This window comes from Nostoc sp. (assembly GCF_041747015.1).
Classification (GTDB): Bacteria; Cyanobacteriota; Cyanobacteriia; order Cyanobacteriales; family Nostocaceae; genus Nostoc.
On the sequence record NZ_JBGTFY010000109.1, the window covers coordinates 1 to 57207 of the forward strand.

At 41.9% G+C, this 57207-nt stretch carries 59 protein-coding genes and 1 pseudogene; 34 read left to right on the top strand and 26 right to left on the bottom strand.

Translation table 11 applies throughout. The features are described 5' to 3' along the window. From ACEW80_RS08300 to ACEW80_RS08310, 3 genes are all read left to right on the top strand, one after another. Window positions 1-1026 (top strand): HEAT repeat domain-containing protein (locus ACEW80_RS08300; RefSeq protein WP_373526134.1); only part of this gene is annotated, 1026 nt, incomplete at its 5' end. 331 nt (window positions 1027-1357) lie between these two features. Next, window positions 1358-1753 (top strand): phage holin family protein, encoded by a 396-nt coding sequence (locus ACEW80_RS08305; protein WP_373526135.1) that lies wholly within the window; start codon window positions 1358-1360, stop codon window positions 1751-1753. 150 nt (window positions 1754-1903) lie between these two features. Then, complete coding sequence (locus ACEW80_RS08310; protein ID WP_373526136.1) at window positions 1904-2095, top strand: YqaE/Pmp3 family membrane protein; 192 nt, start codon at window positions 1904-1906, stop codon at window positions 2093-2095. 308 nt (window positions 2096-2403) lie between these two features. Here ACEW80_RS08310 and ACEW80_RS08315 read toward each other — a convergent pair whose 3' ends face one another. Continuing rightward, window positions 2404-3204: a histidine kinase gene (locus ACEW80_RS08315; protein WP_373526137.1), complete on the bottom strand. Its 801-nt coding sequence runs from the start codon at window positions 3202-3204 to the stop codon at window positions 2404-2406. Window positions 3205-3587: 383 nt separating this feature from the next. On the opposite strand from ACEW80_RS08315, the gene ACEW80_RS08320 reads away from it, so the two are divergent. The 7 genes from ACEW80_RS08320 (at window position 3588) to ACEW80_RS08350 (ending at window position 6908) form a co-directional block, all read left to right on the top strand. Further along, window positions 3588-3812, top strand: coding sequence for a hypothetical protein (locus tag ACEW80_RS08320; protein ID WP_373526138.1), 225 nt, complete (start codon window positions 3588-3590; stop codon window positions 3810-3812). Between the two features lie 74 nt (window positions 3813-3886). Next, window positions 3887-4204: a cytochrome c6 PetJ gene (gene petJ, locus ACEW80_RS08325; RefSeq protein ID WP_373526198.1), complete on the top strand. Its 318-nt coding sequence runs from the start codon at window positions 3887-3889 to the stop codon at window positions 4202-4204. 185 nt (window positions 4205-4389) lie between these two features. Further along, window positions 4390-5409, top strand: a complete 1020-nt coding sequence (locus tag ACEW80_RS08330) for an aldo/keto reductase (RefSeq protein ID WP_373526139.1) — start codon at window positions 4390-4392, stop codon at window positions 5407-5409. A 58-nt stretch (window positions 5410-5467) separates the two neighbouring features. Further along, window positions 5468-5596 (top strand): hypothetical protein, encoded by a 129-nt coding sequence (locus tag ACEW80_RS08335; RefSeq protein WP_373526140.1) that lies wholly within the window; start codon window positions 5468-5470, stop codon window positions 5594-5596. Then, window positions 5577-6095, top strand: coding sequence for a hypothetical protein (locus ACEW80_RS08340; RefSeq protein WP_373526141.1), 519 nt, complete (start codon window positions 5577-5579; stop codon window positions 6093-6095). Before ACEW80_RS08335 ends, ACEW80_RS08340 begins: the two co-directional genes overlap by 20 nt. Before the next feature lie 124 nt (window positions 6096-6219). Then, entirely contained in the window at window positions 6220-6492 is a 273-nt protein-coding gene (locus tag ACEW80_RS08345) for a hypothetical protein (RefSeq protein WP_373526142.1), read from the top strand. Further along, window positions 6489-6908 (top strand): type II toxin-antitoxin system VapC family toxin, encoded by a 420-nt coding sequence (locus tag ACEW80_RS08350; protein WP_373526143.1) that lies wholly within the window; start codon window positions 6489-6491, stop codon window positions 6906-6908. The genes ACEW80_RS08345 and ACEW80_RS08350 overlap by 4 nt, the downstream gene beginning before the upstream one ends. A 289-nt stretch (window positions 6909-7197) precedes the next feature. Here ACEW80_RS08350 and ACEW80_RS08355 read toward each other — a convergent pair whose 3' ends face one another. Next, a complete protein-coding gene (locus tag ACEW80_RS08355) occupies window positions 7198-7671 on the bottom strand; it encodes a DUF4385 domain-containing protein (protein ID WP_373526144.1) in 474 nt (157 codons plus the stop codon). Between the two features lie 75 nt (window positions 7672-7746). Between ACEW80_RS08355 and ACEW80_RS08360 the strand changes: the two genes are divergently transcribed. Both ACEW80_RS08360 and ACEW80_RS08365 read left to right on the top strand, forming a co-directional pair. Then, window positions 7747-8214, top strand: coding sequence for a VOC family protein (locus ACEW80_RS08360; RefSeq protein WP_373526145.1), 468 nt, complete (start codon window positions 7747-7749; stop codon window positions 8212-8214). A gap of 21 nt (window positions 8215-8235) precedes the next feature. Further along, a complete protein-coding gene (locus tag ACEW80_RS08365; protein ID WP_373526146.1) occupies window positions 8236-8511 on the top strand; it encodes a hypothetical protein in 276 nt (91 codons plus the stop codon). 76 nt (window positions 8512-8587) lie between these two features. Here ACEW80_RS08365 and ACEW80_RS08370 read toward each other — a convergent pair whose 3' ends face one another. Together ACEW80_RS08370 and ACEW80_RS08375 are read right to left on the bottom strand one after the other, a co-directional pair. Then, window positions 8588-9292, bottom strand: a complete 705-nt coding sequence (locus ACEW80_RS08370; protein WP_373526147.1) for a Uma2 family endonuclease — start codon at window positions 9290-9292, stop codon at window positions 8588-8590. Between the two features lie 24 nt (window positions 9293-9316). Continuing rightward, entirely contained in the window at window positions 9317-10081 is a 765-nt protein-coding gene (locus ACEW80_RS08375) for a class I SAM-dependent methyltransferase (protein WP_373526148.1), read from the bottom strand. 431 nt (window positions 10082-10512) lie between these two features. Here ACEW80_RS08375 and ACEW80_RS08380 point away from each other — a divergent pair, with 431 nt between their 5' ends. Then, window positions 10513-12756 (top strand): cation:proton antiporter, encoded by a 2244-nt coding sequence (locus ACEW80_RS08380; RefSeq protein WP_373526149.1) that lies wholly within the window; start codon window positions 10513-10515, stop codon window positions 12754-12756. 61 nt (window positions 12757-12817) lie between these two features. Here ACEW80_RS08380 and ACEW80_RS08385 read toward each other — a convergent pair whose 3' ends face one another. Both ACEW80_RS08385 and ACEW80_RS08390 read right to left on the bottom strand, forming a co-directional pair. Next, complete coding sequence (locus ACEW80_RS08385; RefSeq protein WP_373526150.1) at window positions 12818-14389, bottom strand: metallophosphoesterase; 1572 nt, start codon at window positions 14387-14389, stop codon at window positions 12818-12820. 179 nt (window positions 14390-14568) lie between these two features. Then, window positions 14569-15243 carry a class I SAM-dependent methyltransferase gene (locus ACEW80_RS08390; RefSeq protein WP_373526151.1) on the bottom strand — a complete coding sequence of 225 codons (675 nt, stop codon included), beginning with the start codon at window positions 15241-15243 and terminating at the stop codon, window positions 14569-14571. Window positions 15244-15278: 35 nt separating this feature from the next. Between ACEW80_RS08390 and ACEW80_RS08395 the strand changes: the two genes are divergently transcribed. From ACEW80_RS08395 to ACEW80_RS08405, 3 genes are all read left to right on the top strand, one after another. Continuing rightward, entirely contained in the window at window positions 15279-15488 is a 210-nt protein-coding gene (locus ACEW80_RS08395) for a hypothetical protein (RefSeq protein WP_373526152.1), read from the top strand. A 146-nt stretch (window positions 15489-15634) separates the two neighbouring features. Next, window positions 15635-16054 (top strand): CoA-binding protein, encoded by a 420-nt coding sequence (locus ACEW80_RS08400; protein WP_373526153.1) that lies wholly within the window; start codon window positions 15635-15637, stop codon window positions 16052-16054. Between the two features lie 208 nt (window positions 16055-16262). Beyond that, window positions 16263-17201 (top strand): phosphoribulokinase, encoded by a 939-nt coding sequence (locus ACEW80_RS08405; protein WP_373526199.1) that lies wholly within the window; start codon window positions 16263-16265, stop codon window positions 17199-17201. A gap of 303 nt (window positions 17202-17504) precedes the next feature. Here ACEW80_RS08405 and ACEW80_RS08410 read toward each other — a convergent pair whose 3' ends face one another. Then, window positions 17505-17735, bottom strand: coding sequence for a hypothetical protein (locus ACEW80_RS08410; RefSeq protein ID WP_373526154.1), 231 nt, complete (start codon window positions 17733-17735; stop codon window positions 17505-17507). 211 nt (window positions 17736-17946) lie between these two features. Here ACEW80_RS08410 and ACEW80_RS08415 point away from each other — a divergent pair, with 211 nt between their 5' ends. Further along, window positions 17947-19311 (top strand): lipid-A-disaccharide synthase-related protein, encoded by a 1365-nt coding sequence (locus ACEW80_RS08415; protein WP_373526155.1) that lies wholly within the window; start codon window positions 17947-17949, stop codon window positions 19309-19311. A gap of 87 nt (window positions 19312-19398) precedes the next feature. On the opposite strand, the gene ACEW80_RS08420 is transcribed toward ACEW80_RS08415, so the two are convergent. Continuing rightward, window positions 19399-20121, bottom strand: a complete 723-nt coding sequence (locus ACEW80_RS08420) for a response regulator (RefSeq protein WP_373526200.1) — start codon at window positions 20119-20121, stop codon at window positions 19399-19401. Between the two features lie 1012 nt (window positions 20122-21133). Between ACEW80_RS08420 and ACEW80_RS08425 the strand changes: the two genes are divergently transcribed. The 3 genes from ACEW80_RS08425 (at window position 21134) to ACEW80_RS08435 (ending at window position 23898) form a co-directional block, all read left to right on the top strand. Further along, window positions 21134-22468, top strand: a complete 1335-nt coding sequence (locus tag ACEW80_RS08425; RefSeq protein ID WP_373526156.1) for a hybrid sensor histidine kinase/response regulator — start codon at window positions 21134-21136, stop codon at window positions 22466-22468. Window positions 22469-22504: 36 nt separating this feature from the next. Continuing rightward, complete coding sequence (locus tag ACEW80_RS08430; RefSeq protein ID WP_373526157.1) at window positions 22505-23629, top strand: response regulator; 1125 nt, start codon at window positions 22505-22507, stop codon at window positions 23627-23629. A 107-nt stretch (window positions 23630-23736) separates the two neighbouring features. Then, entirely contained in the window at window positions 23737-23898 is a 162-nt protein-coding gene (locus ACEW80_RS08435) for a hypothetical protein (protein ID WP_373526158.1), read from the top strand. On the opposite strand, the gene ACEW80_RS08440 is transcribed toward ACEW80_RS08435, so the two are convergent. From ACEW80_RS08440 to ACEW80_RS08450, 3 genes and pseudogenes are all read right to left on the bottom strand, one after another. Next, window positions 23875-24765 (bottom strand): hypothetical protein, encoded by an 891-nt coding sequence (locus ACEW80_RS08440; RefSeq protein ID WP_373526159.1) that lies wholly within the window; start codon window positions 24763-24765, stop codon window positions 23875-23877. The genes ACEW80_RS08435 and ACEW80_RS08440 overlap by 24 nt on opposite strands. 7 nt (window positions 24766-24772) lie before the next feature. Next, entirely contained in the window at window positions 24773-26110 is a 1338-nt protein-coding gene (locus tag ACEW80_RS08445; protein ID WP_373526160.1) for an AAA family ATPase, read from the bottom strand. A 164-nt stretch (window positions 26111-26274) separates the two neighbouring features. After that, window positions 26275-27018, bottom strand: a pseudogene (locus ACEW80_RS08450) (RtcB family protein); the annotation flags it as partial. Window positions 27019-27490: 472 nt separating this feature from the next. Here ACEW80_RS08450 and ACEW80_RS08455 point away from each other — a divergent pair. From ACEW80_RS08455 to ACEW80_RS08465, 3 genes are read left to right on the top strand one after another with little or no spacing between them, the layout of a single operon-like run. Next, entirely contained in the window at window positions 27491-27685 is a 195-nt protein-coding gene (locus tag ACEW80_RS08455; protein ID WP_373526161.1) for a heavy-metal-associated domain-containing protein, read from the top strand. A 38-nt stretch (window positions 27686-27723) separates the two neighbouring features. Then, window positions 27724-30060 carry a heavy metal translocating P-type ATPase gene (locus ACEW80_RS08460; protein WP_373526162.1) on the top strand — a complete coding sequence of 779 codons (2337 nt, stop codon included), beginning with the start codon at window positions 27724-27726 and terminating at the stop codon, window positions 30058-30060. Window positions 30061-30094: 34 nt separating this feature from the next. Beyond that, on the top strand, window positions 30095-30307 hold the full coding sequence (locus ACEW80_RS08465) for a hypothetical protein (protein WP_373526163.1): 213 nt from the start codon (window positions 30095-30097) through the stop codon (window positions 30305-30307). A gap of 18 nt (window positions 30308-30325) precedes the next feature. Here the strand turns inward: ACEW80_RS08465 and ACEW80_RS08470 are convergent, their stop codons facing one another. Beyond that, the gene (locus ACEW80_RS08470; RefSeq protein ID WP_373526164.1) at window positions 30326-30745 is read right to left on the bottom strand and encodes a heavy metal-responsive transcriptional regulator; all 420 of its coding nucleotides are present in this window, start codon (window positions 30743-30745) and stop codon (window positions 30326-30328) included. A 518-nt stretch (window positions 30746-31263) separates the two neighbouring features. Between ACEW80_RS08470 and ACEW80_RS08475 the strand changes: the two genes are divergently transcribed. Next, window positions 31264-32352, top strand: coding sequence for a Rieske 2Fe-2S domain-containing protein (locus tag ACEW80_RS08475; protein ID WP_373526165.1), 1089 nt, complete (start codon window positions 31264-31266; stop codon window positions 32350-32352). A gap of 514 nt (window positions 32353-32866) precedes the next feature. On the opposite strand, the gene ACEW80_RS08480 is transcribed toward ACEW80_RS08475, so the two are convergent. The 5 genes from ACEW80_RS08480 to ACEW80_RS08500 form a co-directional block, all read right to left on the bottom strand. Then, window positions 32867-34117 carry a competence/damage-inducible protein A gene (locus ACEW80_RS08480; RefSeq protein ID WP_373526201.1) on the bottom strand — a complete coding sequence of 417 codons (1251 nt, stop codon included), beginning with the start codon at window positions 34115-34117 and terminating at the stop codon, window positions 32867-32869. A 102-nt stretch (window positions 34118-34219) separates the two neighbouring features. Then, the gene (gene glyA / locus ACEW80_RS08485; RefSeq protein ID WP_373526166.1) at window positions 34220-35503 is read right to left on the bottom strand and encodes a serine hydroxymethyltransferase; all 1284 of its coding nucleotides are present in this window, start codon (window positions 35501-35503) and stop codon (window positions 34220-34222) included. A 524-nt stretch (window positions 35504-36027) separates the two neighbouring features. After that, entirely contained in the window at window positions 36028-36279 is a 252-nt protein-coding gene (locus ACEW80_RS08490) for a hypothetical protein (protein WP_373526167.1), read from the bottom strand. Window positions 36280-36298: 19 nt separating this feature from the next. Continuing rightward, on the bottom strand, window positions 36299-37204 hold the full coding sequence (locus ACEW80_RS08495; RefSeq protein WP_373526168.1) for a hypothetical protein: 906 nt from the start codon (window positions 37202-37204) through the stop codon (window positions 36299-36301). A 165-nt stretch (window positions 37205-37369) separates the two neighbouring features. Next, window positions 37370-38146 (bottom strand): RNA polymerase sigma factor SigF, encoded by a 777-nt coding sequence (locus ACEW80_RS08500; RefSeq protein WP_373526169.1) that lies wholly within the window; start codon window positions 38144-38146, stop codon window positions 37370-37372. Between the two features lie 772 nt (window positions 38147-38918). On the opposite strand from ACEW80_RS08500, the gene clpP reads away from it, so the two are divergent. Beyond that, window positions 38919-39530 (top strand): ATP-dependent Clp endopeptidase proteolytic subunit ClpP, encoded by a 612-nt coding sequence (gene clpP / locus ACEW80_RS08505; protein WP_373526170.1) that lies wholly within the window; start codon window positions 38919-38921, stop codon window positions 39528-39530. A gap of 215 nt (window positions 39531-39745) precedes the next feature. On the opposite strand, the gene ACEW80_RS08510 is transcribed toward clpP, so the two are convergent. Next, a complete protein-coding gene (locus ACEW80_RS08510) occupies window positions 39746-40648 on the bottom strand; it encodes a hypothetical protein (protein WP_373526171.1) in 903 nt (300 codons plus the stop codon). Window positions 40649-41602: 954 nt separating this feature from the next. On the opposite strand from ACEW80_RS08510, the gene ACEW80_RS08515 reads away from it, so the two are divergent. The 3 genes from ACEW80_RS08515 (at window position 41603) to ACEW80_RS08525 (ending at window position 45449) form a co-directional block, all read left to right on the top strand. Beyond that, complete coding sequence (locus ACEW80_RS08515) at window positions 41603-43957, top strand: ribonuclease R family protein (protein ID WP_373526172.1); 2355 nt, start codon at window positions 41603-41605, stop codon at window positions 43955-43957. 17 nt (window positions 43958-43974) lie between these two features. Further along, window positions 43975-44595, top strand: coding sequence for a flavin prenyltransferase UbiX (locus ACEW80_RS08520; RefSeq protein WP_373526173.1), 621 nt, complete (start codon window positions 43975-43977; stop codon window positions 44593-44595). A gap of 161 nt (window positions 44596-44756) precedes the next feature. Further along, complete coding sequence (locus ACEW80_RS08525; protein ID WP_373526174.1) at window positions 44757-45449, top strand: LapA family protein; 693 nt, start codon at window positions 44757-44759, stop codon at window positions 45447-45449. 37 nt (window positions 45450-45486) lie between these two features. Here ACEW80_RS08525 and ACEW80_RS08530 read toward each other — a convergent pair whose 3' ends face one another. The 3 genes from ACEW80_RS08530 to ACEW80_RS08540 form a co-directional block, all read right to left on the bottom strand. Further along, a complete protein-coding gene (locus ACEW80_RS08530) occupies window positions 45487-45663 on the bottom strand; it encodes a hypothetical protein (RefSeq protein WP_373526175.1) in 177 nt (58 codons plus the stop codon). Between the two features lie 592 nt (window positions 45664-46255). Further along, window positions 46256-46597: a DUF5615 family PIN-like protein gene (locus ACEW80_RS08535; RefSeq protein ID WP_373526176.1), complete on the bottom strand. Its 342-nt coding sequence runs from the start codon at window positions 46595-46597 to the stop codon at window positions 46256-46258. Further along, a complete protein-coding gene (locus ACEW80_RS08540) occupies window positions 46566-46907 on the bottom strand; it encodes a DUF433 domain-containing protein (protein WP_373526177.1) in 342 nt (113 codons plus the stop codon). The genes ACEW80_RS08535 and ACEW80_RS08540 overlap by 32 nt, the downstream gene beginning before the upstream one ends. A 165-nt stretch (window positions 46908-47072) precedes the next feature. On the opposite strand from ACEW80_RS08540, the gene ACEW80_RS08545 reads away from it, so the two are divergent. From ACEW80_RS08545 to ACEW80_RS08560, 4 genes are all read left to right on the top strand, one after another. Next, window positions 47073-47348 carry a type II toxin-antitoxin system HicA family toxin gene (locus tag ACEW80_RS08545; RefSeq protein ID WP_373526178.1) on the top strand — a complete coding sequence of 92 codons (276 nt, stop codon included), beginning with the start codon at window positions 47073-47075 and terminating at the stop codon, window positions 47346-47348. After that, window positions 47314-47694 (top strand): type II toxin-antitoxin system HicB family antitoxin, encoded by a 381-nt coding sequence (locus ACEW80_RS08550; RefSeq protein ID WP_373526179.1) that lies wholly within the window; start codon window positions 47314-47316, stop codon window positions 47692-47694. Before ACEW80_RS08545 ends, ACEW80_RS08550 begins: the two co-directional genes overlap by 35 nt. 114 nt (window positions 47695-47808) lie before the next feature. Further along, on the top strand, window positions 47809-48354 hold the full coding sequence (locus ACEW80_RS08555) for a shikimate kinase (protein ID WP_373526180.1): 546 nt from the start codon (window positions 47809-47811) through the stop codon (window positions 48352-48354). Between the two features lie 160 nt (window positions 48355-48514). After that, entirely contained in the window at window positions 48515-48673 is a 159-nt protein-coding gene (locus ACEW80_RS08560; RefSeq protein WP_373526181.1) for a UPF0175 family protein, read from the top strand. Window positions 48674-48709: 36 nt separating this feature from the next. Here the strand turns inward: ACEW80_RS08560 and ACEW80_RS08565 are convergent, their stop codons facing one another. Further along, window positions 48710-49087 carry a type II toxin-antitoxin system VapC family toxin gene (locus ACEW80_RS08565; protein WP_373526182.1) on the bottom strand — a complete coding sequence of 126 codons (378 nt, stop codon included), beginning with the start codon at window positions 49085-49087 and terminating at the stop codon, window positions 48710-48712. A gap of 166 nt (window positions 49088-49253) precedes the next feature. On the opposite strand from ACEW80_RS08565, the gene ACEW80_RS08570 reads away from it, so the two are divergent. Beyond that, window positions 49254-50258, top strand: coding sequence for a saccharopine dehydrogenase-like oxidoreductase (locus ACEW80_RS08570; protein WP_373526183.1), 1005 nt, complete (start codon window positions 49254-49256; stop codon window positions 50256-50258). Window positions 50259-50377: 119 nt separating this feature from the next. Here ACEW80_RS08570 and ACEW80_RS08575 read toward each other — a convergent pair whose 3' ends face one another. From ACEW80_RS08575 to ACEW80_RS08590, 4 genes are all read right to left on the bottom strand, one after another. Further along, window positions 50378-50938 (bottom strand): hypothetical protein, encoded by a 561-nt coding sequence (locus tag ACEW80_RS08575; RefSeq protein WP_373526184.1) that lies wholly within the window; start codon window positions 50936-50938, stop codon window positions 50378-50380. A gap of 121 nt (window positions 50939-51059) precedes the next feature. Beyond that, window positions 51060-52286, bottom strand: a complete 1227-nt coding sequence (locus ACEW80_RS08580; protein WP_373526185.1) for a type II secretion system F family protein — start codon at window positions 52284-52286, stop codon at window positions 51060-51062. A 135-nt stretch (window positions 52287-52421) separates the two neighbouring features. Beyond that, complete coding sequence (locus ACEW80_RS08585; protein ID WP_373526186.1) at window positions 52422-53546, bottom strand: type IV pilus twitching motility protein PilT; 1125 nt, start codon at window positions 53544-53546, stop codon at window positions 52422-52424. Window positions 53547-53703: 157 nt separating this feature from the next. After that, window positions 53704-55716: a GspE/PulE family protein gene (locus ACEW80_RS08590; protein ID WP_373526187.1), complete on the bottom strand. Its 2013-nt coding sequence runs from the start codon at window positions 55714-55716 to the stop codon at window positions 53704-53706. A 665-nt stretch (window positions 55717-56381) separates the two neighbouring features. On the opposite strand from ACEW80_RS08590, the gene grpE reads away from it, so the two are divergent. Beyond that, the gene (gene grpE / locus ACEW80_RS08595; protein ID WP_373526202.1) at window positions 56382-57119 is read left to right on the top strand and encodes a nucleotide exchange factor GrpE; all 738 of its coding nucleotides are present in this window, start codon (window positions 56382-56384) and stop codon (window positions 57117-57119) included. The last annotated feature ends 88 nt before the right edge of the window (window positions 57120-57207 follow it).

A 57207-nucleotide genomic window follows, 5' to 3' on the forward strand; every position in this document is an offset into this window, starting at 1 on the left:
CATTTAGAAGAGTACTATTCAGCACTGATTGCAGCACTTTATTACAAATCAACCCGCAGCACAGCAATGTTAGCCTTAATGCGACTCGAAAATGACGCTATAGAAATGCTGTTGCAGTTGGCTACTAATATTTATAAACCAGAAGTAGTGCGGATGTACGCTTGGCGTACTATTGCTCAAATTGGTACTCAGGAAGCATTGGAGACTTTATGGGAAAATTTGGAAACATCTTGGGGTACTACTAGAGATCATATTCTTCGCAGCTTACTAAAAATAAATAAACAACCAGGAATTACAGGTTTAGTTGATCGATTTTATGAAAGTCGGGTAGAAAATTTAATTGAGCAGGAATTAAAGTTTCTAGGTGAGATTTACGCCGCATCTATCGACTTCAAAACACTAGATCAAAAAGAAGATCATCAATCCAGTGAGAGGATTGTGATTGTCTCTGAGTTACTGCAACGCGCCCTTTTAGAATTAGAATTAGATGTCAAAGAGCGGCTGCTACTACTACTGAAACTACTTTACTCGCCAGAAAAGATGCAAGCAGCAGCATTCAATCTGCGATCGCTCTCGGTGGTAAACTTAGCACGGGGGTTAGAAATATTAGAGCATACCATAACTTTGTCTTCAAAGTCTTTATTGCTGAATATTTTAGATAATCGACCAGAGCCAGAAAAATTGCAACATCTTGTAGAGGCCAAGATCGTCGAATATGAGAATATGTTAGCTAGCGATCGTCTCCACAGATTGCTGGCATTGGGTAACTTGCTTTCTGACTGGTGTCTAGCTTGCTGTTTTCATTTTGCTCAAGTAACTCGCATCAAGCTCACAAGTTCTGAGATTTTGGTGAGTTTGCGTCATCCAACTGGCTTTGTTAGGGAAGCTGCGATCGCATACTTGCACATGGTGTCACATCGCGTACTCCTCCAAATCCTCCCCCAGTTACAAAACGATCCCCACCCTTTGATAGCTGCTCAAGTTAAAGAGTTGCTCGAAAAATACCAGGTCAAAAATTACAATTGAAAATACAGATAAATTACGTTATTTACAGTCATTTATGAATGAAAAAATAACTTATATTCATTGATTCAGACGACTAAGTTTTACTTGGTAAAACTGGTCACTTGGGGAGTAGTATATTTATAAGTATAAAGTTTTGTTACGAGATTCAACATTCCTAGCATCACGGCACTTGCGAGTTTTGTAATTGATTAAACAGTGCAATTAGTTTTTCAGCGATCAACCTAATGGTAGAAGTAAATTCTATCTTGCAAGAGAGGTGAAACTCTAACAGATAGTTAAAGATGAGATAAGAAGCTTCAAACAAAAAATCTTTAATTGTTAGGTAAAAACAATGTTGACTCCATTATTAACCGCACTAGCTACAGCTTTGAGCCTGTTGATTGTTGATTTAGTTGTTCCAGGCGTTAATATTGCTAATTTTCCCGCAGCTTTGATTGCCGGTTTAGTAATTGGTCTAATTAACGGTTCGTTTAAACCAGTTCTGTCCGCTCTTTCTCTACCACTTAACTTTCTCTCATTTGGAGCATTTTCGCTCATCGTCAACGGTTTTTGTTTCTGGTTAGCATCAGTGCTAGTTCCAGGCTTCGCAGTTAGCGGAATTATCGGTTTTCTTCTTGGGCCAGTAATTCTATCTTTTGCTAACACCTTCATTAACAACTACTTTGTTGAGAAGAACCTTTTGGCCAGCAGTGGTGATATCCGAACCCAAGATAAATTACCTTCCTGATTAACTATCAGCAGGAGTAGAAACGCTATTTGGATTATGTCTCTACTCCCCATAATAAAATATCCGAATTAAGATAATTCATTAGGTGGATTTTCTAATTCGGGATCTTCCAGATAATGTAATTAAACAAAATCACAAAGTCATAACATCATGAAATTAGTTCGTTTTCTTCTAGGTTTGTTAGTGCCTCCTTTAGGCGTTTTCTTGACAGTTGGAGTTGGCCCAACTTTGTTTATTAACATTTTGCTTACAGTTCTAGGTTGGATACCCGGTAGTATTCATGCAGTTTGGGTGATTGCCAAGCATGAAGAACAACTTAATGAACAGGGACGTATTTACTAATACGCAAGATTAATTTTAGAGGTTTTCAATTAAGTAGGGTGCGTTAGGTGTTCCATCTAACGCACCACTTTTTATGTATTGTATAGAATCTGCCGTTGTATTAAGCATATATTTAGATATGATTTGTAAAGAAAAATATTTCTGGAAAGCACTTAATGCACTGCTCTACAAAACAATTGCGTTACAACTATAAAGCCGTAACGCAATGGCATGATCAGCGGAGGAAACCTGCTCCCCATACTTAAAGATTAACTAAGCTTTAGACTTTCCGCGTCGTAAAAAGGAATTGCAAATCAATTCTAAGCAGTCTATTTATGAATAGTATCCCGCTCCTTATTAGCAGGTTCCTTATCTTTAAACAAGTCAGCCGCCGTTAAGAGTAACTGTCTCAACGTTTGTTTGATTTGGCGCTCTCTCCTCGCTAAAGATGTACCGGCTTCACCTAGTTGATCTTCTAGTTGCGATCGCTTTTCTCCTACTTGTGCAGCCAGAGATTCTGCTTGAGGACGAGCTTTGTCATACCAGTGTTTAGCCTCATCTAGATAATCTTGAACCTCCATAGAACGTCCGCCATAGCGTGCAGCTATATTAGCTCGGACAATGGCTAGCTGCGCTTGTAGTTGCGCGTAACGTTTCTTTAACAATGTCGCTTCTTCGCTATCTTTAAGGGTATTGACAGCATAATCAATAGCAGTTTTGGTAGTAGCAGTTTTTTCCTTACCTGTCTCTTCAATCTCTGCCAAAATTACATCAACCTCTTGTTGGAGTTGTTCTTCTTCACCATCGAGTTGAGCCTGTAGTCGCTTGATATCTGTCTGAGTTTTAGCAATGGCTTCGTGTCTTTGACTATTAATTCCTTCTAATGCTCCTTCAATAGAAGCTGCCACTTCATCTTTGAGTTCGCCACCTTTTTCTTGGAAGTTTTCAATTACAGCAGAAACTGCATCTCTAACAAGGCTACGAAGTTCAGTAGAACCTTGTTTAAACTCAGAAGCAACTTGAGAAACTGCGGATTTGACAATTTCTCGAATCCGATCAGTTCTTAATTGTCCTGTTTCTTTAGCTTGTTGCAAGTCGGCTTGAATTTGTTGTTTGATATTGTTAGGCATTTTCAACTCTGGAGATTTAACTAATTTGGATAAAATTTTCTAGACGTATTCCTACACTCATATTATGGCGTAGTCGGATTGGGCTAGGCACTTCCTTTAGATAGAAAATTACAGCACCAAGGAGGTGATGTGTCAATACGGTTCGGTTAAGGTGCACAATCCTTAAAGATCCCCCTTAGTCCACGCCACTTGCTCTATTTGGGGAGACACTATCGCCCTTGGCATCTCCCCTTAAAAAGGGGGAAATAGAGTTATTCTTAGCCCCCCCCTTTTTAAGGGGGGTTGGGGGGATCAAGTCTTATCCGAACCGTATTGGGTGATGTGTAATATGTTGCCCATTTATGAGATAATGAATATTTGTTGGTAGTAATTGAGAGTAAAATATGTGGCAATTAAATATTACTTGTTCGGGTGATGCTTGGAAGCAGTATGGTACTGAATTTAAAGCGATCGCAGATAAGTATCAAGGTGAATTAATTGGTTCTAAAAAATTACCAGATGGTACGCGCATCATGTCATATAAAATTGAGGATGTTAGCGATGCCGAAGCTTTTCAAGAAGATTGTGCAAATTTTACTGGATTTACAACTGACTTTGAATCCTTGTAGTATTGCTCTAGTATTTATTTCTGATAATCAAGTCTGTCCAAATCAGGAGAAGGTGATTGAAAAAAATATTAACGATGATATTAGTAACGTTTTTGTTATTGATAAGTACTTTTACACTGCCTGCTAGTGCAGTAGAAACAGTTAATGGTGAACAAATATTTAGCGTTCATTGTGCTGGTTGTCATATCAACGGCGGTAATATAGTCAGACGAGGTAAAAATCTCAAAAAGCAAGCGCTCAAGAAATATGGTATGGATTCCATAGAAGCAGTTACATCCATAGTTACCAATGGTAAAAACAATATGTCAGCCTACAAAGACCGCCTCACTGAACAGCAAATTCAAGATGTTTCTGCTTATGTTCTCGAACAAGCTGAAAAAGGCTGGCGTTAACAAGTTAGGAGTTAAGAGTTAAGACTTTAGTAGTTATTAACTCTAACTGTCCTAAATCATTCATAATAAAATTAAGAAGGCTGTAAAAACCTGCTTGTCAACTCACTAATTATTAACTTTTCTCACTGCTAACAGATGCGATTAATCGCGTCTCTACTTCCAAATTCTCACTCCTAAAGTTGAAAATGAACTTACCCGCAGCTAGCCGTCTCCAATTCACCCCTGATTTAAATATTTGCCGCGTGTTAAATGGGATGTGGCAAGTGTCTGGTGGACACGGACACATCAACCACCAATCTGCCATTGAGACTATGTTCAAATATGTGGATGCAGGCTTTACGACTTGGGATTTAGCAGACCACTATGGTCCAGCAGAAGACTTTATTGGTGAGTTTCGTTGTCAACTAATTGATACTCGTGGAAAAGCCGCTTTATCTCAGATACAAGCCTTTACAAAATGGGTGCCTCGTCCTGGCAAAATGACGAAAAAACTAGTTGAAGAAAATATTGAGATTTCCCTGAGAAGGATGAATGTAGAATCGCTAGATTTAATGCAATTCCACTGGTGGGAATATCAGGATAAAAATTACTTAGATGCCCTGAAATATATGGCAGAACTTCAGACTGAGGGTAAAATTAAGCATCTAGGTTTAACTAATTTTGATACAGAAAACTTGAAGTTGATTATCGAAGCAGGTATCAAAATCGTTTCTAATCAAGTGCAATTTTCACTGGTCGATCGCCGTCCCGAAGTTAATATGGTGGAGTTTTGTCAACAGCATGATATAAAACTTTTTACTTACGGTACAGTTTGCGGCGGTTTGTTATCAGAAAACTATTTGGGGAAACCGGAACCACAAAGATTTGATCTGTCTACTGCTAGTTTGAAAAAATATAAAAATATGATTGATGCTTGGGGTAGTTGGCAATTATTTCAAGAGTTGCTGGCTATTCTAAAGGAAATTGCTAATAAGCATGGCGTAAGCATTTCTAACGTGGCAGTGCGTTACATTTTAGATCAGCCAACTGTGGGAGGTGTGATAGTTGGTGCGAGACTTGGGGTATCTGAACATATAGAAGATAACGCCAAAGTATTTAGTTTTAGTTTAGATGCAGACGATCGCGATCGCATCAATGCAGTATCTCGCCAATCACGCGATTTGTACCAACTCATCGGCGATTGTGGCGACGAATATCGGCGATAACTTCAGGAATTGGGTGATAATACGGTGAAGGTTACTGTGCAAACTACTGCTGTCAGCCATGCCCCTAAACTTCACCTTCGCCCTCAGTCAACAGCAAACTTTTGAACTGCGCTGTGATTATGGCTCACGACGCCTGGATAAAACGGAGTTAGCAGCACTGATTGATTATGACGGCAGAGGCTTATGAAATTTTAGGGGCGATTTGTGCGGCATTGGAGGAGAACGTGCAAGCAGCCGAGGTACTTGTACAGACTGGCAGCTATGAGAGTTTGGTTAATGTTTTAGGTAATTTAGGATTAAAGGCAGAAAGTAAGTGTTCGGTTTACTTCGCTCAAGCAATCTGGCTTTCTCTGAAAATTAAAGCGCCTGTAGCAAATACTATTAACCTCATCAGCCATTTTTATGGAGCTTTGCCTACAGGCGACAAACTACAACCTTTGTTACTAGCAACTGCCATATTTTTGTATAATAGCCTAGAACCAAATCATCCTCATTTAGATCAGCTTGATAAACTAATTAACTGGATGATACAAGGAATAAAGACACGGAAAGCTAAGGCAATCTGGTTTGTCAAACAAAGGCTCAATGATCCAGATTATTTCCTCCCTCGACTCAATCAACGCCTAGAGGAGATTGTCGGCGATGGGTGGTTGTTTGACCGCAGTCAAGTTTCAATGGGTGGATAAGGAGAAATGCGATCAGCTTAATCTTAATGATTTTTGTTGGCTTGCCCAGAGAGCAGATGCAATGAAGAGAAGGGAGATGCGATCGCGTTAATCTTAAATTAATCGCTCACAATGTAACCAGCTTATGCAGTCCTTCAATATTACTCTGCCAGATGCGATCGCTAATGCTCTCAATGCTTATATCAAAGATCAGAAAGTTTCCATACCCGCAAATGTCGTTGCAGAAACTGCCCTAGAAGATTTTCTCAGCCAACGTGGCTATTTACCTCCACGAAAGCAAAGTCTATCCCTTACTCCTGCACCAAAGGGAAGTGGATTTAAAGATACATCGGTAAATCACGATAAAATTCTAGCGGAACAAGCATTTTCACAGTCATTACCACCAAACACACCTTGAGAGCCGTATTTGCTGACACTGGGCCTTTGTATGCTGCCGTAGACGTTGACGACCAATATCATGAGCGATGTCTACGACGAGCTTCGCTTACGCAAGCTGAACTACAACGGATCAATACAGAAAATTTAATAATCCTAGTTCCCTTTCCTGTTTACCTGGAAACATATAATCTTTTGCTATATCGTCTCGGAACTAAACAAGCGATTAGCTTTGCTAGACAGTGTAGAGAAGCAGTTCATTTCGTTAATCCCTCAGAGGAGCAATATACAGCAGCAGTAGAAAAAGCTGCAAATTTTCCAGATCAACGGATTACCCTCTGCGATGCTGTCACCGCCATTTTGTCACAAGAAATGAAGCTACCCGTGTGGACGTATGACTATCATTTCGATTTGATGCTGATTCAGGTATGGCGATAAACAACTATTGCCCAGAGAAAAGATGTGATCGCGTTAATCTTAAATTAATCGCTCACAATGTAACCAGCTTATGCAGTCCTTCAATATTACTCTGCCAGATGCGATCGCTTAGGCAACTATGATTATTGTTGGATTGCTGAGTGGAGAAATGCGATCGCGTTAATCTTAATTAATTAGTCACAATGTCACAAGTATCTGCAATGAGTCCCCAAGGTTCATCAACGAAGCTCAGAGGTTCGTTTGCCTAACGCATCCTCCGAAAGTCGCTCAGTTGAAAGTTAATAGTGTCTTACCTTAGCTCATACATCTGCTTATGCTTGGCTAAAAGCTCTTGATATTTCTCATTTGTCTTTGCTTGTACCCACTTGGCTTTAAATATTGCTGCTGATTCCGCTTTAACTGGGTCTACTTCATAAGGAAGAATCTCTTTTTTAGAGCTTGAAGCTTCCGAATTTTGTTTATATTTCCTGCCGCTTTTATGATTAGCATAACGGCGAGAGCGAGTATAACCCATTTGGATAAACTTCCGTGCCATATCTGCACCGACAAAATCATCTTGTTCTAGGTATGCAAGAAAAAGCTCGTAAATTTTCTCGCTCGACTCTCTAGCAATATCAGGAGTTTTAAACCGCCAATAAGGAAGAATTTCTGATTTGTATGGTTCTACTAAAAGTACACCCTGCTCACCCTTGCCAACACGATAGAGTTCAGGATGTTGGCGAAAATCGATATTTTTAAAGTCTAAAGAATAATCAAAAGCCATGATAGATTTTATTAATAATAGTAAACTTTAAGAAAAAAGCTCAACTTCTATCTTAGTAAAGAGATTTTGTTCACTATGCTATCTAACACCCAATCCGTGAACAATGTCCTTGCGCCAGGGAATCTGCGTAAAGTGCATCACATTGCCCTCAACGTCCAGGATATGCAAGCTTCCCGCTACTTTTATGGCATCATCCTGGGTTTGCATGAACTCACAGGCGACGAAGTACCTGCAACTCTGATTGAACTTGTCGCATCTGGGAAAGTAGCCAACTTCATTACCCCAGATGGGACAATTTTGGATTTATTCGGTGAACCCGATTTAACACCACCAAATCCAGACCCAGAGAAGACTTTCACCAGAGCCTACCATCTCGCCTTTGACATAGATCCGCAGTTATTTGAGCAAGCGGTGACAGTGATCAGAGAAAATAAAATAGCGATCGCACATGGCCCAGTCACTCGTCCTACAGGTAGAGGTGTATATTTTTACGATCCAGATGGCTTTATGATTGAAATTCGTTGCGATCCAGAAGCTAGTTAATCTACTATGAGCGGTAAAGTCATGCAAATATTTAAAGTAATCGAAGATGCGATCGCAAAACCGCCAATTCCCCACGAACCATACAAGCAATCATTGAAAGCTTGGGCGATGTATTGCTTACGAGAGAAAGGTTTTAAAGTCGTTTATGCCCAAAATGCCGACTTTGCCATTGAAACTAAAGGCGCAGAAAAGCTATATTTTAAAGTTTCAAATAGCGCCGATGATTTAGATAATTCTCTTAGCTGGATAGTTTGGGATAGTGCAACCAAAAGCGCCAGTCTCATTGCCCAAAAATAGACTGATGCCAAAATATTCATCAAATGTTTTCCTGATTCTTTAACTATTCTGACTCCTGTTAGCGGATAGCTAAGGTTTAGCCCATTCTGACTCCTGAATTCTGAATAGATAACTTCTGCACAAATATTTGATGTTCTAACGAATCTAATCCCAACTGCAACACAGCCAATACTTGCTGCATATTGCCAGCGACTAAATCTGACATTGACAACCATAAACCAGGAAATACTTGACTTTTGATAACTCCATCCGCGTCAACTTCTAAAGACACATATTCCCCTTGTTGGAGGCTAAACCAATTTAATTTATTTTCAAATATTTGCCAAACAATATATTCTTTTACCCCATTACGACCATAGATTTTTTTCTTGTCATGTAAATCGATCGCAACACTGCTAGCTGCTATCTCTATTACGAGTTCTGGCGCACCTTCGATGTAATCATCATCGCTCAAACGAGATTGTCCTTGAGATGCTGGCGTTATTAATAGCACTCCATCTGGTTGCGGTTCATTGTCTCGATCTAAGCGGACTGTTGGCTCAATTCCCAATCTCACGCCAGGAGTGGCAATTTGGTAAGTCCACAACCAACCCATGAGATAACCATGTGGTTCAGCGTGACTTTTAAAGCGTAATGGGGATGCCAAATATACAACTCCTTCAATTAATTCTGCCTTTTGATCACGGGGCATTGCTTGATAGCGTCGCTCAAATTCGTAGCGAGTGAGGCGATCGCCATTTTCTAAAGGAGGAATTTGCTGCTTGAGTGCTAAGTCTACCATGATTTTCTGCTCTGGCAAGGAATTTTATTTTATCGAATAATCGCTAGAATCAGGATTCTCAAACACCATTAAATGCTGTTGAGGTAACGAGTTTTTGGTTTCATGCCAAACTAAACCAACAGCTTGCATTTCTTTGCGAACTTGCTTTTGAGTCATCTTGTGCAGACGTTTAATCATAATAAAGGGATTTTCACCCCGGTACTCAACCAAAACTACTCGACCACCTGGTTTCAGCGCTTTCACAATTCCTTGCATCACTTCTTGGGGATACTCAAGTTCATGATAAGCATCTACCATCAACGCTAAATCGATACTTTCAGATGGTAAGTTGGGGTTGCTAAGGGTTGCCAAAACAGACTCAACATTGGTAATATGCTTCTCTTTTTTGAACAACTCAATGATTTCTAACATTTCTGGCTGAACATCTACAGCCAACACCTTACCATCTATTAATAACGGCGCAATGCGAAAGCTCAAGTAACCTGTACCAGCGCCAATATCCGCCACTACATCGTTGGGTTTCAGGTTAAGAAGGCTGACTATTTTACTTGGCTGTTCTTCCACCTCTCGGTTTGGTCGTTCTAGCCAGCCAGCGCCGGGGTATCCCATAACTTTGGCGATTTCGCGCCCCATGTAATATTTGCCGATACCATCTGGACTGTGGATTATCTGTTGTTTGTAAACAGTGGTGGATGGGGAATCTGCTTTTGCTGTGCTAATTGGGTTAAGCAGCATTATTAGAAGAATTAGTATAAAAGCTAAAAAACTAGATTTGCGACTATGACTCATATTATTAAGTGCAGTTAATTACTTCTAGGACTTACGCATAAGAGATCCCCCAACCCCCTTTTTAAGGGGGCTTTTAAGATTCCCCCTTTTTTAAGGGGGGTTAGGGGGGATCGAAGTTTCAGGTTTTGAGTGCGTAAGTCCTGACTTTGTTGATAGTTTGCCAATTACTTATTACCAAATTTCCACATATAACGAATTACCTCAGTCTTACCTATCGTCAAAATTTGGCGATGTCTCACACGTCCGGGGCTTTTGGTGATGTGGCTAGCCATAATCTAGCGATCGCACATGATAATCTTGCCGTTAATAATCACAATCACAGTTTAACCTCCTAGACTGATGTGGAAGTAAGCATTTTCAGGATTTACTTGAACAGCCCTTGAAAAATTTGTCATCCCATCTTTGACGCTTATATGCAAAGCCTGTCCCTAATGTTAATACCTGTACTCGCTGCACAGAAAGTAGTAGGTGACGGTTTAATTAAACCTCTCGGTCATCATGAGCTACTGTTGGTGCTAGTTCAACTGCCACTATTGCTTCTCGTAGCGCGGGGATTAGGTGAGTTGATGCGCCGGATTAACCTACCACCTGTGGTTGGGGAATTATTAGCAGGTGTGCTGCTAGGCCCTTCTCTATTTGGTTTGCTGCTTCCAGACTTACAGGCGTGGATCTTTCCCCAAAGTCAAGAACAATCTAATTTACTTTCGGTGATTTCTTGGTTAGGCGTGTTATTTTTACTGATTGTAACTGGGTTAGAGACGGATCTCAAGCTGATTCTGCGTAAGGGTAAAACGGCTCTGCTCATTTCACTAGGCGGAATTATTATCCCGTTTATCACCGGATTTGGACTGGGCTGGCTATTGCCAGATAACTTTTTAGCCGACCCAGATAAGCGACTGGTATTCAGTCTGTTCATCGCCACAGCAATGAGTATTTCGGCAGTACCAGTGATTGCTAAGGTGCTGATGGACTTAAACCTGATTCGCCGTGACATTGGTCAAGTTACCTTAGCTGCTGGCATGACTGACGACACCATCGGCTGGATTTTACTTTCGGTGGTTTCAGGTCTAGCTAGTAGCGGTAAGTTTGACTTTGGCACAATTTTCCACTCTGTAAGTGCGGCGGTGTTGTTTTTAGCGATCGCTTTCACAATTGGACGTACAATTGTAGACCAGATTTTACGCTGGGTTGATGATTACGTTGGCGGAGTCTCCGCGAGTATATCAGTTGTGCTGATTCTTTCGCTCTCGGCAGCAGCACTTACCCACGGATTAGGTTTAGAAGCAGCATTGGGTGCTTTTGTGCTAGGGATTCTGGCAGGTCAATCCCGCCGTTTTAGCAATGAAGCTGGACATATGCTAGAAGTCTTCACAGCAGCCTTTCTCGCGCCAATTTTCTTTGCTTCAGCGGGGTTGAAAGTTAATTTGCTAGCTCTGTTAGTCCCCCAGACGTTGATATTTGGCTTGATTGTTCTCGCTGTCGCCTGTGTTGGCAAATTTACAGGTGCTTACCTTGGTTCTCGCGTCGGCGGCTTGAGTCATTGGGAAGGTTTGGCGATGGGTTCCGGGATGAATGCTCGCGGGGCGATGGAAATTGTCGTTGCCACCATTGGTTTATCTTTGGGTGTGCTGAATCCCCAGATGTACTCGATTATTGTCATGGTAGCGATTGTCACTTCTCTAATGGCTCCACCCCTTTTGCGCTGGACTTTATCAAAGGTGGTTATGGGTGAAGAAGAAGCTCGACGTTTGGAACAAGAGGAGCAAGATAGCCGTAGCTTTATCAAGCAAATCCATCGTGTTTTAATACCAACTAGCGGTGGCCCCAACATCCAACTCGCAGCGCAGCTAGTTGGTTATATGGCTCACCAAAACTCCATAGAAGTCACATCTTTATATGCCCTAAGTGACAAGCAGCCCCAAAAAAAAGCCCGTCGAACGGCAACCCAAGTAAAAGACACCGCCGCCGAGGAAGCGCTGGCCTCTGTGACTGAGGAAATGCAGCTACCTGCTGATACCACTTTGCAAACAAAAACGGAGTCTGGGCGTAGTAAAGCGGAGGTAATTCTGAATGAAGCGAACAAAAACTATGACTTGATTGTACTGGGAGCTTCTGAAAAGACAAGCCCTCAGAAAGCATTGTTCAATTTGCTTGTAGACCGGGTAGTACAAGAAGCGCCTTGTGCAACGATGGTGGTGAAGTCGCACCTACCACAACCCAAAGGCGAGATTTGCACAATCCCTCAACAACAGCTGAAAAAGATTCTCGTGCCCACAATCGGGACGGAATATAGCAAAAATGCTGTAGAGATGGCAAGTACGATCGCTGCTCAAACAGGAGCATTAGTAATGATTGTTAACGTGATTAATTTACCACAGGTTGAGTATATTCTTTACGAACAGCGATCACTAACTCCAGCCAAGGAAATTGCCCACGATTTGCTCGAACAGCAAGCTGCAATTGGGCGCAATCTCGGTGCTGAGGTCAAAACCTATATTCTTCAAGGAAGCAGCCCAGAAAGGGAAATCCTCAAGTTTGCTCAAACCAATGAAGTAGACCTAATTATTCTCGGAAGTAATATCCGCATGGTTACGGGTCGCGTTTTCTTTGGTCACAGAGTGGATGCAATTCTGAGTAAAGCACATTGCCCAGTGGCAGTTATTACCGCATCATAGTCGTTTTTGGCGATCGTGTGTTTGTTGTTTTTGCAGTTGTGCCGTTATTTAATTTAGCTATCTAAATCACAAATGGTTCAAGTTCACGGTTATACCACTCTTCCCCAATCCGCTCTGCTACCAAAGGTCTGACAATAAACTTGGGCGGAGAACCATCTAGAACATCAATCCGCACAGATGAGTAAGGCAGGTGGTTCTGGGATTTGTAGTCATGGCGACCCACAAAAAGTAACGAATCTGCAACTTTCCGAGTGGATTTACCTTTAATTTCCGTAAAAGTCTCCATCAATTCAGTCCCCCCTTGGCGTTGATAGCGGGGACGATGACCACTACCACCAGCAATAATGCAGTTGATGTGAGAATCAGCAAATCCGGTATCAGCTGTGCGGAGATACTCTAAGCAGTGCGCGTGACCATTTAAAATCAAATCGACTATGGGACGCTCTTTAATTAGAGAACCAAGAGTTTGTGCCACTTGTTCAAATACCGAGCGCAAGCGGTGGCGAACCGCTAAGGTTTGCGCCTGATGCCACTTAGTTGCTTCTGTGACGTAGGGTGGATGGTGGAAAAACATTACACGTCCACGCACCTCAGAAGTATTCCAAGACTCGATGAGCCTACTTCGCAACCAGTCGAGTTGTTCAAAATCGATCGCAGGCGTTTTGTGAGATGTGAGTTGTTTCTCTATGTCGATTTTTATCTCATTGATTTGATCTAATTTGGCACTAAGTTCATCGAGTTGTTCGGCTTCAGTGGGATTATCTCGGTTGAGATAATCCCACATTTTCAAAATCTGCAATTCTTGTCGTTCTATTTCCTGACGACGATGCAGCAATTGACGGCGGTAAATTTCCCCTTCTTGAGTTGTAGGTAAAGGGGACGGCGCATTAAAGGTATTGGAATCTAAAGCAAAAAAGTCAATGCCGCCGTAACGAAAAGTGTAATAGCGATTGGGTAAGCGGGTAAACTGTCCAGGTTCGTAACGCAAACAGCGTCCTGTGTTGGTTTTAGCAGTATAATGCTGATCTAAATGACGTTCTAACTCTTGGGGAGAAGCGATCGCCTGGGTATAATCCATAAATGCTCGCGCATAGGCATTACCTTGATACGATCCATGCCAGCCAATCTCCATATCTTTGTGACCCAACAGGCGACGCAATGACGATGTTGCTCCAGTAAATAAACGGTACATTAACGGCACGTCATAGTAATCGTGATTACCAAGTACTGGTAAAAACGGCAGATTAAACACCATGCGGTCATAGGAAATACCTTTGGGGTTGTCGCCACCAACAAGAAATTCGCGGTAAGGCTGAATAAAGTTTGTTGAGTAATACTCTTGGGAACCCACCGAATAAATGACATCGCCTGTGTGCAACACAAAACTGCAATCGTTGCGGTGAGTCAGCATCATCTCGGCAACTTTGCGTTGGGGATGGTGTGGAGAATGAGCTTCGGTGCCGGAATCACCGATAACCATAAATGAAAATTCTGGACTATCTTCTCTGTGATCGTCTAAAACTATGCTGGTTTGGTCAATTCCCCGTTGCCTAAAACTCGGATGCATCCATCGCACACGTTCCTTCATCTTTTGAATTTTCACAGGAATCGGTGGATCAGAAATCAAATTCATGGCTGATAACTCTTGAATGCCTAACGCATAGGCTAATTGTAACGAAGTAATAAGGGTTTTATTTTAAATCTCGTCTCAAGTCACTGATAGACACAAAGTTTCTTTTAGTTCCTTTGCACCTTACCACTGTTAAAACAGCTAAAAATTAATATCTGTTAGATATTACGGATTGAAAAGATTTAGATGGGATTCAAAGACTTTAATGCCAGAGTTAAGCCATCGGCGATCGCTACTAAACTCAGAGTAACTCGCCCGTCTTGATGTAGCTTTTGATTAAAGGCACGAATTCTTTTAGTTCGATTATCCTGCACTTGGGGGTCAGCAACTTTACCTGACCAGAGGACGTTATCGATGGCAATCAGTCCTCCCGGACGCACTAGTTGCAGCGATCGCTCATAATAGCCATCATAGTTGCTCTTATCTGCATCGATGAAGGCAAAATCAAAAGTTTCCGCTTCTCCTGTTGCTAGTAACCGATCTAGAGTCTCCAAGGCTGGGGCAATGTGCAGTTGAATTTTATCCGCCACTCCTGCTTGCTGCCAATAACGCCGAGCGATCGTGGTAAACTCTTCACTAATATCACAGGCTACTACCTTCCCATCACTAGGTAACGCCAATGCCACCACCAGGGAACTATAACCTGTAAATACTCCAACTTCTAAAGTTTTCTTAGCTCCTAGCAACTGTACCAGTAACGCTAGAAACTGCCCCTGTTCGGGAGCAATCTGCATTCTTCCTATTGGATACTGGGCTGTTTCCTGTCTCAGTTGGGTTAAAATTTCCGCTTCCCGTAGAGAGATTGACAGTAAATAGTCATAGAGGTTTTGTTCGAGTCCTAGTGTTTGAGTTGTCATGAGTTTGGGACTGGGAATTATGCAATGAACCTTTGATGTTTGTCGATAAACCTTTGATGCTTGTCGATGAACCTTTGATGCTTGTCGATGCACCTTTGATGCTTGTCGATGCACCTTTTATGCTCGTCGATGAACCTTTGATGCTTGTCGATGCACCTTTGATGCTCGTCGATGAACCTTTGATGCTCGTCGATGAACCTTTGATGCTTGCTAAGGATTTTTTAGCATGTCAAAATTATTTTTAAATGCAACTCAATATGATCAGGATTTACGCAAACAATAGTTGAAACCATAAATTTTAGGTAGGGGCAATTCATGAATTACCCTTACAGCGTCTAGTTTTGCGTAAGTCTTAATGATAAACAAAGCGATCGCTCAGGATATTTAAATCATGCCAAACCTTAAACAAGATGATAACGCCTTGTGTCAGGTGTTGACCCAAGCCAAAGTTATCGCTGTTGTGGGTCACTCTGATAAACACCAACGCACCAGCTATCAAATCGCCCAATTCTTGCGGCAAGTCGGCTACACAGTTTATGCAGTTAATCCCCTAGTTAAAGAAATTGACGGTCAACCTAGCTATGCTGCACTCCAAGAATTACCAGAACCCGTGGATGTGGTTAACATATTCCGCCGTTGTGAGTACTTACCAGAGATTGTAGATGAAGCAATTTTGATCAACGCCAAAACTGTATGGGCGCAATTGGGCATTTGGCATCAACCATCAGCACAAAAAGCAATAGAAGCAGGACTGAATGTGGTGATGGATGCCTGTATCAAAATTGAGTATCTGCGGCTGAGGGTGGATTAGACAGAGCATATCTAAATTTTGCATCCAGATGACTTTATAAAGTGATGTGGATTGTAATTATTGTGCAACAAGCGATTGCCCAAACATTTTATGTGTAGAGATATTGCATACCAAGGCTTTGCTTGAATTACTTGCCTAAACCCTTCTAAAATTAAAACTATTGTAGGGAAATTTTATTACTAAACTTACTTTTATTCTGGGAGGTATGATGAGCCGTCCAATAATTCTTGGCATTGTCGGCGATAGCGCTGCTGGTAAAACAACATTAACACGGGGGATTGCTCAGGTACTCGGCCCAGAAAATGTCACAATCATTTGTACAGATGATTACCACCGTTACGATCGCCAACAACGTGCAGAAATGGGAATCACTGCTCTCCATCCCGACTGCAACTACTTAGATATTATGCAGCAACACCTCTCGCTGCTACGCACAGGACAACCAATTCTCAAACCAGTTTACAGCCATAAAACCGGCACATTCGAGGCACCAGACTATATCAAGCCCAATAAATTCGTGATTATTGAGGGATTACTCGGTTACTCTACTCGTGCCGCCCGCGAATCTTACGATGTTAAAGTTTACCTTGCACCCCCGGAAACATTACGCGCTAGGTGGAAAGTCAAGAGGGATACCCAAAAGCGTGGCTACAGTGCTGAACAAGTGTTGGCGGAACTAGAAAAGCGCGAACCAGACTCAGCACAGTTTATCCGTCCGCAGCGGCAATGGTCTGATATAGTTATTAGTTTCTATCCACCCACCGACGAAGAAGATGAAACTAATGGACACCTGAATGTCCAATTGATCCTGCGTCCGACAATTCCCCATCCAGATTTTACCCAAATTGTCAACTCTAGCTATGGTAATTCTGACTCAGCAATCCGCCTGGGACTAGACAGAGATATGGGTAAACCGGTAGATGTTTTAGAAGTTGATGGTCATGCCACCTTAGAACAGGTGAATCAGCTAGAGCATATTATTTGTTCTGATATGCCTCATTTACGGAATATTTGCGATCGCGAAAGCAACCCAGAACTGGGTAAAATTGCTGGTACAACTGGGGAAACAATCCAAAGTTATCCCCTGGCTCTCACTCAGTTAATAATTACTTACCATATGCTGAAAGCGACGCAAATTCACCAATAACTGCCATAGGTAGTAATGTAGTTCCATCAATTGTAAAGACGACTTACGAAAATAACCGCTCATAATCATCATGTCTACCAATCCAAAACTATGTAACCGTATCACCTTCTAGCACCCCAAGCACTCGATAACTTCTTGTCACTCTTACAGACCAAATACCCTCTTGGCTATTGATGCACTTAAAATGCAAAGACGGGTGAAATGGATTTTGTACCCACAATCGGTAAGTTTTCCTAGCACTCTGTCTAATATCATCGCTTAACTGCCCATATTCAGACCAAAATGAGGGCAGCACTGCGGATTTCATAGTTGGTCATAATCCAACGCCTTAGCTTGTCCCTCAGCGATTTCTTGTTTAGCACGCTGTGCAGCAGCTACAAGTTTCTGTTGCGTTCTCTGGAAAGATTCATTCCACTGAATTTCATCTTGTAAGTCATTAATGTATTCTCGAAGATGGTCTGCAACTCTATTTTGTACCTCAACAGGTAAAGACTCTATCATCTTCACTACAGTAGCGATCGCTGCGGATGACATAGTGTGCTGCTTTAATATAAAATTCTTTTTTAAAGCTAGCACCAATTGCAGCTTAGTTGAACTTTGGCATGAGAATCATGGGATAGCACTTCGCTTAAGCTACTCAAACCTCAGAGAAGTAGTCATGCAAAATTAAATATACTTAACGGCTTCTGGAATTTTGGGTTTCTGGGGGAAGCAATAGGCAGTTAATTTTGATATTTTGTTTCTTATGAGTAATATATCTCGGTTATCCCTAGCTTCCAACTCCCAAGCTGCAACTTCTCCATTGCGATTACTTGTATTAAGTAATGGTCATGGGGAAGATGTAATTGCAGTTCGGATTTTGCAAGAACTCCAACGACAATCAAACCCACCAGAGATATTTGCTTTACCTCTGGTGGGTGAAGGACGTGCTTACCAACAATTGGATATCCCCCTTATCGGTTCAGTCCGCACTATGCCTTCTGGCGGCTTTATTTATATGGATGGACGCCAATTGGTGCGAGATGTCCGCGGTGGTTTATTGCAACTTACCCTCAGCCAGATTAAAGCTGTGCGCCGTTGGGTAAGTTCTCAAAAAAAATTAGGTAACAAGCGAGCAATTTTAGCTGTGGGAGATATTGTTCCCCTGTTGTTTGCAACTTTCAGTGGCGCTAATTATGCTTTTGTGGGTACGGCGAAATCTGAATATTATGTGCGGGATGAAGCTGGATTATTATCACGCAAATCCCCAGGTGCGCGCTGGGAAAACTTTTCCGGTTCAGTTTATCATCCTTGGGAACGTTGGTTAATGAGTCGCCGCCGTTGTAAAGCGGTGTTTCCTAGAGATTCGCTGACGACGGAAACATTAAAACAATGGCCAATTCCAGCTTTTAATTTGGGTAATCCGATGATGGATGGTCTAGAACCGACCTTTTCACGCCAACAATTTTATAGTCAGGATGCTCTACAACAAGAAACAGTTCGACCATTAATGGTGACTCTTCTTCCTGGTTCACGTCCGCCAGAGGCATACACCAATTGGGAAACAATTATGATTGCCGTATCTGCGTTGATGGCTAGTTTCCAGGAACGAGATTCGGTGTTTTACACTTCTGGAACAGTTATATTTTTAGGTGCGATCGCTCCTGGGTTAGACTGTAATATTTTATCTAAAAGTGTACAATCACAAGGCTGGCGAACTGAATCAGCATCTCCTATCCAAATTGCCGATCCCAATATCTTGACATTTAAACAAAGAAATGCGTATATCCTGCTGACGCAAGAAGCCTATAATGATTGCTTGCATTTGGGAGATTTAGCGATCACAATGGCGGGTACAGCTACAGAACAGTTTATCGGTTTGGGGAAACCTGCGATCGCTATTCCCGGTAATGGGCCTCAATATAACCCTGCCTTTGCCGAGGCTCAAAGTCGCCATCTAGGCTCATCTTTGTTTTTAGTCGAGCAGCCTGCAGAAGTTGCCAAAATTGTCCAGTCCCTATTTAAAGATCCTGATATTTTGCAAATTATTGCCGAAAATGGTCTGCGACGCATGGGTAAACCGGGAGCAGCATTACGCATTGCGGAATGTTTACAAGAAAGATTAGGTTGAAAGGGTATTATACAAAACAGTTCCAAGTAAAGAAGTGAGATTCACCACTCACCACTCCCTACTCATCACTCCCCACTCAGCACTCCCTCAAGCCACCAACCCAGAACGTAAAGCTCTCACAGCAGCTTGAGTACGGTCATCGGCACACAGTTTATTTAGAATATTACGAACATGGGTCTTCACAGTCCCAACTGTAATGTAAAGCTTCTCGGCAATTTGGCCATTGCTACACCCAGCGACAATCAACTCTAGGATTTCTAGTTCCCGTTGAGTCAGAGGGTATGTTTCCAAAACTTGCTCGTATTCTGTAGCTAGCGCTTCAATTTTTACAGTCTTCGGCTTGTCAGAGCTTTGGCTCTCTCCAGGAATACCTTGCCGCATCTTCCGCAATACTACATTGGCAATTGCTGGATCAATCCAAGAGTTACCGCCGTGAGTTGCTTGTATCGCTTCCGTTAATTTACTGATACTCGTTTCTTTCATGTAATAAGAATCAGCACCCGCCGCAAAAGCTGCTAGTACGGCATCTTCTGTGTGATCCATTGTCAAAATCAGAATCTTTGTTGTCGATTGCCCAGTTTCAACTTGATAACGTTTGAATTTACGGGTAAGTTCAATACCATCCATGTCAGGCAAGCCAATATCTACAACAGCGACATCTGGCTTTGCCGTTTCTAAAAGTTTTAGTCCTTGAGTAGCATTTGCTGCTTCGCCAATTACTTTCAATGCACTGTTAGACTGTAATGCCGCTCGTAGCCCCATTCGCGTTAAGTCGTGATCTTCAATTAAAACAATGGTAATTTCATTCATCGCTACACTCGTCCTGACGCTGTTTGCTTCTTTCAAAGTATTACCTTTAGTAAGCGCTACCTCTTATTTTCCCATACCAAAGATAGATGATATCTTAACCTGCCTGCATCCACCGATAGAAATAATAAATATCTTATTTATTCACATTTAGATAGAGTACAAATCTAGCTGGAGATATATGGATTGTTGCACAAAAAGGATGAAATATTGAAAAGAATGCCAAGTTGCTAGCTCTTGCTCGCAATCCAGCTTTAGAGATGCCATCTTCACATTAGTTAGTTTTTATAGAAGCTAGCGATCGCCAGAGAAACATCAATATCAGGTCTGGCCACCATGAAAAGGAGGTAAGATTGCTTCAGATTCCCAAATAAGTGCAGACAATAGTTTCTTATTTACCTGGTTTAAGCAATTTTATGGGTAAAACTGCTCAAGCTTATGGCACACGATAATAGTCTGCAACTCTCACCAATGGCTGACGACGCTCGCTTACTCACTCACTTACAATTGATCTAAGCTTAATAGAGTTTTTTATTTTTTTTTAATTATATTGGCTCTGTCTGCTGTCTTCAAATCAATCGTTTTCAGTTTGTTAATTGCTAATGGCTAGAGATACTAACAATGTTATGCGGCAATCATCGTCATCCTTTTAAATTACCGCCGAGCGACCCTTGGTTTTGGGTGATTTGAATATGCTAAAAATGCGCGGCATTGATTTATGTTTTAATTCGCAATTGAGAGTAACTCCTGTAGTTGTGATCACGAACTCAAATCAAAAGCAAAACCAAGTAGAAGCTTAGATCTGACATTTAGCTAGATATATCCTGAAGCTTTTAACATTCGCAAATTTGGTAAAGGTGATGTAGTATTCAGTAGTATTGGATATTATGCAAAACGTCTTAGTAAACCAAGTTACAGATTTTAGATATCCGAAAATATTATATTCTTTAGTTGGATAATCTGAAAAGAGAAATGTTACATATCAACCTATGTTTGGCGGCGAAAATAAAAACCGATGGAAGAGACGCTAAAAATTTTGGTTGTAGGCACTGACGAAGTAGACCGGATGACAATCCGTTATGCCCTAACTAAAGCAGGTGTTCAAATGCAACTGTCTGAAGTAGATGATAGCAATGATCTGTTTTCTACCTTAAAGAATAGTTCCTATGATTGTGTTTTCCTGGACTATCGCTTACTAGACCAGGATGTACTAACCTTGATTCAACAACTACATTCTTCGGAAATTAAAGTTCCTTTAGTAGTCCTAACTAATCAAGAAGATGAACAACTAGCTATCCAATTGATCGAAGCTGGTGCTACAGATTATCTTTCTAAGTCTAGGATATCCCCAGAAACGTTGGCACAGGTTTTGCGGAATGCGATTCGGATTTATCGTGCTCAAATGCAGGCAGCTTTGGCAATCCAGCAGATCAGAGAAAGTCATGAACAACTCATTAGTAAGAACCAAGAATTGGAGAGACAACAGCAACAGATTCAAAAGCAAAACTTGAAGCTATTGGAGGCATCACAGGTAAAATCGCATTTTTTGGCAACTATGACCCACGAATTCAGAACGCCAATGAATGCGATTATTGGTTTTTCGCAAATACTGTTGCGTCCTAAGTGCGGTAAATTAACGCATGGGCAAGCAGATATGGTTGAGCGCATCTTGAATAATGGGAAGCATTTGCTGATGCTGCTGAATGAAGTTCTCGACTTTTCCAAGCTAGAGGCAGGACAATTAGACTTAAAGGGGGAAATATTTGATGTATCAAAGGTAATAAATCTCGTCGTAGATGAAATACGTTCCCTAGCTGATGCTAAAAATCTATCATTGTTAATGCAAACGAACTTGCAAAATACTTTGGTTTTTAATGATCCAGTTCGTGTCAAACAGATTTTAATTAACCTAATTTCCAACGCCATTAAATTCACCGACTCTGGCGAGATTTTGGTTGAGGTTAAAGAACTACCTGCAAATCGAGTCGCAATTATTGTTCGGGATACAGGTATTGGCATAGCGCCGAAAGATTTCAAACATATTTTTGAAGCATTTCGGCAAGTCGATCAAAGTATCACTCGCAAATATCCAGGTACAGGTTTGGGTTTGGCAATTATAGATTCGCTGGTGCGAATCATGGGTGGTAAAATTTTTCTTGAGAGCAAATTGGGGCTCGGCTCAATGTTTAGAATTGAATTGCCGCGTCAAGTAAAACTAACGACCGTAGCAGCCGATACTCCAGCTTCCCAGTTAGATAGCAACGAGGTTTTTCGTTCTGCCAAAAATCCGCATCATTCATGTTCTCAATTTAGTAAAGCACAGATAGGATATCCTAAATTTAAACTATAAATTACTTCCAAAAAAATTGATAAAAGTTGATAAATCATGTCTGTAGTTGAAAATAATAAAATTTATCGTATCCTCGCAGTTGATGATACTCAAGATAATCTCATTTTGGTTCAAGCAATTTTAGATAGTGAGGGGTATGAAATTGATTTGGCTTCAGATGGAATCAAGGCTTTGCAACAAATTGAACAATCTCCACCCGATTTGATTTTATTAGATGTGATGATGCCGGGGATAGATGGTTATGAAGTCACACGTCGCATTCGGAAGAACCCTGCGATCAGCTATATTCCAATTTTACTGATTACTGCCTTTCACCAATCTAGCGTTGTCGAAGGTTTAGATGCTGGGGCTGACGATTTTATTCATAAACCATTTGATACTGATGAACTTTTGGCAAGAGTGCGATCGCTCTTGCGTCTCAAGCATAGTTTGGACGAACAACAAAAAATGGCCCGCCAACGGGAAGACTTTGTTTCCCGTTTGACTCATGATTTGCGAACTCCCCTAGTAGCCGCCGATCGGATGTTGAATTTGTTCGAGATGGAAACATTCTGCAAAATTCCGCCGGAAATGAAAGAGGCGATCGCAGTCATGATTCGCAGCAACCAAAATTTGATGGAAATGGTGAAAACTCTGTTAGAAGTTTATCGCTTCGAGGCAGGTAAAAAAACGTTAAATTGGGAAGTATGCGATTTACGTGAGATATCCCAAGAAGTAGTGAGTGAACTAAGTCCTCTAACAAGTGAAAGAGGATTAACTCTGAAAATAGACACCAGTGAATTAGACCCACTGAGTAAAAACGCTGGGATTATTATGGGCGATCGCTTGGAACTACGGCGGGTGTTGAACAATTTGATTGCAAATGCCATCAAATTTACAGATATAGGAGGCATAACAATCCGCATTTTTGAAACATCACCTAATCCAGGAAATCCAGATTCGGTAACAATTGAGGTACAAGATACAGGCTATGGGATTGCGCCTGAAGATCAGGCAACAATTTTCGAGCGCTTTCGCCAAGGTAGACATAAACGCTCCGGTAGTGGCTTAGGACTACATTTATCCCATCGGATTGTAGAAGGGCACGCAGGAACTATCCAGGTTGCTTCTGAAATAGGTAAAGGTAGTCTGTTTACAGTGCAATTACCTAAGAACACCTAGTGCAAATAGCTAAAGCTAAAAGCCATCTGATTGCAAAATCATCATCAATATTATGCGGTTACTGCATTATTACGGATTTACTATAGCTTCACAGATGCGATTCTAATATGAGGAATAAAGATGGATACCCCTGGTCAACACCAGGGGCTTTTCATTTAGGTGCAGAGTGCCGCGATGGGCTACGCCCCGCCAAAGGCGATCGCGTTCTTGACATGGAAGCGCGAAAGCAATCTCGCTCGTCTGAATTATCTGCCAATACGAGCAAGTAAGTTCTGAAATAGACCTTCTTGAGCTAACTTTTCAGCATCAATACATCCTAATAAGCTTCCTGCAAGAATCTCCGAATTGTAAGAATTCCTGATTTCTTCCCTAAGATAGGGTCTGATGTACCAACACAAAAGCTCAGTAAAATCATGTCCATGAATTTTATATCGTATTTCTATCAGTTCTTTTGCACGTAATTCTTCGAGTTTAGTTATGAATCTCGATTCCTGTGAGCGATTACCATTGCTATTTAAATATTTAGTAATGAAAGTTTTTAAATCAAACTGAATCTGATTATTATTTTTATTCAATTTACAGCAGTCACCAAATTTTTTTAGCCATGTCATATTTAATTCAAGCGCTTCATTTGTAGCCCTAATTAAGAATAAATCCTCTAATACTTTAGAAACTTGATTAAGTATTTCCCCAGCTTCGGGCTGAGACAAACGTAGTCCTAAACGCAGATATTTATCTAAAACAACCTTGTTAAATATGTACATCTCCAGACATGAATAATCAGTAAATAATAGTAAATCACACTGATACTCTTTGCCAAATAGCCTATCAAAATCCTTATCTGCAATACATATAAGATACAGAGTATTTTCTGATAGTTTATCTTGTATATATAGGGCAAGAGCAATAACACGACTTCGGATATTGTCTTTTAATCCTAGTTCAAATAGTAATTGGGCAGGAATTTCAACTGTATCAATTTCATAAACAGCAAAACCTTGATGTTCTTTCTGGTCTAAAAACCATTCTATCAATAGCTTATCTGTCTTACCTTCAACATATATATCACACAGTTCAGGCTCAAGTTCATATCTAGTTACAAGTTCGTCAAGGGTGCGTCGTATTTCCTTCTCCATTTCTCAATTATTTCTCCATCTTCACAAGCTTAACGACATTGTGGTTGTACTGAGAAAGTAATTCAATTGAATGAGTAGCTAATATAAATTGAACTTGGCTTCCTTTTGTCAGTTCAAGCAAGACATGAATAAGTTGACGCTGCCATTTTATATTTAGTGATATTTCTGGCTCATCAATAATAAAAATTGTTGCTTTATCTCTCGCCGTCAGAGTATTACAAAAAAGTAGTAAGAGTTGTTTTTCTCCCGAAGAAAGCGTTTCTGGAGATAATTCTTTTCCTTCTTCAGTAAATATTTTTAGTCCGTCTCTGACATGCAACTTTATATATTTATCACGAAAAAATAACTTATTGATTGTCGTTTCAAAAATGGTCAATAAATTTTGTGTATCCTGGAGAGCATCAAAACGTGCTGTTACACTATCTAAATAAGGTTTTAACACTCTTGATATAATTGAAGAATCTGTTTTAGTATTAGATTTGAGTACATTAACAATTTTTTGAGTATCTAATGGTGACATTAACCCAAAACTAGAAAAATCTTTACTGCGATCCTCATGAGCTTTTAGTTCGCTAATTAGCCTTTCAGGTGATTGTGATAATTCTTCTTCTACTAAAGTTCCTGAAGTCTGAAGAATTCTTGTAATAATTTCTTCGTAGATATTATGAACATTCGCTTCTCCTTGATTAGCTCCTCTCAATGCTTGGTCACGAATCCATTCTTCAGTTCTCTGAATAGATATCCTCAGCGTCAATTCTCTATTTAAACTAGACTTTTCTTCTAATACATTTCCCATTCTTGATAATAAAAATTGCTTGAATCTTTGTTCATGTTTAACTTCTTCTCCATCAAATATATCGCTATCTAAAACTCTATTATCACCCAAAAAAAATAGGCTCAATCGTATTTTTATAAAATTTCTATAGAATTCATCTTGTATTTTTTTCACATAATTATCAGTATCGGCTGGAATTTCAATATCAAAAACTACATGATTTTGTTGTAATAGTTGAAGTTTAAATGAGCCAATTAAATTATCATTTTTTCTGCTAGCAATAATGCTTATTCCATCAGCCAAAAAAACGGAAAACTTGGAAAAAGGAGTCTTTGCTAAAAAAGTAAGATGGCCCCGTTGGTGACCTGTTGATAGAAGGTGAAATAAAAGTTTGAGGATAGTTGTCTTACCTGAACCATTGTCACCATAAAGGATCATTAGTGAAGAATCTATGTGAGGATTATTATCTTTTTTAAGCAAAGTGTATGTATATTTACCAAAGAGCCGTTCTACTTCAATGCGAATTACTGATAGGGGAAGGCTAGCTGTGTTTATATCGAGCATCTGCATAATAATTGCTGTTCCTTATTTGAAGAGATAGGGTTGTAAAAGCTGAAATTTCTTTTACTCCCCTAATTACACTTTATCGTTCAGTCAGGTGGCAAAAAACCCTTGAACTGCATTTAGATAAATCTAACTGCAATAACTAATTGACTTTGACTAATTCACATCGATTACGCCTTAAACGTCAACACCGGACTCAATCGGGCTACAACATCAACCATTTCTGCCTCAACCTGGACATTAATCACAGACTGAATCGGTTTGTAGGCGGCGGGTGCTTCTTCAATTCGGCGTTCTTGACGCAGGGTGATGCAGTCTACCCTGGTTAATCCCAATTCCGCCTCACTTTGAGATGCACCTCTGCGGTTAAGGTCAAACCGAGAATGAATTCTTCCTGCCCCATGTGAGGCAGAATTACAAAATGCTGGATTGCCTCTACCTACCATCAGATAAGAATAAGCACCCATTGAACCAGGGATAATCACTGGTTGCCCCAAATGGGCGGGACAAGCGCCTACCCATCCCTGACCTTCTGGCAAGGTGATGTTATGGGGCAAGTCATAAACTAGAGGTGCTTCTACATCTTTGTACACTTCCCGCAAACGCAGACGCAGCAGTTCCGCTAACAGCAGGCGATTGACAAAGGCATAGTTAGCAGCAGTAGCCTCTGCTTGCAGGTAACTCGCAACTAGTTCGGGGTGAGAATGGGTAGAGAGAGGAAAAATCTGAGAATCAGGGTACTTCAGACCTTTTTGCCAAGTCGCCTTAGCTTTATCTCGCCACATTCCCCCAATATACTTATCCACATTTCGAGAACCAGAGTGAATCATAAAAGCTAGTTGTCCCTCGCGCACTCCCCAGGCGTGGGCAAGTGGGCGATTTTCGACTTTATCAACCCGTTGCACTTCTACAAAATGGTTGCCGCCGCTCTAAAGCACGCAGGAGACGTTTGAGATTTTTTGGCTGCATGAAAACTCCAAATAGAGCCTTAAAAAAGACTCCTTGTTGTAAAGAAATGAGGAGACTTGGGTTCAGCAGCCGCGTCTCAAGTGGTGCGGAGAGTTGTTTTCCCAGAACTGTGGGGAAAACAACAGGTTAATTCTGACTAATGTGGTTATATAGCCTTAATAACACACACTTTCATCGGATGACAAGTGTTTTGTAGTACGTTGTATTTTTGATGGGCAACGGTTACTCAGTCAAACTAAAATTGTCAAGAAGTTTGAAGTTTAGGGAAAAACTTTTAAAAATCTCTAGACTCTCCAGCCGAGTAGAGAGTCTAGGATAAATTCAAGGCGATTCTTCAGCTAGAAATCAGAAATTTCTCGCTGTTTACCGATGTCCCTAGTGATCCAGCTAGGTTTTCCACTTTATCCCGTAAATCTTATGACTCTCCAACTCACAGTTCCCAATATGTCTTGTTCTGTTTGTGCAAGCACCATCACCAAAGCACTTCAGGCAGTCGATGCCAATGCTACCATTCAAGCTGATCCAACAACTAAGCTGGTCAGTGTAGAAACTCAAGCATCAGAAACAGCAATTAAGGAAGCGTTGGCTGCTGCTGGCTATCCAGTTGCCTAATGTTTAAGATCCTGCCACACCAAGAGGTTCATCTAGTTATGGATAACATCACACTCAAACTTCGAGGCATGAGTTGCGCTGCTTGCGCCACTAACATCGAAAAGGCAATTCGCTCTGTATCTGGGGTAATTGACTGCAACGTTAACTTTGGAGCCGAGCAAGCCACCATCAAATACGATCGCTCTCTAGCCAATTTAGAGAAAATCCAAGGTGCGATCGCATCTGCGGGATACTCTTCCGACTCACTCGCAGAAGAAATACTCTCTGAAGAAGATGATACCGAGAAAGCAAGTAGGCGAGCATTACAACGCCAACTCTCTCTCAAGGTAGCGGTGGGAGGTGTAATCAGCATTTTCCTATTTTTAGGATCGTTCCCCATGATGACTGGGCTGAACTTGCCTTTAATTCCTGGATTTCTGCAAAATCCTTGGGTACAGTTAGTGCTGACAACACCCGTCGTGTTCTGGTGTGGTGGATCTTTTTACCGAAATGGCTGGAAAAGCCTGAAGCGCCATACGGCGACGATGGACACGCTGATTGCTTTGGGTACAAGTGCAGCGTATCTATATTCTTTGTTTGTCACTGTTTTCCCGAATTTTTTTATTGATCAGGGCTTGATACCTCATGTTTATTATGAAGTTGCCGCGATCGTCATTACCTTAATTTTGCTGGGGCGGTTGTTAGAAAATCGCGCTATAGGACAAACTTCTGAAGCCATCCGCAAACTCATTGGACTGCAAGCTAGAGATGCCAGAGTCATCCGTGATGGTGAGGAAATTGATATTCCCATCGCCAAAGTCAGAATCAACGATGTGATTTTAGTGCGTCCTGGTGAAAAGATTCCGGTAGATGGCGAAGTGATTACAGGCGCTTCGACAATAGATGAAGCGATGGTGACGGGTGAAAGTTTGCCAGTCAAAAAGCAGCCGGGAGATGAGGTGATTGGGGCAACGATTAACGGTGCAGGTGCATTTCAGTTTCGGGTGACACGAGTCGGAAATGATACGTTTTTGGCTCAAATCGTCAAATTAGTCCAACAAGCCCAAGGTTCTAAAGCACCAATTCAGCGCTTGGCAGATCAGGTAACAGGATGGTTTGTACCAGCTGTGATTGCGATCGCGATCGCCACTTTTGTCATTTGGTTTAATTTCACAGGCAACCTTACCCTAGCAACAACGACAATGGTAGGTGTACTGATTATCGCTTGTCCTTGTGCTTTGGGTTTAGCTACCCCCACATCTGTAATGGTAGGAACTGGTAAAGGTGCAGAAAATGGCATCTTGATTAAAGGCGCGGACAGCTTAGAATTAGCACACAAAATCAAAACCATCGTCCTAGATAAAACTGGCACTTTAACTCAGGGGAAACCTACAGTTACAGACTTTGTAACTGTCAACGGCACAGCGAATGGTAACGAACTCCAGCTTTTACAGTTAGCAGCAACGGTGGAACACAATTCTGAGCATCCTTTAGCGTCAGCAGTTGTGAAATACGCTCAGTCTCAAGAGGTGAGTTTAACAGAGGTAAAGAACTTTCAGGCTAATGCAGGTAGTGGTGTCCAAGGAGTTGTTTTAAATCAGCTTGTGCAAATTGGTACACAACGCTGGTTAACCGAACTTGGAATTAACACCATGAGTCTTCAGCAGTATAAAGATACATGGGAAGCCGCAGGTAAAACAGTTATTTTGATGGCTGTAGATGGAGAAATACAAGGAATAATGGGTATTGCCGATGCCTTGAAACCTTCATCTACAGCAGTGGTGAAAGCATTACAGAAGTTGGGTTTAGAAGTAGTAATGTTGACCGGAGACAATCGTCAAACTGCTGATGCGATCGCTCTAGAAGTTGGCATAAAACGAGTATTTGCCGATGTGCGACCAGATCAAAAGGCTGCAATTATCCAATCCCTGCAAGGAGAGCAAAAGAGTAAAGGAGCAAAGGGAGAGAATTCTCATAAATTCTCAATCTTCACTCAAGACTCAGCACTCAAAACTCAGCACTCAGTTGTTGCAATGGTAGGTGATGGCATTAATGATGCACCAGCCCTAGCCCAGGCTGATGTGGGGATTGCTATTGGTACGGGAACAGATGTAGCGATCGCTGCTAGCGATATCACCTTAATTTCTGGAGATTTGCAAGGAATTGTTACAGCAATTCAACTTAGTCGCGCTACCATCAATAATATTAGGCAAAATCTCTTCTTTGCCTTTATTTATAACGTCATTGGTATTCCCATTGCGGCTGGAATACTATTTCCCGTATTTGGTTGGTTCCTCAATCCAATTATCGCCGGAGCAGCGATGGCTCTTTCTTCGGTTTCTGTTGTTAGCAATGCCCTAAGATTGCGTAACTTTCAACCAAAAGCTATCTCATAATTGCAGGTAAATTTAGCAAATATTTAGCAAAAAAATGCTTTGGGGAAACCTAGTTGGTTTAGTACTTTTCACTGGAACATCAGGCGTAGCATTAGCAGAAATGCCAGCCCACTCGTCAGAGCAAACTGGCCAATTTCAGTATATTGAGCAACCTTTGGGCTTAAAAATTGGTGTTGCGATCGCAGGTTCAGGCTTAATTGGATTAGAATTATGGTGGTTTCTTCTCTATAAAGGTCCTGAATCTTAAATTTATCAGGACTCAGCACTAACTGATATTTTGAATGATCGGACAAATTGTATCTTCATGATGGTCGCCGATATTCTTCCAGCCTGAAAGTAAGCCCTCTATTTCAGAGCGTAAGGTTAACAACTGATCAATTTGGCGATCAATATGCAAGACCTTATCTTCGAGCTTTTCTTTGATTTCACCACAGGGAGCTTGTCCTTGATTATAGACCTGAAGAATATCTCCAATCTCTTCCAAGCTAAGACCAAGATTTTGCGCCCTTTTAATGAACGCTAGACGAGTCAGAACATCCAATGAAAACTGGCGAAATCCTCCCTCTGTTCGTCTTGATGATCTAATTAAACCTAAAGTTTCGTAATAACGAATTGTCCTGATGGGGACTCCGCTTAAATCTGTTACTTGACCAATTAAAAGTAGTTTTTTATCCTGAGTTAACACGGTAGATTTTACCAAGTTTTGTGATTATTATAGCGTTTCCTAATCACATGAGGTACATCATAGCCCCCTCTTCGCTTGCGGGGAGGGGGGTGGGGGTGGGGTTCTTGTACCTCACTCAACTGAGAACCGCTATACACATTTTACACATTATTAAGTCGTTGGTGAATACAGCAATTCGTAGGGTAATACAGCTACTTGTCCTACCCTACCTTGTGCCTGATTTGAATGAGTAGCGCTATAGCAAAACATTGGCATCAGTAGCTTGAATCTTTATTTAATTAGAGATTTCACTAAGTTTTTATTGTTCAAATATCTATTATTACTGGATACCAGATTATATAAGTTTCTATATAATTAGCAAAATTTTAACATTTTTAACAGTATTTATTCAAGATTTTTATTTGGGATTTTATCACTTTGTTGGGTCATTGCTTGTCCTAGTACTGAAAGTAACTGTTTTTCTTGAGTTTCCATGTTACTTGTAGATTAACTGCTTCACTTCAAGTGAAAACATCCAAATGAATCTCAACTCGCAGACTTTTAGCTCAACCCGTAAACCTAAAACTTTCAATAATCCAGAGCGTTTTATTGAGGGATGGTATTGGGTAATACCATCTCAAAATCTGCGGGTAGGTGAAGTAAAATCTGTCACGATTTTGGGCAGAGAATTAGTAATTTACCGTGGTAAAGATAAAAGAGTAGTTACCTTTGATGCCTACTGTCCACACATGGGCGCTCACCTTGCAGAAGGCAAAGTTGAGGGTAATGCACTACGTTGTTTTTTCCACCACTGGAAGTTTGATGCAGAAGGAATGTGTATTGATATCCCATGTTTAGATACGCCACTTCCCTTAAAGTTACAAACTTGGCCTACTGCTGAGAAGTACGGAATGATTTGGGTTTGGACTGGAGAAATACCACAACAACCTTTACCTTTTGTTCCAGAGTTGGAACAAAAAGAGTGTGATATCGCCATTCATTCTAATTTCGTGATGAACTGTCACCCCAATGTGGTGATGATTAATGCTATTGATGCTCAACACCTCAATACAGTTCACAAACTGCCAATAGAAATTATTTTTGAAAGACAGGAACTGAACGAAAATGCTATTATCTTCACTAACACTACACCTATCAAAGACAATTACTTTTTCATTAAGCTCATCCGTCTTTTCTACAAAAATATCATAACTTACAGTATTTGCTATTGGTACGGTAGCATTGGGATTGTGACAGTTGGCCCCGACTTCTTCCATGTTCACATGATGGTTGCAGTTCGCCTTCACGAAGAGGGAAAAACTGAAGGTCAAATCCTATTTATGACTAAGAAACGTAAAGGAATTTTTGGTTGGTTATACAATCGAATTGTGCTATGGCTAACTAAAATTGCAGGTAAGTACTTCCTCATGGGTGACATTAAAATTGTCCAAACAATTCAGTTTGATTTGAAAACTCCCATCAAAGCAGATCAGTCAATCATGCAGTTTATTAACTATGTTGAAAAACAGCAATCCCTAATGTGGGGAACTTGGCAAGAAGCGCGATCGCACGATGTAGAGAGCAAGCTCAAGCGTGAGAGATGGCGAGATACAATGAGTAATGACTAACATCAGGAGTCAGAATTCAGGAGTCAGGAGTAAAAAAAGCTTTATATTTGGCTTTGAGATGAAGCGTTTTACTTTTTTTAGTTGCAAATTATTGTAATAACTCAATAAAAGTTAAAAGTTTAACGAAATTACTTTTAACTTTTAATTTATTTTTTACTAGGCTACCATATTAATAAAAAGAAGTGGCAAAGCCACTTCCTAATTCCCAGGTAGAACCTAAGTCATGAGTATAACGACTACAAAAATTTGAAATCGTATAAACAAACACCAATTAACTTGATATCTCTATTTTCCTTGTTTTCTGGGTTAGGAAATCCTGATTTCCATGCGCTAAATAACTGTACACTTACTAAATATTCACGCTTTTCAACATTTTTATACCCTATCTTCGCCAAACTAAAAGTGCGTAGACGCATTCGCGGAGCGTCTCGTAGAGAAGCGGCTTGTCGTCACACATCGCAACCTCTACACAAAAATGCGTAGGTGCAGCCCAAACTAGGCATCACACCCTTCCCTACCTAGTCAACAACTTCCGCCGCAAATTATCCAACGCTGCATTCGCACTCACATGACGAATTAAAGCTCGACCTCGCTCTGCACCAAACTGATACTCAAAACTTGCCACTTCATCTTTTGGCCCAGCCAAACCAATGTAAACTAAACCCACCCGCTTAGTATCTGTCCCTCCAGTTGGGCCAGCAATACCAGTGATACTCAATCCCCAAGTTGTTGCAAGGCGCGTTTTGACTCCAATTGCCATTTGCTCTGCAACGGTAGCACTTACCGCCCCAAATTTATCTAAATCTTCCTGGTTAACCCCCAGAAGCCCAACCTTCACCGAATTGTCATAAGAAATTACGCCACCCCAGAAGTAATCAGAACTCCCAGAAATCTCAGTTAACATTTGCCCTAAACCGCCACCAGTGCAAGATTCTGCCACAGAAAGCGTTTCTTTTAATGCACGCAACAACTGACCGACCACGGAAGCAGGGGTATCATTATTAATACCGTAAAAATCTAGTCCGGCAATTTCTTTAATTTGTTTCTCAATGGGTGCAATTAAAGCTTCTGCTGCTGTTTCTGAAATTGCTTTAGCAGAAACTCGCAATCTTACTTCCCCCTTACCTGCATAAGGGGCTACTGTGGGATTTGCCAAGTTTAAATAGGAAGCAACCTTTTCCGCTAAAGCCGATTCACCAATACCCCAAAACTTTAAACTCCGGCTGTAAATAATTTCTTTACCCCAACCTTGACTTTTGAGAAATGGCACGGCTGTTTCTTCCCACATCGGGTGCATTTCACTGGGAACACCGGGAAAGGTAAAAATAGTGATTTCAGGACGGGGTTGCCAAATAATACCGGGTGCTGTTCCAGTCGGGTTGGGTAGAATTTCTGCACCTTGGGGAATCAAAGCTTGCTTGCGGTTACTTGGTGACATAACGCGACCACGTTGGGCGAATTTCTGGGTTATGTCTTTGATGATTTCTGGATGTTCTACCAAGGGGACTTTAAAAAAATCGGCGATCGCTTCGCAGGTGAGGTCATCTGGTGTCGGGCCGAGTCCACCAGTGAAAATAAGAATTTGCGCTCTCGAAATAGCAATTTCTATAACTTGCTTCAACCGTTCTGGATTATCGCCGACCACTGTTTGATAATAGTGGGGAATACCTAGCTGCGCTAATTGTTGCGCCAAAAATTGAGCATTGCCGTTAAGGATATCTCCTAGCAGCAGTTCAGTACCAACACAAATAATTTCTGCACTCATTGGATTGGGTAAGGGGAGTGGGGAGTGGGGAGTAGGGAGTGGGGGGGGACAAGGAGACAAGGGAGAATAACCAATGCCCAATGCCCAATGCCCCATGCCCAATTATGCTAGAGCTGGTACAGGAATTTCCAGGTGAGGGTATAAGGGGAAGCGATCGCACAATGCTGCTACCCGTCGCCGACAATCTTGGGTTACTATCTCCGAGTCTGGAGAAAGCAGGCGATCGCTAATAATATTTCCAATCTCGGTAAATTCTGCTACTCCCAAGCCCCGTGTAGTCATTGCTGGCGAACCTAATCTCAGTCCACTGGTAACAAATGGCGATTGCGGATCAAAGGGAACAGTATTTTTGTTCGCAGTAACATTCACAGTACTGACTAGCTGATCCGCCTGTTTACCCGTCATCCCAATAGAACGTAAATCCACCAGCATTAAGTGGTTATCAGTGCCATCAGACACAATCTTTAAACCCCGATTTTGCAATTGTTCTGCCAAAGTTCGAGCATTTTCAATCACTTGAGCAGAATAGGTTTTAAACTCAGGCTTTAAAGCTTCTCCAAAAGCTACTGCCTTACCAGCAATGACGTGTTCCAATGGCCCGCCTTGACTACCAGGAAAAACAGATTTATCTAGCTTTTTACCTAGTTCTGCATCGCTGGTCAAAATTAAACCACCTCTAGGACCGCGTAAAGTCTTATGTGTAGTTGTTGTTACTACATGACAATGAGGAATGGGATCAGGATGAAGACCACAAGCAACCAGACCTGCAATGTGGGCAATATCGCCAAGTAAGTAAGCGCCGATTTCATCAGCAATGCTGCGGAACTTTTCAAAGTCAATTATCCGAGAATAAGCCGAATAACCACAAATCAGCAGCTTCGGACGCTCCCTTAGCGCCAGCTGCCGAATTTGGTCGTAGTCAAGTTGTTCTGTTTGTTGGCTGACACCGTAATGGCTAACTTGAAACCACTTACCTGAGAAATTTACAGGTGAACCGTGGGTAAGATGTCCACCATGAGATAAATCCATCCCCATAATTTTGTCCCCTGGTTCCAGCAGCGTCAGGAACACAGCAAAATTGGCTTGTGCACCAGAATGTGGTTGCACATTCGCATGAGCAGCACCAAATATCTGTTTAGCGCGGTTGATCGCTAGTTGCTCAATTTTGTCGATTACTTCACAACCGCCATAGTAGCGTTTACTAGGTAATCCCTCGGCATATTTATTTGTCAGTACCGAACCTTGAGCCGCCAGTACAGCGGCAGAGGTAAAGTTTTCACTAGCAATCAATTCCAAATGGTCACGTTGACGCTGTAGTTCGTCGTTGATTAACTCTGCGATCGCTGGATCACTAGAGCTAAGAAAATCTGAATTAGTCCTAGTCACTTCAATTATCCTTAAGGAAATTTGGACAACGGCTGATTTTGGTTGGATACAGCACCTAAATAATAGTCAAGAGCAATGGTTTTTGACTGCTGTACAGAGGCGATTAATCATCTCCGTACTATTGAGGTTTGTTTGTGCCAACTTATTTATTATTAGACGCAAGTTCTATTTAAGGCATTTATTATCATAACGTTGCTTTTCTCCAAATTTTTCTCCTAGCGCCTTTAGCCTACAATTAGCGGCTTGTCGTTAGACATCGCTGGGCATCGATCCCGATAATCTACCTAGTGAGTAATATAGCGTTAGGGTCTTTTGATTCAGCTAATGAACAACAAGATACCCCAATACGGTTCGGATAAGACTTGATCCCCCAAACCCCCCTTAAAAAGTGGGGGCTAAGAATAGCTCTATTTCCCCCTTTTTAAGGGGGATCTTCCGGGGCAAAGTCTCACTAACCGAACCGTATTGCAAGATACCCGACTTCTTAGAGAAGCCGGGTATCTGAAGCTTTCAATTTTCACAAATTAAATAGGATTCGTATAGCGATTTTGATAGTAAGCCAAAATCTGGTTAACTCGTTGCCGACTTTCTGAACCAGAGTTTGGCCTCCATGAGAGCGTCAAGCCACCAATTTGACTTTGATTGTAATCAAACTGTTGGGATGACTGGGGAATTAAATCCACTTCCACCCCTTCGACTTGACGTAAATGCGCTGCTATCTCTCTATAGACAGCTAAAGGCAAACCAGCAAATTCAATTTGTTCTTTAGTCTCCATCTTTATGAAGCTCCGACATTTAAAGGATTGGGGGGGGCGTTGTCACTGAAATAGGATTGCCAGCAGATGCTGCTGATGGCGTTGAGTTGACAGACCCTTCCCCTACCATTTTGGCAACTTCAATACCATATTGTTCCAGAATCACGATAGGGTTGTAGCCCTGATTCATTTCAATGCGTTTAACCAATATGCCATTGGCCAATCGCTGTCCCGCCTGCACATAGCGACTCGATGGCTCATCCGGTACTTTAACAATTGCCTGTGGTGGTTCCTTACTAATTAGAACTACACCAGTTACAACAACCGCTCTTGCTAACTCAGGTTGTGCTATCGGTGGCAATACAGACACTAAAGTAGGATTGGGGACAATTTGAGGCAAAACCTTCGGCAAGACTGAAGCCAATCTAGGATTGAGTTTTTTTGGTACAGAAGAAACGTTATTTTTCTTTGGATTTGAAGCTACGCTGCGTGTTGAAAGTTTTCTTCCTGCTAGTGATGCAGTTGGTGGCTTAGGCAACGTGGGAACTGAAGCTATGCTGCGTGTTGGAAGTTTTCGTCCTGCTAGTGATGCAGTTGGTAACTTAGGCAAAACAGGAACAGGTCTTCCAGATGTATTGGGCATTCCGGGAACCGTCTGCCCGAAAACTTGTGCAAAGGGGTCACTTCGATTTTTTGATACTTCAATTAATCGCGCCCGCTCTGTAGCATTAGTCGATTGAATCAAGTTAACAGATGCAGGAATAACTTGTGAAACCTCTTTGGCAGGTATGACTGGATTGTTAAAGGATTGAGCCGCTGGTGGCGACTTTACTGCTATTTTGGGAATCGGCACAGGATTGATGGCTTGTGGTGTATCTTCAGAAGCACATCCAGCGATCGCCAAGGTTAAAATAGCTGCAATTGTAATTGTTAAATTTCTGCCCATGAGCCGTTCTCAAAAGCCATTGGAGAATTGAAAAGTGGAAATCAACGTGCCAAAAATTTGTATCAAAGGCAAGTCTGTTCCATTTATAACCTAATTTTTTGAATTTTAAGGGTTATTTTTAGCACTGCCTACCCAGCATAACTGCGGATTGGTGTTTGTTTGGAGTCAATCTTCTGCCACACCCATAAGCTGTTTCATTAAACCCAGACCTTTCTTGACTCTACGGGAAACCGTTACTACACTGATGCCCAGATGTTCTGCAACTTGTTTTTGGGTCAAATCTTGCAAAAACACACATTCCAACACATCACGGGTGCGTTGTTCTAGTTGAACCAATGCTTGTTGTAAGCGAAGTTGGTCTTCTTGTACCAGTTGAAAGCTGCGATAGTGAGGATCTGGAACCAATTCTCCTAAGCAGGTAGAACCTTCTTCTCCATCTTGAATTGGCACATCGAGACTCAAGGGAGCGCGATTAACCCATGCCAATTTAATTTCTTGCCATTCGTTTACAGAAATTTCCAGTGCTGCTGCCAATTCCGAGTCGTTTGGTTGGCGATTATGTTTTTCACGCCAAGAGCGTGAAACTCCTATTGCTTGCTGTTGTAGTGCTAACCACTTCCGAGGAATTCGCACGGTGACGCCTTTATCTCGGAGATAGTGTTGAATTTCACCCCGGATATAGGGAAGAGCATAGGAACTGAAGGCGTGTCCCTTGGAAAGTTCAAATTTTTCAATAGCCCTGATTAAACCCAAACATCCAACCTGAAGCAAATCATCATAGGTTTCATGACACTGATTCGTCCAGTAGTGAGCTTCTTTTCTTACAAGTCCAAAATTGAGTTTTACCAGTTGATTACGAACATTTTCTGACGGAGATTGCTGATATTTTCGCAACAACTGCCAAATTTCGTGTTTTAATTCATCGGTGACTGTGGTAGGCATTGCACTATGTTTATTGAGTAAATAAACAATCAAGAACTCGCGTTTAAACTAAGCTGCGATCGCACGAGATCAAAGACAATATCGCGCTATATGTCCAAGCAAATCCTATGGTAGATAACAAGTTTTTCTCATAAAAAACCGTAGGTAGGTTGACATTAGAGCAAAATTTAAGTGGGCGAAACCGATATTTATTTGGTTATTTATCTTTGGAATAACCTGTAGCTATTTTTATAACTACAATAGAAATAAAATATAAAATTAATCACTAAATATCAAACCGAGATTGTACTTAACTTAATTAATTAATAGTGAAGTTAACGTAGAGAAACAAAACAACAGTAGTTGGAATTTTGTTAGATAAAGAAAAGTTTGATTTACAGTAAAATTACGTGTTAACTTAAACAATATTCATATAATATTTAAAAACTCCTGACAGAAATTAAAAATTAGTATGTATATTTACGCAATCCAATAAAAAAAAGGCGAGATGCCTCTTGTTGTAGTGAAGTTTATAGCCCAATACACTTAGGTTAAGAGTTGATCCTCTCTAACCCCCTTTTAAGGTTTGTCACCAATGCCTCTGGGGCAATTCATGAATTGCCCTTAGCTGAAAATCACTCTTTTCGGCTATTGTTTGCGTAAGTCCTATCCCTTGTTGGATAAGGCAGAATGGGAAAGATTTACTTGTATCTACCTGGAAACAGGAGAGATTAGCTCCAGTTTCGTGCTGTCATCGATAAAATGTATTTAAAGTAGCCACAAAAACGCTTTCATGATTCCTATCGTTATTGAACAATCGGGTCGAGGTGAACGCGCCTTTGACATCTACTCACGGCTGTTGCGTGAGCGCATCATCTTTTTGGGACAACAGGTTGACAACAACATCGCTAACTTGATTGTTGCTCAACTACTGTATTTGGATGCTGAAGACCCGGAGAAAGATATTTATATGTATATCAATTCTCCCGGTGGTTCGGTGACGGCTGGCATGGGCATTTTTGACACCATGAAACACATTCGCCCTGATGTCTGTACCATTTGTACCGGATTGGCGGCAAGTATGGGCGCTTTCCTCCTTAGTGCTGGTGCTAAGGGTAAGCGGATGAGTCTACCCCATTCTCGGATTATGATTCATCAACCTCTAGGTGGCGCTCAAGGACAAGCGACTGATATTGAAATTCAGGCGCGGGAAATTTTGTACCACAAGCGGCGGCTAAACGACTATTTAGCTGAACATACTGGTCAACCAATTGAGCGTATTGCTGAAGATACTGAACGTGACTTCTTCATGTCGCCAGAGGAAGCTAGGGAATATGGTTTGATTGATGATGTGATTGACCGTCACGCTGCTGGTAGCCGTCCAGCAGTTGCTGTTGTTAGTTAATAGTCACGATTGCCAAATGGTGATTTACCACTTTTAATTTAATATGCTTGGTGTTAGCCATAAAAACCTTAACCTGCATTTGTTGGGTTTCGTTCCTCAACCCAACAATTAACCCAAGCGTATTGACTTTTAATTCCCTTAAGCCCCAAAAATAACCCCTCTTTACTTATGAAGAGGGGTTATTTTTGGAAAAATGACAAAGGACAAATGACAAATTAAAATCCCGCTAATGGGTCTGGCTCAGATTGAAGATATTTGAGGAATCCGTGCAATTCTTCTTCGGTTAGCAAAGTGCGGCCTCGCTTACCGTAGGTTTTAATCAGATGCTCCCGCCCCTGTTCTGGTGTCCAGCCTAAGCGCTGAAGCTCGACATCTGTTTTAGCAATTACATCCGATAAATCCACAGGTTCAGCTTTCTTCTTTCTCTTTCCTGTCGCTGATGGGATGCCAACATCTTCTTGAGGGCTATAACTGCGAGGTGTAAATGGTGTGACATTATTGGTAGAAATTCCTGGAAAGGTTTGATTTTCCATCTGGCTACCAAACATCATTTCCAAGTTTTCAACTGGAGGATCAAATTCTAGCTCCCGGTTAGCAATCACAGGAGGATGTTGATCTAAATCCTGGCTATTGGCATCGCTTGTGCTTTGCGTCTCAGTTGTCAGTTGTATTATGCTGGCAGCCGTTGGCGCGTTTAGATCATTGTTTGCTACTTCTGGTTTGATGTTTCGTATTTTGGAAGGCGGTATAGATATTTCTTTCTCGCTGACTACTGACCACTGACTACTCACAAAATCCTCATCTTCTACAGAGGAATAAGCAGATTCATTTAATCCACTTTTAGTATTTAAGGAAGGGTTTAGCGATGCCGGGGTAATTGGATTTGAGGTCAATGCCACTGATTCTGGTGGTGCATTTGTAATACCCAAAACTATCAGCGCCCTGGTTCTGGCTTGGTCTTCTGCTGCTTCTACTGTTTCTGCCGCTGCCATACCCGTAGCACGGGTTACACCTTCAATTTGTACGCTTGCCCGGACAATATATTTTCCTTGAAAAATTTGCACTAATTCCGAAATAAGACTGCCGTTGGGATACAAGCTCTGGAATTGAGCCAACATAATACTGCTACCAATCTAAATCTTTTGAATAACGGGATCGATACTGCCTGTATGCTCAAGCTAAGTAAGCTGCCCTTACTTTAATTTACATCCACTCGATACCCAAGATGCCAAGCGATGATCTGATATAATTCTGCGCTCTGGGCAATCAAAGTGATATTCTTGCTTTGTCGTGTGTCTTAATTGTAGCAGTAGCTCTTTTTTGAAGAAATTTTTAGCTAGTGCCAACTTACTGGGTAGTCTTGTCTGTAATGCTATACTGATTACCCAACTGGATGTTTAGAACTATTTTCTGGAAGTGCGCTCTAAATCTACAATAATGAAGATATGGTTCGCCCTCACTGCTTATTAAGCTGCTCACCTAATTGTTACCGATTCTACAGATGGGAAAATTGGGTTTACCAGCAGTTCCTCGTAGTTAAAAATCAGAGTCTAATGGCGTAAGATTACCTTCAATCTAGACAATCAAACACCTCTAGTTTCCACGCCACTTGCCCCACTTGCGAGAAGACCGCAGTGGCTTCCCTGCATAAGCGCTTTTGGGCAGCATGGAGAGTTCTCTAAACCCAACTTCTCAAAAACCCGTCGCGTAATTACCTAGTGGGGCTAAATCTTAATCAGGCGTGCAATCTTAAGTTTGGTTATGTTGAAGGGACTTGAACGCAAGCGAACTCTGAGAACATTGTGCAGTGAGAAGTTCGTAGACGCCCAGAGTTGTCCGTGGTTCAGCCTCCTTTGCTCGGAATCCTTAAGAGCGGGACGCTGCACCAAGGGAGACGCTGCGCGAACGGGAGCAGTTTCCTGCAAGGCTGGGTCGGCTTCTTTTCCTTGAAACTTAGGAAGCCTTGCCTCTGGGCAATTCGTTTCCAGCTTGTTTCTGTAAGCCGTGAGGGCATACAGGAAAGAACCAGATTAAACAAAAAATGATGTTTTGACCAAAGGTCGGTTCACTGCATGGAATTTTCAATCGCTACACTTCTTGCCAATTTCACTGATGATAAATTGGTCGCTCGCAAGGTTTTGGAAAAGAAACTTGGCTGTGAAGATGAAAAAAGTTTACAAAAACTTCACATTGCCTTAGATGTTCTTGAAAAAATCGGTCTTTTGGTGAAAGAACGGGGCAAGTACCGCCGTGTCTCAGAAGAGGGAATAATCGAGGCAAAACTCCGTTGTTCTAGTAAAGGTTTTTGCTTTGCTATTCAAGATGTGGAAGGATCTGAGGATATTTACATCCGTGAAAGTCATCTGAGTAATGCTTGGAATGGCGATCGCGTTTTGGTCAGAGTTCTCAAAGAAGGCAGTCGCCGTCGCTCTCCTGAAGGAGAGGTGAAGCTGATTTTAGAACGTTCCAACCACACGTTACTGGCACGAATTAAGCAGGTGGAAACTGGTTTCCGGGCTGTGCCTTTAGATGATCGATTGCTATTTGAACTCAACATCCAACCTAACGGTGCGAAATTGGAAGAAGCGATCGATCATCTTGTTCATGTGGAAGTCTTACGTTACCCGTTGGCACAATATCCCCCCCTGGGTCGAGTGGTGCAAATCCTCGGCAGTGATGCCGAAGCTGCTGCTGATATAGATTTGGTAACATGCAAGCACGATCTTTCCCGCACTTTCCCAGATAATGTGCTAGAAGCAGCTGCCAAGTTGCCCAAAAAGCTACTCAAAGCAGACCTAAAAAATCGGCTGGATTTACGTAATTTATTTACCTTTACGATTGAAGGGGTAAATGGCAATGACAAAGTTATAGAAAACGCTTTTAGTTTAGAAAAAAACCTAGCCGGAAATTGGCTTTTGGGTGTTCATATCACCGATGTTTCTCACTATGTTCTGCCTGACGAACCTCTAGATAGAGAAGCACTCAAACGTGGTAAATCGGTATATTTGGGAGAATTAGTGCTGCCAATGTTGCCAGAGACTTTGACAGAACGCTGTTCTTTAGTACCTGGGAGCGATCGCTTAACCATCTCTTTTTTAATTACAATTGATCCCCAATCTGGACAAGTGTTGGAGTGGGAAATTCAATCCAGTGTAATCAACGTAGAAACTGCACTGAGCACTGAACTTGCCCAGGCAATTCTTACAGGTCAATCTCAGGATCAATCCCCACAGGTTTCTCAAATACTGCAAAACCTCCAAGCCTTGCAAACAGCCGTGAAACAGGTAAGGTTGACTCGTGGTAGCCTTCAGTTGAATCTGCCGCCCAGTCAAAACGCTTATTATGATGAGGGTATTCTCGGTACTGTGGTGGTAAATGATTTAGCGGTGCGATCGCTACTCACTGGGTTAATGCTGCTAGTTAATCAACTAATCGCAACTCACTTAAATGCCCTTGGTGTTCCCGCCATTTGGCGAGTCCAAGGCACACCCGATGTCGAAGATGTTCAGGAAATGCTGAAATTGGCAGTCAATTTAGGCGTTGACTTAACATTAGATCCAGAAGTTGATATCCAACCTTTAGATTATCAACACTTGACCACAGCTTTTGCCGAATCTCCCTCAGAGCAAGTTCTTACCTACTTATTACAAGATACGCTTAAGCCGTCTGCGTACAGTACCACCAAAGGATCTCACTTTGGTCTGGCACTACCGCAATATACCCACTTTAGCGCTCCCTTGCGGCGTTACGCAGATTTGCTCATGCAGAGGGTGTATTACACGCTACTCGAAAACGGACGCGATCGCCGCAATACCCGTGTGAGAGAGCGGGTTAACCTGCGCCACTCCTCCAGCCATGAGGAAATTAACTGGAACGTTTTACCCCCAGAATTGCAACAAGAACTCCAAAGCGATTTGACTAGGGTAATTGTCCAAATCAACGACCGAGAAAAAGAAGTCCAAGAAGCCGAGGCCGATTTAGCCGGACTGCAAAAAGCCCAACTGATGAAGCAACGCATCGGTCAGGTATTTCAAGGTGTAATTACTGGTGTTCAATCCTACGGTTTCTTTGTGGAAATTGAAGTCCCATCTGCTGAAGTAGAATCCAGCAGTAATCCTGGTGTGCCTTTGAGGGTAGAAGGATTGGTACACGTCAGTTCTCTCAAAGACGATTGGTATGAATATCGTGCCAGACAACAAGCACTATTTGGTCGCAAAAATCGCGCTTCCTATAGACTAGGCGATCGCGTCGCTGTCCAAGTTAAAAGTGTCGATTATTACCGTCAGCAAATTGATTTGGTAACAGTCGGCAGCGATGGTGTACCCAAAGGTTTAACTGGTAGTGGTGCCAATGACGACCTTTCAGACATTTACTTACGAAATGACATTGAGCCTGATGACCTAGACCCTTACACTGAGGATGAGTAAAACCAACTAAAACTTGCGTGTCAAATAACACTAAGCCTCTAATTTTAGGCGTATCGGGCGCGTCTGGTTTGATTTACGCTGTTCGCGCGATCAAATTTTTGCTAGAAGCGGAATATAGTATTGAATTGGTTGCCTCTAAATCAACTTACATGGTTTGGCAGTCCGAACAGGAAATTCGGATGCCATCAGAACCAACTCAACAAGAACAATTCTGGCGGGAGCAAGCTGGAGTTACGCTTTTGGGTAAACTACGCTGCCATCCTTGGAGTGATGTTGGAGCCGGGATTGCCAGTGGTTCCTTTGCAACTCTGGGGATGATGATCATTCCATGCAGCATGAGTACAGTGGCAAAGCTAGCAGTTGGTTTGAGTTCCGATTTACTAGAACGAGCAGCGGATGTCCAAATTAAAGAAGGGCGAAAGCTGGTCATTGTCCCCCGTGAAACGCCTTTTAGCCTGATTCACCTACGTAACTTAACTTCTTTAGCAGAAGTTGGAATCAGAATTGTTCCCGCTATTCCCGCCTGGTATCACAATCCCCAAACCATTGAGGATTTAGTTGATTTTGTAGTTGCCCGGGCTTTAGATCAACTAGATATTGACTGCATTCCAATTCAACGGTGGCAAGGAAGGAAGTAAAAAGCTAAAAGAAAGATAGGTTAATACTGTTTAATATTGTGAAAGATTTAGCAATAATCGCTTTTTGGCGATTCATCTGTTGCAATCATTTCTACAATTGGTATAACTTTTTACTTTTGCCTTTTACTTTCACTGGATAACTTTTTATTATTGCCTTTTTTATGGCTGGAATTCGCTTAATTCTATTGGTGGTGGTACTAGGAGGACTAACGCTGTTGTTAGTTCAAAATTGGTCACCTGCCTTATCGCTAGTATTTTTGGGCGTGCGGACTCAATCATTACCGCTAGCGATGTGGATTTTGTTCAGTACTGTTATTGGTGCTTTCACATCTATATTGATTGCTACCTTGTTCAACTTATCTAATTATTTTGCCGCAGGAAAACGCCAAACTCCTGACAGAACAACAGCAACTCCACCTCGTGCGAAGGCAACCCGTAGAGAAGAACCTACATCTCGCCCTACCAGTTCTCCACCACCAGCTAGTAAAAAAGAAGAGCCTACTAGTGATGTATTTGATGATTGGGAGACAAATGGCAGTAGAGATGATGATTGGAACTTTGATGAAGATTCACAGGAAGCGCCTACCCCTAATCCTCAAACTCAACAGCCTAGAGACTCTAAAACTTACGAACGTCAATCAGAAGTGAAAAGCAGTTCTGCATCTGGTTCAGTTTACTCCTACAGCTACCGTGAGCCCAAAAATACGGCTGCGGGAAAAACTGAATCAATTTACGATGCTGATTATCGGGTAATCATTCCCCCTTATCAACCACCGACTACCAATCAAGCAGATGATGATTGGGAATTTTTTGATGATGATCTTGAGGATGATGATAAACGTCCTCGTCGGTAAGATGTAGCCTGCTACTTCTCTACTTTATACCACACCGCTATCGGGACTCTTGCTTGACTTTACCAGTCATGGCAGCTTCTTGTAAAATCATAAAAGCATTAAAATCTTCCAATTCATAACGGGTAGTCAACAGTTGTCTTAATTCATTTTCAGCTTCCACGGTCAAATAGCCACTTGCTAAAGCTTTTTGTACAACGTCACGAATTCGAGTCATAGTTGACGCCTTATTCATCCTACTATTTATTAATTCAGGCTTACTGGGGTGAAATATGCGGTAGTTTTTGTGCCAAAAACTTTAAAATTGCAAAGCTTTTTTAGACGATGACAGAATATAAGTCATTATTTACACCTTTACTAGAAACATTTAATTGAGCGGGGCTTGTTATAACTGAACTCTTAGAATCAGGACTCTGTGCTGTTAGGAACACAGTATTGTGTATACTTAAAATTATGCACTAGAGTAAAAATTCGGATTATTTAGATAGACAGAAATTGTTTGGATAAAGTTTCAAACAAGCTATGTTAATTTTTCATTAAGCATGGCGATCGCTATACAGCAATTACCAAGTTACATCAGGAAATTTACGACATTTCTGAGAAATTCATCTTTTATTTTGATAGTAATTTCACAAAAGAATCATTAATCTATTGCCTGAGTGATTTTAAATACACTAATAACGGCAGTTAATTTAACTAAAATAGAAGATGAATATGTAGAACAATACCGTTCAGTTAAGCTCAAGATACTTAACTTTACGCACCAAAAAGTATCGCTTTTTTGTATTTGAGTAAAGCAATAAAAGCCTTCAAATAAATTCAAGTTTATATCTCATTTCTTCTGGCTCAAGAACTTCCCAGATTAAAATTAAACTCCTCAGCATTTCCCCAATTGAGTGGCGGTTCTGAGCACAGTAAATAATTCCTGCGTGTATAAACATACCACCTCCGTAATGAATTCTCACAAAGTCATTATCATGGGTGAAAATTACCCGACTCTCGGACATTGCAAAATAAAGCTGTTCTCCATCTGATACACCTATCAGTCGTGTTTCTGATGCAGTTGTCACATCAATACCACGGTGACGCAAGCCTTTTGCTATGGCATTACTGACATTCTCATCTAGGTGGAACCGAATTTTTTGTGTCATTTCGATTCTTTAGTTTCTCTTGCAGAATCGAAGGAGTTTCAGCCTGTACTTTTCTGACAAAGGCTTCTGCTTCTGCAATTTGTTGCCTGATCTCATCTCGATGATCGTGGTAATAAGCTAGAGCCGCATAGACATCAGCTAATGTAATGCTGGGATAATGATAAACGATCTCGTCAGGGGAAAGCCCCATTTGTTCGTGCCAAATAAATATATCTTGCACTGTAATTCGGTGTCCAGCAATGTGCGGTTTACCCCCAGACACACCCGGAGTAATTTCAATATGTTCTGAGATTACTGGTATCTTAGACATTTTTTCTCCGAACACTCCCATAAGAACAATTTATATTCTAAGTTATCAGCTGATTAGCGATGTCTACGACGGGCTATGCCTACGCCTTTCTATTGTCCGTGAAAAAGTGCGTAAGCGTAGACATCGCTAGATTTCATGTGATACTATATATGATACTATCGCTCCATGAGTAAACTCAAGAAATTGGTGGAGCAATTTCTCAAGCAGCCTCCAGAAGTGCGGTTTCAGGAAGTAGGCTATTTATTGGAAGCTTTTGGCTTTGAAGAAAAAAGGTCTAAGGGTAGCCATCATAGTTTTCGAGACTCCCAAGGTAGAACAATCACTGTACCTAAAACAGGGAGGCAAAAAGTTAAAGGAGTTTATGTACAGCAAATAGTTGAACTATTAAATTTAGAAGAGTGGATTGATGAAGACACTGAACCAGAAGAACAAACAGATTGATAAGCTGTCCCTAGAATATTATTTAAATCTTCATTACCCTGTAACACTTCATCCCTCTCCAGAGGGGGGATATGTAGCTCAAATTAAAGATTTACCAGGATGTCTCACTCAAGGCGAAACCTTAGAAGAGACAATGGCAAACATTAATGAGGCGCGAGAATTGTGGGTTGAAACAGCTTATGAAGCTAGTGATGATATTCCTTTACCCAGCAGTGATAACAGCTATAGTGGTAAGTTGTTGGTGCGGATGCCAAAATCTCTACATCGTCGTTTAGCTGAGACTGCTGAACACGAAGGCGTAAGTCTTAATCAGTATATTGTGTCTTTATTGAGTGCAGCGGCTTAACTTATCCGGTTGCGCGATCGCGGCAAAACTCGGTATTTTTAAATCCTAGATTGAGTCGTTGGGTTTATAATTAGAAACTGTGACTCAAAACTCACAATTGGAGCGAAGCAACTGGTGAGCAGCTTATTACGAGGAGTCAACCTGTACTTAATTGGCATGATGGGTGTTGGTAAGACGACAGTAGGGCGCTTACTAGCAAAGGAACTGAGTTATGGGTTTGTGGATACCGATAATGTTATTGCCCAAGCAACAGGTAAATCTATTAATGAGTTATTTGCACAAGTTGGGGAAACGGGGTTTCGCCAGTTAGAAAGCGATGTGCTGGCACAAGTTTGTGCTTTTACAAAGTTGACTATAGCAACCGGTGGGGGCATTGTACTGCGGCGAGAAAACTGGGGTTACTTGCACCACGGTTTGATAGTGTGGCTAGATGCGCCAGTTGAACTAATTTACAGCCGTTTAGTTGAGGATACCACAAGACCACTACTGCAAGATGCTGACCTCAAGGGCAGGTTGCGATCGCTCCTCGAAGAACGAACACCACTTTACTCCCAAGCCGATTTGCAAATCACCTTGCAAGAGGGAGAAACGCCTGAAGACATTGCCAAGCGAATATTTGAGGCAATTCCTAGCGTTCTCAAAACACAAGTTTCTCATTAGGAAGACTCAAATTACCGAATTTTGGACATCCGTAGGACAAACCCTTTTAGTCTAATTTTTAACTTAAAATGATATTTACGTATGAACAGCAAATTTAGCTGATTATCATTTGGCGATCGCCAAGCTGCTTAGAATAGTAGTGATAGAGAGGATTGTAATTATGAGCGTCGTCATTCCTAATGAAATATTAACCGCAACTCGGATGACTGAAGGCGAAATGAAGCAGGAAATTGCAGTCATGCTCTTTCAAAAAGAAAAGTTAACTCTTGCTCAAGCCAGCCGATTTGCAGGGATAAATCGTATAGCATTTCTGGCATAACTTTTATTACTACCATCATGCGATCGCACTTTTGTCTTAACTGGGTTTATCAGACTCAAACGGATTCCACAATCTCACTTGAGTAATCCAACGAAAATCATCTGTATTTCTGGTTATCAAAGTTAGCCCATACACCAAAACAGTGCCGACAATAATTGCATCACCTAAAGTCATTCGTTTCTGTTGTCGCAGAATTACCGCTTGATTTAACACATCTTGAGAGATTGGTAAAACTTGAGCAACTTGAAAAAACTCCTCAAAATATGGGCGTTGTTCCTCTTTAAGCAGATGATAGCCTAACACTTCCAAATAACTGAGTGCTGATACCGCAGGTGTATATTCAGCAATTAACTCTCTCAATTCAGCGTTTTCTGGTTGAGCAGAATATATAATTTCGCGTGAAAATTTGCTCAAGCCTAAATCACTCAGCAATAATTTCTGGTGAAAAAACTGATTTGGTTGGGGAAGAAACCAGGATAATGAAGCATAATTAACCTTTATAGCTAAAAGCTGTCAGCCATCAGCCACAAGCTGAGATGGTAAAGTTTGAAGGCTTGTGATTCAAATTAAGTAATTGACTATGAGTACAGCAAATATTTCGCCAGCGATACGTATAGGAGTACTAGGTTTCGGCGGACTCGGACAAGCCGCCGCCAAGGTACTTGCTGCTAAAGAGGAAATGATTTTAGTCGCAGCCGCAGATCAAAAAGGCTACGCTTACGCTGCTGAGGGTTTAAATACTGAAGAATGCATTGCAACCTACCATTCCCAAGGTTCCGTAGGTTATTTAGAGCCAGTTGGGACATTAACAAATCAAAGTATTCAGGATTTAATTGAAATAGCTCAACCTGTGGATGGGTATTTTCTGGCTTTACCCAACTTGCCAAATGACTTTATTCCCACTGTAGCCAAGGAGTTTATCAAATCCGGTTGGCGTGGGGTACTAGTGGACGCGATTAAGCGCACCACTGCCGTAGAACAACTATTAGCGATGAAAGAAGAACTGGAAGCAGCCGGAATTACCTATATGACCGGCTGTGGTGCAACTCCCGGATTGTTAACCGCCGCTGCCGCATTAGCCGCCCAAAGCTATGCCGAAATTCATCAAGTCGAAATCACCTTCGGGGTGGGAATTGCTAACTGGGAAGCTTACCGTGCCACCGTTCGGGAAGACATTGGCCATATGCCTGGTTATACAGTGGAAACTGCTAGAGCGATGACTGACGCGGAAGTAGAAACGCTACTAGATAAAACTAATGGTGTGCTTACCTTGACGAATATGGAACACGCTGATGATGTCATGTTAGAAGTAGCGGGAATTTGCGATCGCGATCGCGTTACTGTTGGTGGTGTAGTTGATACTCGCAATCCCAAGAAGCCCCTCAGCACCAACGTTAAGGTAACAGGGCGTACCTTTGAAGGGAAGATTTCTACTCATACCTTTACTCTGGGAGATGAAACCAGTATGGCAGCCAATGTCTGCGGGCCAGCTTTCGGCTATCTCAAAGCTGGTAGACAATTGCACCAACGCGGCATTTATGGAATATTTACTGCTGCCGAAATTATGCCCCAATTTGTTAGGTAAGAGTTAGGAATTAGGAGTTAGGAGTTAAAAACCTAAATTTGAGATTTAAAAATCTCTGGTTTTGTTCAAAATTGGCAATTTAAAACTCTTAACTCCTCACTTTTAACTCCTAGCTTTTTCTAAGCTAGTGGAATTTCTGGAGAGAAAATATCTGTGAAATTTTCCTCAAACAGCAAATCTGGTGTTTGCATAATAAATGGAAGTTCGGCTCCCACAAGTCCTCTGTGGATGCGTTCCAAAGTATCACTAAAAACGACAAACAGAGGATATATAGTATTAGCTCCCTCACTCAAAATATGACTGTGCCGGAGAGGCATTAACCACTCATAATCATTGTCTAGCCAAACTTGGGTTTGTCGCCAACGTCCTAACAAATCAGAAAAGTCTTCATGGGCACGCTGAATAAAGACTAAAATTTCTGCTCCAGTTTTGATTTTCCACTCTGGATCGCACATCAAAATTACCACATCACAGGGTAAGCAAATCGTTTGCCCTGCTGTTGTAGCAGTGTTGCGAATACGGACAATTGGCAAGGGTATAGTGATGACACTTTCATCTGGACGGCGCAGACTGGGAATCATCTCCAAGTATGGCCGATGTTGCTTTAGTAAAGCGATCGCAGCTAGATGATTGCTGTATTCTGCCAAACTCGCTTCGTACTGAGATTTTTGCACAGTCATAATTTATTAAATAGTGAGTAGTTAGAAGTGATAAGTTAAGAATAAATTTTATAATTTCTAAGTTAGAAACACAAGTTTTAACTCCTATACTCCTAACTCTTAACTCCTAACTTTTAATCCCCTATCCCAACTTTTCAAATACCGCAAACATAGGCAGATACATCGCTAGCAAAATGGTTCCAACCATCCCCCCTAAAACTACAATCATCACTGGTTCCAAAATACTGGTCATTGCTTTTACTGCTTGCTCAACTTCATCTTCATAGAAATCGGCAACTTTCATCAACATTGCATCTAATTCTCCAGTTTCTTCTCCGATACTAATCATCTGAATTGCCATAGCCGGAAAAACGCTTTCACTTTGTTGTAAAGCAATGCTAATCATACCTCCTTGTTGAATCTCAAGGCGGGCTGCATCTATAGCATTGGCAATCACTTGGTTTCCTGATGTATCTCGGACAATTTCTAAGCAAGTTAAAATTGGCACACCTGAACGAGTCAAAGAACCAAAAGTTCTGCTAAAGCGGGCGACCGAAGATTTTTGAATTAAGTCGCCAAACAACGGCACCTTGAGGGAAAGACGATCAATTGTTAGGCGGCCACCAGGAGTTTTACCGAATTGTCCATAGGCAAATTTCAGTCCGACAATAATAAAGAGAAGGATGACAGCCTTCGGACTTCTCAAAAATTTACTAGCATCCATCAAGAATTGCGTTAGAGGTGGTAATGTAATTCCAATTTGTTCAAAAATCGTGGCAAAAATGGGAATAAGAAAAATGGTCATACCGAGAAAGATTGCAACTGCGATAAAACCCACGACTACTGGATAAGATAATGCTGATTTAATTTGGTTTTGTAATCGGGCAACATCTTCTAACAACTTAGCTAAACGATTCAATACTTCATCTAAAACACCACCAACTTCGCCAGCTTGAATCATACTTACATATAATCCATCAAAGCAGTCAGGATGCTTTCGCATTGACTCGGAAAGATTCATTCCGCTTTGAACATCAATGCTAATATCCGCAATAGCTTGTTTCAGTTTAGGGTTACTACACTGTTCAGAAAGTACCCCCAGACTTCTAACGATCGCAACTCCCGCATTCATCAAAACGGCAAATTGACGGGAAAAAACGGCTTTGTCTTTCACAGAAACCTTAACTAAGGAATTCTGGAATTTTTTGAAAGCAACATCTGGTTGAAATCCTTGAGATTGTTTCAGTTCTTGGATTACAAAACCTTGATCTCTGAGATTAGTCCGAGCTTGTACCAAGGATTCGGCAACAATTTTTTCTGTTCGGGATTTTCCTTGAGAATCCCGCACACGGGCAACATAGTTTGGCATAAATTAATTCAAAATAGTCATTGGGCATTGGGCATTGGGCATTGGGCATTGGGCATTGGGCATGGTTATTCTCCTAGTCCCACTGTCCCCTTGTCTCCCTTATCTCTCTTCATCGCTCTCATCTCCCCAGTTGGTTTAATGCGCTTTAGCAGCTGCACCGGGTTTAGCACCTGCTGCTTGTGGTGGAACACTACCCATGAGACGTTGGATTTCATCTGGCTTAGAAGTTTTAGACATCGCCGCTTCAAAGGAGATCGTTCCTGCTTTGTACATATCGGCTAAAACCTTCTCCAGAGTTTGCATTCCTAATTTGCCGCCAGTTTGAATAGCTGAGTAAATTTGAGATGTTTTGCCTTCTCGAATTAAGTTAGAAATAGCGGGAGTGACAATCAGAATTTCTTGAGCCATTACCCGACCATATTCACCGGGTTTAGGGTTTTTCTTGGACACCAAGGTTTGGCTAAATACTGCGACTAACGAGTTAGATAACTGCACCCGCACCTGAGTTTGTCTTTCATGGGGGAAAACGTCAATAATCCGGTCAACAGTTTGGGCAGCGGAACTAGTGTGTAGAGTCCCAAATACCAAGTGTCCTGTTTCCGCAGCCGAAATCGCCAAAGAAATCGTTTCTAAATCGCGCATTTCCCCCACCAGAACAATATCTGGGTCTTCCCGCAAAGCTGCTTTCAAGGCATTAGCAAAGCTCTTGGTATCTTCACCCAGTTGCCGTTGGTGAACCAAGCTTTTAATTGGTTCGTAGACAAATTCAATTGGGTCTTCCACCGTTAAAATATGCTCTGCCTTGGTGCGGTTAATCAAGTCAATCATTGCCGCTAGGGTAGTTGTCTTGCCGGAACCTGTAGGGCCTGTCACCAGAATTAGTCCTCTGGGCTTATCTATCATTTCCCGCACTACATCTGGCAAACCTAATTTTTCAAAGTTAGGAATCTTAGAACTTAATGCCCGTAAGCAAGCAGCATAAGAACCACGTTCTTTATAGACATTGACCCGGAAACGAGCCAAACCCTTAACACCGTAGGAACAATCTAACTCCCAGTTCTGCTCCAAGGTTTTACGCTGGGTATTGTTGAGCATACTAAAAATCAGCCTTTGACATTGATCGGCTGTCATTATATGCTCACCGATGGGGGTGAGTTTACCACTGATGCGGAAATAGGGAGGCAAACCTGCGGATAAATGCAAATCCGAGCCACCCATTTCAATCAACTGCTCCATCAGGTCTTCAATCATCATTTCCATAGTTCTGTTTCCTTTTAATGTTTGTTATTTGTTCTTTGTCATTTGTTTAAAGTTACTAACCATCGACCAATGACCAATGACCAATGACCAATGACCAATGACCAATGACCAATGACCAATGACCAATGACCAATGACCAATGACCAATGACTAATGACTACTTTTGATACCGAGATGTCATACAGTAGGGACAATCTAGCCATTCTGGTTTCAATGTGGCATCGCAAGTCAGGCACGTCAGACCAGTCTTGCGTTTGGCTTTTAACTCGGCTTCTAAACCCGTATCAGTAAACGTCACTCGTTCTACTTCTTCCAGGGTGGTAGCACCTTGGCGCACTAAGTCCAAACTGTAAGTCAGCAAGGTTTTCATCCCCTCTTCTATTGCCACTTCCTTGATACGTTCTGTGGGTGCTTCTTGGTTGATGAGAGTTTGCAGGTTTTCGGTGACTCGCATGACTTCATAAACACCACAACGCCCTTTGTAGCCGACTCCATTACAGGCTGGGCAAAGCTGATTTTGACTTTTGGCTTCGGCGATCGCTGCTAATGTCAAGGTGTTAGCTTTATAGAAGGTGACTTCAATATCTGAGGAAGCTGATAGACCATAACGAGCCAATTCCTGGACGGTAGGAGTATAGGGGATGCGACATTCAGAGCAGACACGCCGCACCAAACGTTGAGCTAAAACGCCAATTAGGGAACTCGAAACCATGAACGGCTCAATACCCATTTCTCCCAAACGAGCGATCGCACCTGGGGCATCATTGGTATGTAAGGTAGTTAATACTAAGTGACCCGTCAAGGCAGCCTCAATTGCGGTTTTTGCCGTTTCTTTATCCCGCGTTTCACCCACCAGCAGCACATCTGGATCTTGCCGCAAAAAAGCCCGCAACGCTGTTGCAAAATCCAGCCCTTTTTCGCGAATCACCTGTACTTGAGTAATCCCTGGAAGACTATACTCAATTGGGTCTTCCACAGTACTGATATTAATACCAGGATCATTCTTTTCTGATAATGCAGAATACAGCGAGGTTGTTTTCCCAGAACCAGTTGGCCCAGTCACCAAAATTAGACCAAAGGGACGGCTAACCATATCCTGGACAATACGCAAAGTCTCCGGATCGGTAATTAACTTATTCAATCCCAATTGGGTCGAGGAGTTATCCAAAATCCGTAGCACCACCTTTTCCCCGTAACGACTGGGTAAGGTGCTGACCCGGAAATCTACTTTACGTCCCTCAAACATCCGGCGGATGCGTCCATCTTGGGGTACGCGCCGTTCCGCAATGTCTAAATTGGAAATGATTTTAAATCGGGCTGTCACCGCCGGGATAATTTTTTTCGGTAGGGGAGGGAAAGCTTCGCCTAGTATCCCATCCTTCCGAAAGCGAATGCGTAAGTTTTCTTCTTGGGGTTCGATATGAATGTCAGAAACCTTCTCATGCAAAGCTTTAGCCAGGATTCTGTTAACTAGGTTGATGACTGGGGCATCCTCTGCACCCTTCATCGCCGCTCCTAAATCAGCCTCCATTTCTTCAGGAGCATCCAAAAGATCGAGATTTCCGAGGTTTTCTAAATCCTGATTAATATCTGTAAACTTTTCTTGTTCCAGATGCTTTTGCTTAACAGCCATTTCATCCAAATACTGGTTGATTAGCTGTTGGTAGTCTTCCTGTGTAATCACCATCCGCTGCAATGCCAAACCTTGGGGGCGCAAGATGCGGTTCAGGTCATCGGAAGCCTCTAGATTATCTGGAGCGACCATCGCCACTAAAACTGAGGGCGGGGTTTGGTCTTCGTGTTTCGACAGTGGTACTAAACGATGGCGACGGCAGATATCGATTGGGATGAGGGTTTCAATCAGGTTCCCCATCATCGTGTTGGCAATGGAGCTGACTTCCGGATCAAGGAATTCAACACCATATAGGATCTTAAGTTCAAATAGCTGCTGTTTTTTGTATTGCCTGAGCAACTCAGGTGATAGTTGTTGCCCAGTTATTGACTCTAGTACTTCTGTTAGGGGTCTGCCAGATTTGCGGCTTTCAATTAGTGCCTGCCTCATCTGGTCGGTATTGACATAGCCAGATAGCACTAGCTGGTTGCCGAAGGGCGAAAACTCTGTTCTGGTAGTTAGAGCGGTACTGCGCCGTTGTGCTGACGAGTAAGTCATAAATGAGCAATTGAGTAGGGGAAACCTCTGTTTAGAGTATTCCCCTACTGTGAGGCAGAATTCTCATTTACCAAAAAAGTCTTAAGTCGCCGAACTTCTGAGCAATCAAAGCGATCGCTTTGATTGCTCAAAGCTCTTGCTAAATACTGAGTCAAAAAGAAGTAGTAGTGGAGACAATACGGTTCGGATTAGATCCCCCCGCCTGTGGCGACCCCCTTAAAAAGGGGGTAAAAGAGATATTAGCCCCCCTTTTTAAGGGCAGGGCTGTTTCATCCCCCAAAGAGCATAAGATGGTAACAAAAGCCATCAACCGATTGACTAGAAGCGCGAGACATACAAATTAATTCCCACAACAACCTAAATAAATAACCCGCAACCCTTTCACTAGGAACTATTCAGACCTGAAGACTTCCTTTCCAGTGGGTTAATTAAACTGGGTGAAATTCCATCAAATGAATCAGATCAGGGGCAGTCACATTCAGCGGCACTCTTGCAAATTACTCGTTCGGGTTCCCGCCTTTGTGGCTTCTAGGCTAACGTGTTTACCATTTGTCACAATAAAAAGATGGTTACATCACTTCCAGGAAATTGTCGGCAACAAAATCAGCCTCAGTTGCAAGCTGTGGAGATACACTGCCAGCAAAAGCATCTGGAATGAGTAGATAATAATGGATGAAAATAAACAGATAAACAACACAAGCCAGCAATTGGGTGAACCAACAGAGGTAAAGCAAGCAATGAAAAGTGACTCCCCAGCCCAAATTAATTTCAATGAACCTGGCAGCGAGGTTACTGAGCAAGTGGCAGCCCAAACTAACGCACCGGGGGATACGGCTACTCTCAATCCAGAAAATAGCGTCGCCGCAACTGAGAAAACTGAAGTGGAAACAGCAGCTTTGGCAGAACTGACTCAACAAATCGAGTCTCTCAAAACGCAACTAGAAGAGCGTAGTACTCAATATATGCGGATTGCCGCTGATTTTGAGAATTACCGAAAACGCACTAGCAAAGAAAAAGAAGAGCTAGAGGCGCTGATGAAGCGGAACACGATTCTGGAATTGCTGCCAGTAGTCGATAATTTTGAGCGGGCGCGATCGCACCTCAAACCGCAATCTGATGCCGAAATGACAATGCACAAAAGTTACCAAGGCGTTTACAAACAATTAGTAGATAGCCTAAAGCGCTTAGGTGTATCACCGATGCGTCCTGAAGGTGAAGAATTTGATCCTAACCTTCATGAAGCAGTAATGCGGGAACCTACGGATGAACATCCTGAAGGAAGAGTGTTAGAAGAGTTAGTGCGCGGATATTACTTGGGCGATCGCGTGCTGCGCCATGCAATGGTCAAAGTCGCTGCTCCAAAAGAAGATACACCTTCTATGGAGTCAGATCAGTCGAGTTAAGCCTTCAGTTAAGCTGTAGTCGCTCGCCTCGCTGACCAAAAGTGCCTGGTTTTAGCCGGGGCGAGCATCGCGTACCTAAAACTTGGAC

What these genes read in the sequence shown, in the direction of transcription:
- ACEW80_RS08305 (WP_373526135.1), top strand. Translation starts at nt 1,358, where the DNA reads ATGTTGACTCCATTATTAACCGCACTAGCTACAGCTTTGAGCCTGTTG.
- ACEW80_RS08310 (WP_373526136.1), top strand. Translation starts at nt 1,904, where the DNA reads ATGAAATTAGTTCGTTTTCTTCTAGGTTTGTTAGTGCCTCCTTTAGGC.
- ACEW80_RS08315 (WP_373526137.1), bottom strand. Translation starts at nt 3,204, where the DNA reads ATGCCTAACAATATCAAACAACAAATTCAAGCCGACTTGCAACAAGCT.
- ACEW80_RS08320 (WP_373526138.1), top strand. Translation starts at nt 3,588, where the DNA reads ATGTGGCAATTAAATATTACTTGTTCGGGTGATGCTTGGAAGCAGTAT.
- petJ (WP_373526198.1), top strand. Translation starts at nt 3,887, where the DNA reads ATGATATTAGTAACGTTTTTGTTATTGATAAGTACTTTTACACTGCCT.
- ACEW80_RS08330 (WP_373526139.1), top strand. Translation starts at nt 4,390, where the DNA reads ATGAACTTACCCGCAGCTAGCCGTCTCCAATTCACCCCTGATTTAAAT.
- ACEW80_RS08335 (WP_373526140.1), top strand. Translation starts at nt 5,468, where the DNA reads ATGCCCCTAAACTTCACCTTCGCCCTCAGTCAACAGCAAACTTTTGAA.
- ACEW80_RS08340 (WP_373526141.1), top strand. Translation starts at nt 5,577, where the DNA reads ATGACGGCAGAGGCTTATGAAATTTTAGGGGCGATTTGTGCGGCATTG.
- ACEW80_RS08345 (WP_373526142.1), top strand. Translation starts at nt 6,220, where the DNA reads ATGCAGTCCTTCAATATTACTCTGCCAGATGCGATCGCTAATGCTCTC.
- ACEW80_RS08355 (WP_373526144.1), bottom strand. Translation starts at nt 7,671, where the DNA reads ATGGCTTTTGATTATTCTTTAGACTTTAAAAATATCGATTTTCGCCAA.
- ACEW80_RS08360 (WP_373526145.1), top strand. Translation starts at nt 7,747, where the DNA reads ATGCTATCTAACACCCAATCCGTGAACAATGTCCTTGCGCCAGGGAAT.
- ACEW80_RS08365 (WP_373526146.1), top strand. Translation starts at nt 8,236, where the DNA reads ATGCAAATATTTAAAGTAATCGAAGATGCGATCGCAAAACCGCCAATT.
- ACEW80_RS08370 (WP_373526147.1), bottom strand. Translation starts at nt 9,292, where the DNA reads ATGGTAGACTTAGCACTCAAGCAGCAAATTCCTCCTTTAGAAAATGGC.
- ACEW80_RS08375 (WP_373526148.1), bottom strand. Translation starts at nt 10,081, where the DNA reads ATGAGTCATAGTCGCAAATCTAGTTTTTTAGCTTTTATACTAATTCTT.
- ACEW80_RS08380 (WP_373526149.1), top strand. Translation starts at nt 10,513, where the DNA reads ATGTTAATACCTGTACTCGCTGCACAGAAAGTAGTAGGTGACGGTTTA.
- ACEW80_RS08385 (WP_373526150.1), bottom strand. Translation starts at nt 14,389, where the DNA reads ATGAATTTGATTTCTGATCCACCGATTCCTGTGAAAATTCAAAAGATG.
- ACEW80_RS08390 (WP_373526151.1), bottom strand. Translation starts at nt 15,243, where the DNA reads ATGACAACTCAAACACTAGGACTCGAACAAAACCTCTATGACTATTTA.
- ACEW80_RS08395 (WP_373526152.1), top strand. Translation starts at nt 15,279, where the DNA reads ATGTTTGTCGATAAACCTTTGATGCTTGTCGATGAACCTTTGATGCTT.
- ACEW80_RS08400 (WP_373526153.1), top strand. Translation starts at nt 15,635, where the DNA reads ATGCCAAACCTTAAACAAGATGATAACGCCTTGTGTCAGGTGTTGACC.
- ACEW80_RS08405 (WP_373526199.1), top strand. Translation starts at nt 16,263, where the DNA reads ATGAGCCGTCCAATAATTCTTGGCATTGTCGGCGATAGCGCTGCTGGT.
- ACEW80_RS08410 (WP_373526154.1), bottom strand. Translation starts at nt 17,735, where the DNA reads ATGTCATCCGCAGCGATCGCTACTGTAGTGAAGATGATAGAGTCTTTA.
- ACEW80_RS08415 (WP_373526155.1), top strand. Translation starts at nt 17,947, where the DNA reads ATGAGTAATATATCTCGGTTATCCCTAGCTTCCAACTCCCAAGCTGCA.
- ACEW80_RS08420 (WP_373526200.1), bottom strand. Translation starts at nt 20,121, where the DNA reads ATGAATGAAATTACCATTGTTTTAATTGAAGATCACGACTTAACGCGA.
- ACEW80_RS08425 (WP_373526156.1), top strand. Translation starts at nt 21,134, where the DNA reads ATGGAAGAGACGCTAAAAATTTTGGTTGTAGGCACTGACGAAGTAGAC.
- ACEW80_RS08430 (WP_373526157.1), top strand. Translation starts at nt 22,505, where the DNA reads ATGTCTGTAGTTGAAAATAATAAAATTTATCGTATCCTCGCAGTTGAT.
- ACEW80_RS08435 (WP_373526158.1), top strand. Translation starts at nt 23,737, where the DNA reads ATGAGGAATAAAGATGGATACCCCTGGTCAACACCAGGGGCTTTTCAT.
- ACEW80_RS08440 (WP_373526159.1), bottom strand. Translation starts at nt 24,765, where the DNA reads ATGGAGAAGGAAATACGACGCACCCTTGACGAACTTGTAACTAGATAT.
- ACEW80_RS08445 (WP_373526160.1), bottom strand. Translation starts at nt 26,110, where the DNA reads ATGCAGATGCTCGATATAAACACAGCTAGCCTTCCCCTATCAGTAATT.
- ACEW80_RS08455 (WP_373526161.1), top strand. Translation starts at nt 27,491, where the DNA reads ATGACTCTCCAACTCACAGTTCCCAATATGTCTTGTTCTGTTTGTGCA.
- ACEW80_RS08460 (WP_373526162.1), top strand. Translation starts at nt 27,724, where the DNA reads ATGGATAACATCACACTCAAACTTCGAGGCATGAGTTGCGCTGCTTGC.
- ACEW80_RS08465 (WP_373526163.1), top strand. Translation starts at nt 30,095, where the DNA reads ATGCTTTGGGGAAACCTAGTTGGTTTAGTACTTTTCACTGGAACATCA.
- ACEW80_RS08475 (WP_373526165.1), top strand. Translation starts at nt 31,264, where the DNA reads ATGAATCTCAACTCGCAGACTTTTAGCTCAACCCGTAAACCTAAAACT.
- ACEW80_RS08480 (WP_373526201.1), bottom strand. Translation starts at nt 34,117, where the DNA reads ATGAGTGCAGAAATTATTTGTGTTGGTACTGAACTGCTGCTAGGAGAT.
- ACEW80_RS08490 (WP_373526167.1), bottom strand. Translation starts at nt 36,279, where the DNA reads ATGGAGACTAAAGAACAAATTGAATTTGCTGGTTTGCCTTTAGCTGTC.
- ACEW80_RS08495 (WP_373526168.1), bottom strand. Translation starts at nt 37,204, where the DNA reads ATGGGCAGAAATTTAACAATTACAATTGCAGCTATTTTAACCTTGGCG.
- ACEW80_RS08500 (WP_373526169.1), bottom strand. Translation starts at nt 38,146, where the DNA reads ATGCCTACCACAGTCACCGATGAATTAAAACACGAAATTTGGCAGTTG.
- clpP (WP_373526170.1), top strand. Translation starts at nt 38,919, where the DNA reads ATGATTCCTATCGTTATTGAACAATCGGGTCGAGGTGAACGCGCCTTT.
- ACEW80_RS08510 (WP_373526171.1), bottom strand. Translation starts at nt 40,648, where the DNA reads ATGTTGGCTCAATTCCAGAGCTTGTATCCCAACGGCAGTCTTATTTCG.
- ACEW80_RS08515 (WP_373526172.1), top strand. Translation starts at nt 41,603, where the DNA reads ATGGAATTTTCAATCGCTACACTTCTTGCCAATTTCACTGATGATAAA.
- ACEW80_RS08525 (WP_373526174.1), top strand. Translation starts at nt 44,757, where the DNA reads ATGGCTGGAATTCGCTTAATTCTATTGGTGGTGGTACTAGGAGGACTA.
- ACEW80_RS08530 (WP_373526175.1), bottom strand. Translation starts at nt 45,663, where the DNA reads ATGACTCGAATTCGTGACGTTGTACAAAAAGCTTTAGCAAGTGGCTAT.
- ACEW80_RS08535 (WP_373526176.1), bottom strand. Translation starts at nt 46,597, where the DNA reads ATGACACAAAAAATTCGGTTCCACCTAGATGAGAATGTCAGTAATGCC.
- ACEW80_RS08540 (WP_373526177.1), bottom strand. Translation starts at nt 46,907, where the DNA reads ATGTCTAAGATACCAGTAATCTCAGAACATATTGAAATTACTCCGGGT.
- ACEW80_RS08545 (WP_373526178.1), top strand. Translation starts at nt 47,073, where the DNA reads ATGAGTAAACTCAAGAAATTGGTGGAGCAATTTCTCAAGCAGCCTCCA.
- ACEW80_RS08550 (WP_373526179.1), top strand. Translation starts at nt 47,314, where the DNA reads ATGAAGACACTGAACCAGAAGAACAAACAGATTGATAAGCTGTCCCTA.
- ACEW80_RS08560 (WP_373526181.1), top strand. Translation starts at nt 48,515, where the DNA reads ATGAGCGTCGTCATTCCTAATGAAATATTAACCGCAACTCGGATGACT.
- ACEW80_RS08570 (WP_373526183.1), top strand. Translation starts at nt 49,254, where the DNA reads ATGAGTACAGCAAATATTTCGCCAGCGATACGTATAGGAGTACTAGGT.
- ACEW80_RS08575 (WP_373526184.1), bottom strand. Translation starts at nt 50,938, where the DNA reads ATGACTGTGCAAAAATCTCAGTACGAAGCGAGTTTGGCAGAATACAGC.
- ACEW80_RS08580 (WP_373526185.1), bottom strand. Translation starts at nt 52,286, where the DNA reads ATGCCAAACTATGTTGCCCGTGTGCGGGATTCTCAAGGAAAATCCCGA.
- ACEW80_RS08585 (WP_373526186.1), bottom strand. Translation starts at nt 53,546, where the DNA reads ATGGAAATGATGATTGAAGACCTGATGGAGCAGTTGATTGAAATGGGT.
- ACEW80_RS08590 (WP_373526187.1), bottom strand. Translation starts at nt 55,716, where the DNA reads ATGACTTACTCGTCAGCACAACGGCGCAGTACCGCTCTAACTACCAGA.